Here is a 57,671-nt window from a genome sequence, read left to right as displayed (position 1 = left end):
TGATCTCCGGCGGCAGCTCTTTCTGCTGTCCATAGCTGCTGCGGTTGTTATAGCTGCCGGAACCGCTGCGGTTTCCGTTGTAGCTGTTGCTATATCCGCTTCGGCTGTTGTTATAGCCACCGCCGCCATAGCTGCGGCCATTATCATTCCATCCTGCCATCTGTGTCGCCACCCTTTCTGTTCTGATAGACATAAATATAAATTGCGGTGATGAGCTGGTGACGCTGTACGGCATCCAATGCCCAATCCATCATGTTGTGAGAGAATTGCTCGTAAAGTTTATAATCCGGTGCATTCTTTTTTGGGGAAAGCCGCGCCAGCAGGTAAGCGTACCGTGCGAGGTTGATGCGGTCGTTTTCGGCTTCCCGCAGCAGTGCCAGCAGGTTGTAGAGCATGGCGTTTCCATGCTCGGCGTTATCCTTGCCGAAGAAGCTTTGCAGGCAGCCGACCTTTTCGGTCAGGACCTTTGTGCGGAATACATCCCACGCATAGATATGTCCCTGCTCCGGCTGCACCAGCAGATTGCCCTTTGCATCCCGGACTGCTTTGCGCTCCGGCGTGAACAGTGCCACTGCATTTTTGCCGGGCAGATGCTTGGCGGATTCTTCCAGCGCGGCAGTTTCCTCGGCGGAAAGCCGGATGGGGTAATGGTCATCAAAGATGCCGATGCCTGCGCTGAGGGTCAGTGCACCGCAGGAGAATGCGGTGAAATTACGCTGGATGCGCTGTGCTGCTTCCAGAACATCGTTCCATGAGCCCACAAGGAACACATCATCACCGCCGGCATAAACAATGCTCACTTGCAGCCCTTCGAGAATGCCGTTGATGTAGCACTTGAAAAACAGTGACATCTGCCGGGAGAACGCTGAGGTGCGGGACAGGGTAACATAGTGCATCCGTTTGACCGGGTCTTTCTCGTTTTCCTGTTCAAAACCGGAGATGAAGGCGTGCCCGAGGTTGTCCACATCCATGCGGCAGACCGCAATGCGGCGCACGCCCTCGGACTGCTCTGCCAGTTCTTCCATGCTGTTGCTGGCGGCGTAATCGCCAACATACAGGTTGGTGCTGTAAGTAAGGCCGGTGAACGGTGCATTTTTGGTATATACACGCGCGACGGGCTCGCCGGAAGCCAGCCGTTTGCGGGCAGAGAGCGGATCCGTCAGGGACAGATATTCACTGCCGCCGTCCAGTGCAGGCAGCGTGCAGTCATCGGCAGCCGAGGGCTGACGGCTTACTACCAGAACGCGCGTGTTCTGGATCTTAATGGAAAGATCTACGAACAGTTTGCACCAAGGGCAGAGATCATCCTTCAGGTTGGCACTGGTGCCGCACACCTTGCATTCCCGGCCATCCGGGTAAGCGGCGATACTGTTCAGCTGTCGCAGATCCTCTGCGGTATAGCGGTGGAACTTGTGCTGCTCCAGCAGACGGTTCACCCGGCGGAACAGCTCTTTGTAGGGGCTTTTTTCAGCCGGGGTATTGGTCAGGTCGTTGCCGGAGCAGGGCGTCCATGCGTTGGCCAGAAACAGCTGGGTGCCGAACTGCTGTTGCAGCCAGCGGTTGAACTGCCAGTTCCACCGGGTCAGGGTATCGGCCACAGCGGCAGTGTTGGGCAGCAGCACATAGCAGTGCCCGCCGCCGCTGTAGATCAAGTTGGCGCGGGACACGCCGCACCCGGCCAGAAGCTCGTCCAGATAGTGCTCCATGAGCAGCTCCAGAAAGAACGACCGGCTGCGCAGGGAGCGCAGGGCGTTTTCGGTATGGACGGTATAAAGAAACTTCTGGATGCGGGAAAAATCGGCGGTATAAAGCAGAAAAACGTCCTTCTGACAAAAATCCTTCTCCTGCTCAAAAAGCGCTTTGCGCAGGTCGGTGATGTTGTTTGCCTGCACATATTCGCTGATGCACGCCGCAATGGCTGCGGTGGTCTTGGCGTGGTCAAACAGAGAAACATCCGGGCTTTCGCCGGTAAAGGTGCTGGACGGAAAACAGCTGAACTGCGTTTCCAGCAGACCCAGCAGCGAGTTGATCCACTCCGGCTGCGGCTGCAGATCCGGCAGGCACTCCTTCAACTTGCGTACAGCATCTGCATAGACGGAAGCGGAAAGCGGCTGCTGCTGCCGTGGCAGCTTCAGGCTGCCGTCCTGCGGCTGCGCAGGCATCATCCAGCCGGGGTGGGAACCATTCAGGTGGGTGAACACCGAGTCCAGCGGAAGATCCCGCCGGAAGGAACTGCTTTCGCCTTCGACCTCCCGGCGGTCTGCGGCGGCAGAAAGATCATCTGCCAGATAAACGATATAGGCCGGGGAATCGGCTGGCAGCGCCTTTGCTGCACCGCGCAGCGCGGCGGAGTGGTGGTAGCGCACACAGTCCAGCGCCGGTGCCCAGCCTGCACCGGGCAAAACGCCGTGCAAAAACTGGTAGCCCTGTTCACTGTGGCTGCCGCGCTGCCCACCGGCACGGTACACCGCTTTACCGGTGTCGTGCAGCAGCCCGCCATAGGTGGACTGCAGGGTGAGAACGTTCAAAATACCATCTCCTTTACGGGTTGTGGAAGAATTGCACAATAAACGGAAAACGCGTTTGTCAATTTTGTAAGAGATGCTTGGAATTGGCTTTATTATAACACATTTTGTCGCTATGCAAAAGCCGCAGCAGAGAAAATATCACAGCAGCTGCAATCGTTCCGTTCATAGAGGGACAGCCCACGGAAACCAAAGAGTTAAGTTTTGTAAAAGAAAAACTCCGCATCTTTTGATGCGGAGTTTTTTGCCCCCTTGCGGGGATAAGCTGCAATTCCGGCCTATTACTGCGGCAGCGTGAACCAGTTGTTATCGTCCCCTTGCGGGGATAAGCTGCAATGCGGTCGGACGGCCTGTACATCGACCCGACCTTGTTATCGTCCCCTTGCGGGGATAAGCTGCAATTTTATTATCTGGATCAGTTCCAGCGAATCCAATGTTATCGTCCCCTTGCGGGGATAAATTGCAATCATTGACATTGTAAACGGCGAAGAGATGAAAATGTTTCCGTCCCCTTGCGGGGATAAGCTGCAATATTCTGCCGACCATCCGCCGGGGCTGCACCGGGGAGTTATCGTCCCCTTGCGGGGATAAGCTGCAATCTGTGCAAGTGGGCGAAAGCCGCATTTAATCAAGGTTATCGTCCCCTTGCGGGGATAAGCTGCAATCATTATGGTTATTAAAGACTTACCGAAAATCAGAGGTTATCGTCCCCTTGCGGGGATAAGCTGCAATCGCAGAAGGAGTTGATTTTATGGCAAAGACGAAGGTTATCGTCCCCTTGCGGGGATAAGCTGCAATCCGTGAACGAAAGCGGCAAGCTGACTGCTTACAAGTTATCGTCCCCTTGCGGGGATAAGCTGCAATAGCAGAACTGCCCCAAAAAGAAACTCTTTTCCTGCGTTTTTTAAGGCGTGTTCTGCAATCACAAGATAAATATAGCACATTGACTGCAAAAATAAAAGATATTTCCGAATAAAAAGTTGGAAATTGGTGGTGCGAACCCTGTGCCAGATTGGGGAAAACTAGGCGGTAGAAAAGGAGGTTCGCACCCCGAACTGTTGACTTCAGGGCATCGGGCCATATCGCCGGAACCCGGCAAACACAAAAATGCTGCGCTTCAGGGTGCTGCCGTCCGGGTAGGTGGTCTCCTGACTCTTGCGGCGGGAGCAGGCGGCCAGCGTGGGGATGCCCGCGGCTTCCAGACGCTGGACTACCCGGTACACAAAGGTGCACTCGCCCTGACAAAGCACGGCGTCCGGGTTAAGGTGCAGGATGTGGTCGGCGTATACCGCGGCAAGGGAGTCCAGTGCGGCCTCGTCGGCGGCGGGGTCGATGGCGGGAAAGGCAAGATCGACCACCGTGCCGTAGCGCTGTGCCGCAGCCGTTTGCTCGGCGCTCCACTGGGCGTAGGGGTGGTTGGAAAAGTTGATGAACATAGCGTGTACCTCCCGGTTCTTTAAAAAAGGCTCCCGTCCGCACAAAACGGACGGGAGTGCTGGCGCGGGGCTCACCGCTTGTCGATGCGGTGGCCAACGTTGTTGCCGGCCAGAGCGCCGGTAACGCCGCCAACGATGGCGAAGGGGATGGTGCCGGCAATGGCACCGACAGGGCCGCCCACGGCGATGCCGATGGAGGCACCCTTCACGGCGCCTGCGACGGCACCGGCTGCGGCACAGCCCAGAGTAGAGATCAGCTCAAACATGTTTTTCACCTCCTTTCACCTACCAGAAGCCCATGGCAAGGGTGCAGTTAAGGCGTAAAAAAATAAATCCGCATAAATTTTTTAAACCATTGTAGCAGCGGCCTTTTTATGGTATGATGCAGATAATGGATCTTATAAAAAGGAGTGTTGCCCTGTGCTAAAGACTTATATCACCACCGTACCTTTGCAGGGAAAGCTGGACCCCATGCTGTACCAGCGGGATCATGCAGCCCCGCCCACGGCCACCTGCTTTCCCATCGTGCAGGTGATGCGGGATACCCTTGAACCCGGGGACACGGTGCAGCTGCTGGCCATCCGGCAGGAAAATGCCGATACCGCCCGCAATTATCAGCGCTTGTTGGAAGAGCTGGCGCAGCTGGGCATTGCAGAAGATCAGGTGCACCAGCTCCACCTGCCCGAGGATCAGCGCCCGGAAACGCTGATCGGCCTGTGCCGGGATCTGGTGGATGCCCTGCCGCAGGTCACCCGGGTGTATGCCTGTATCACCTACGGCTCCAAGAGCATCCCGGTGGTCACGTTGACGGCATTGACCTGCGCCGAAGCTACCCATACGGAGCTGGAAGTAGGCGGTGTGTATTATGGCGAGGTCAAGCGGGAAAACGGGCAGGTGCTCAGCGCGCGGCTTTACGATATGGCAGCGCTGTATCAGCTTGCCGGGCTGGTAGGTACCATGCGTGACAGCAAGACCGCCGAACAAGTGTTCCATCAGCTGATCTGGATGAACGAACACCGGGAGGACTGAGCAGCGATGAATGACGTGAAAACATGGGCGGACATTGATGCTTCGCCACTGCTGCAGCTGCCTCCGGAACAGCGCAAAAAGCTGCACGATGCCAATGATGAACGGTTCCGCACATTCTGGGCGGAATGCTTTCTGACCGCACAGGCTCCCGGAAGGGGAGAGGAAGCATGGAACAGCGTGGATTTCTGCAAGGCGTTTCTGGATGCGTTTGATTTTTGGGAAGCAAAGCCGGGGCAGACCTTCAGTATGTATCTGCGCACCGCTGTCCGTCATGCACAGGCACACGACCAGCAGCAGGAAGAAATGGCAGTGACGGGCTTCGGACGCGAGACGAACCGCAAGATCAAAAAAGCGCTGGAGTACATGGAAAAGAACGGAATTACAGAGAGTGTGCTCTGCCGTGACCCGGAAAAAGAACAGGTGATCGCCGATATTGTCGGGGTCGGCGTAAAGACCCTGCGGAAAGCACTGCGCAATAAGCAGTCGGTGCTCAGTCTGGACGACACTGGAGGAGAGGATTCGGCGCTGGGTGACCGGGTGGTTTCCCAAGAAAAAAGCGTGGAAGAAAAGGTGGAGCAGAGCAGTGAAATGCTGGCATGGCTGCACCGCGGCATAGGGCTGATGAACCTGCAGCAGAAGGAAAAATACGGCAAGACAGCTGGCCCGTTGTGGAGCAGCGTGCTGATGGGCTTTCTGCGCAACAATGACGCGCTGCCTCCGGCAGAGGATGCGCCCGCGCGGCTGGCAAACTGCGATGACCTGCGCCCGCTGGAACAGGATAACTGTCTGTGGGATATCCTGCTGCTGCACCGGTATGTGGAGTTTACAGTTCAGCCGCCCTATGCACCCAAAGCGCTGGAATGCGCCGCGCTCCACGCCCTGCTGGACTCGGAGCGCAACCCGGCGCAGGATAAGACCGTGGCAGAATTTCTTGGTGTGAGCCGGGCGGCGGTGTCGCAGCGGCGCAAAACATGGCAGCAAAAACTGGTGCAGATGAAAACGGAACAGGAGGATGGATAAGATGGGACGCGATGTTTTACTTTTATATATGAGCCCGAAAAACCCGAACTACAAGACCCAGACCAACGAGGGCGCGGTGCGGTACCTGATAAAGGAAAAGGAGACCCCGGACTGCATTCTGGCACTGTGCAGCGAGACGGTGCGCAAAAAAGCTGTGGTGGAAATGCCGGACGGCAGCACCTGCACCACGCTGGAATATTTCCGCGATGCGTTGCGCAGGGTGGGCATCCCGGAAGAACGGCTGGTGGTGATCGAAGTGCCGGACAGCATGGATGACGAGAAAAAGCAGTTTCAGGCCATCTCGCAGCTGCTGGAAAAGATCAACGAAGGGGACACCCTTTCCATCGACCTTTCCGGTGGCATGCGGGACACTGCCATGCTGCTGGTGACCGCTGCCCGCTGTATGCGGGACCTGCGCAAAGTGGAGACCCGCCGGGTGATCTATGCGGAGCTGCGCGGGGAAGAGCCTGTCGCGCATGACCGCACCCAGCTGTATGATCTGTTCGACTTTGTTACCGCCATGGACGAGTTCTTCTCCACCGGTACCGCGCAAAAACTGAAGCGCTATCTGTGGAGCGAGGGCGAAAAAGACCCGGTGCTGCACACGCTGCTGACCCGTATCAACCAGTTCTCGGAAGATCTGGCGCTGTGCCGGGTGCAGAAATTGAACGACGATTTGAACCAGATCGATCAGGCGCTGAAAAAGACGCCCAAGAAGAGCCAGAACCTGACCGACCTGTTCTTCCGGCTGCTGAAAGACCGTTTCAGTACCGAGTTTGCAGAGCTGCTTTCCTCCGGCGAAAAGGCGCTGCCTGCACTGGTGAGCTGGTGCGCCGGCCACGGGATGTACCAGCAGGCGCTGACCCTGCTGTGCGAGCAGATGCCGGAATATGTCTGCCAGCATATTTTTGTGCAGCCCACCCCCAAAGGCTGGGAGTATCTGGCAGCGCAGATGCAGAACAAGGGCAAGCCGTGGGTGTACCCGCTGTTCCACTTCCATTTCTGCCGCCTGACTTTGATGCAGAAGGAATATCCCTATACAACAGACCTGCGCCTGACCCTAAGCCGGGACGATGCAGAAGGAAATATGCTGTTCGGCGTAGCAAATGATGCAGAAATGCACGACTATCTGGATATGGTGCTTGCCTCTGGGCAGCTGGTCATCGACCCTGCCATCCGCCCGCAGCTGGAGCAGGCTGCCCTGCTCTATCAGCGCGTGATGCAGTACCGCAACCAGATCAATCACGCCAGCGCCAGCGACCTAGGCTTACAGAGCGAGCGCGTTCTGCCGCTGGATACAGAGCACATTAAAGAGACCCTGCAAAAGATCGCCGCCTACCTGCATGAGATCCGCCCCTTGAAGCGGAACGTCCCGCAAGGCGTCAAGGCGCTGCCTGTCACAAAGACGATTCCGGCAGGCGCAGTTCCCAACCTGTAAAATAGAATATAAGAAAAAGCAAAGCACCTCCGCTGCTGGCAAACGCCAGTGGCAGAGGTGCTTTTTTGTCCCCTTGCGGGGATAAATTGCAATTTGCATGGTTCTGAAATGGAGATTTCACTCCCGCGGTTTCCGTCCCCTTGCGGGGATAAATTGCAATGAAAGAGATTAAGACTGTCGCAGCTGTTCTGGAAGTTTCCGTCCCCTTGCGGGGATAAATTGCAATCGCACTGATTGTTGACGCACAGCCTGACGATACGTTTCCGTCCCCTTGCGGGGTGTAGTTTTACTATACCACACATTGAGTCAAAAGAAAAGAACTATACACCGGAGAAGCGCGGATGGAGCAGAAAAGATAAGGCATAAAGATCACCTCGATTCGGCAGAAGGGGCGTCAAAGCCCTGAATGGGCAGGCCGAGAAAGTATTCCTCGATGCGGTCCCAGAGCTGCTCGCTGGAAAAGCCGCTGGTAAACAGCCAGCTCATCAGCCGCACAGCATCGGTGTGGCGCTGGGCAATGCGCTCCGGCAGGTGGTTGCGGTAGAACCCGCGGTCAGCCAGCTCCAGGGTCTGGGTCTGGTTGACGTAGAGGTACAGGCGGCTGTTGGAGCCTCCCAGAAGGGCAAAGTGGAGCAGGTCCAGCTCTTCCAGAACGCCCAGAGCCGGGGTCAGACGCTCGCTGCCCTGCACAGAATCGTTCACCGGCAGATAGCGGCAGGTCTCGCCGCTGTGCAGAACAGCAAAGCTCTGCTCCAGCCAGTGGAAAAACTCGCTGATGAACGGGTCCACGACGCTGTACTCTGCGCCTTCCTGCGTGGTGCCACGGCGCAGCACACGGGTGCGCTGCAGGCGGGACGAATGCTGCTGCCAGGACTGCACAGCCGCCAGCACTACGCGCACTGCACTGGTGGCACGGGTGCTGCTCAGGCCTGTGGCCTGCGCCAGCCGGGCGGCGGCATCCCGATCGTAGAGATACTGGCCACTGCGGGCAGCCTCGAAGAAGATCTCCTTCAGGGCGCGCAGCAGAACGGAAAAACGGGCATCCGCATTGGCATGCCACTCCAGCGTCAGCTGCATGGCGGGGGTCAGGTGCAGCTGGGCATTCAGCGGCAGCTTGTCGCTGTGGGTGTACAGCAGGTACTTGAACTGCGGAAAGGAAAAATCGTTCTGCCAGCGGCTGCTCCACAGGCGGGCAAGATCTACGTCGTAGACTCCGGCGGCCTCATCCTGCAGGGCGGCAGCACCGGTACAGATGCGGTTGACTGCGGCGGCATCGGCGCTGTTGAGCAGGAAATACCCGTGGGTGAACAGAGGAGAGGGCCGCATGATGAAGGGTGCATAGCCGCGTGCTTCGCTGTCCTTCTGGATCAGCAACATGGCGGTCTTGACCTTGGCCAGCGGGTCCTGCTGGTGCTCACCGTTAGGGCTGGCAAAGATGTAGGCGAAGCTCTCGGCATCCACCAGAAGCTCGTTGCGGTGCTTGGTGGCAGCGGCCGGCTGGCTGGCGCGGTGCTGGCGGTATATTCCATGGTAAAACCCCGCTTTCACTTCCAACTGTAAGTGTTTTCGCTTAGTAGAAGCCCATGGATGCAGTAGAGTTAAGTCTTTCGAGGAAAAAATTATGGTTATCTTTTTGGAAACGTCAGTCAAATAAAAAATCAATGAGTTCTCTTATAAAGGTATAGAATTAAGAAACAAGGACAGAAAACCTTGCCAAAGAAACAAACTATACAGAGCTTTTTGCGTATGATACAATAAAATTATAAATCTTAATGAGGAATATCGTTTTAGGAGGCCATCATGGAGCCAATGAAAGCAACCAGTGTCAACAGCCGTGCGGAGGAGCTGTTTGTGCAGCTCTTCTGTGAGGCTTTTGGGCCTGAGAAAACCGAAAATTTGCAGGTCCAGTACCCCTGCGTGGACATCTATGGACGGCATCGCTATATCGACTTTGCGCTGGAATCTCCTGAATCCAAAATTGCAATCGAGATTGACGGTGAGACCTACCACAACCCTAGCAAGGTGTCCGAAAACAAATACGCTGATGACCTCCTGAAACAGAACAGCCTGATCTATGACAACTGGAAAGTATACCGTTGGATCTACAGCCAGCTGGAAAAGCAACCGGAAAAGGTCAAAGACGAGCTGATTACGCTTCTGGGCACCAGCCCCATGTTCAAGGCGTTTGAAGCGGACCTGCCGGTTCAGATGGGGCAGACCATCGAGCTTCGGGATTACCAGCAGGAGGCTACCGAGAACCTGCAGAAAATGCGAGAGGACGGCAAGACCATTGCGTTGTTGTACCATGCAACCGGCGTAGGAAAAACCATCACGGCAGCAACGGATGCCAAGGCAATGGGCGGACGTACGCTGTTTCTGGTCAACGCCCTGAAGTTGGCATCTCAGGCAAAAGAGACCTTTGCTAAGGTCTGGCCGGAAGCGACTTTGGGAGAGTACACCGGAAGCCAGAAGGATATGACCCAAACGGTCATTTTTGCAATGGTACAGAGCATCTCCAAGGATCTGGAAAAGTTCTCGCCTACAGATTTTGACTACCTGATCGTGGACGAATGTCACCATGCGGCAGCCAACACCTACCAGAAGATTTTCACCTACTTCCACCCGAAGTTTATTTTGGGTTTGACCGCTACCCCGGAACGCAGCGATGGCGAAGATATGCTGGAACTGTTCCAGAACGTTGCCCACAAAATGAATCTCAAAACTGCTGTAGAGCGTGGTATTCTGGTGCCGATTCGCTGCATCCGGGTCAAGACCAACATCGACCTGACCGATGTGCGGATCAACGGCATCAAATACAATTCGCAGGATCTGGAAAGCAAGCTGTTTATCCCGGAACGGAATCAGTTGATCGTTGATACATATTTAAAGTACGTCAACGGCAAAAAGACCGTGATCTTTTGTGCCAGCGTAGACCATGCAGCCGAAATTGCAAAATATCAGCCCATGGCGTATGTGTTGGCACCGGAGAACAAGCGCAAGCTGGATCAGGATATGCTGTTTCAGGGTGAAAAGCCGGAGGCATGGCTGGATGTGCCAATCGATGTGTCGGACTATGAGATCATTGACCTTTTCAACTGGCAGAACAGCGTCAAGGATATGATCTCGCAGATCGAGTTCGTCCGGATGGTGGATGTGCAGTCCGAGACGGTGGAGCGCTACATCAAGGACGGAAAAGTCAAACCGGACCTTTCGATTCCCTTTGGTGATAAGCGGATGTTCCACTATTTCCGGGAGGAAAGCATCCGCAACATTGCGAAACAGTATGGCTGGGATCTCATTACGCCGCAGAATATGGCGGACAAGTTCATGAAGTTTATTGAAACGATGGACATGAGCTACTTCTACAAGCCAGTGCTGCTCAAAGCAATCTATGAGTATATGGACACCAGCGGCAGAGTCGCTCTGCCGGACGTGGTGGGCTACTTCATCGACTTCTACGAGGACCGCAAGGCGCACGGGATGATCGCAGAGAAATCCACCAGCATTTATCAGAAGGGTGGCTATACCCGGAAGGATGTGGAGAAGAACATCCTCTCCAATCCCTTCAAGCGCTTTGAGGATATGCGATTCCTGATGCGCTGCAAGGACGTGGAGACCATCGAGGTGAACCCGATCATCTTCCGCAAGCTCACACGGGAAGATTGGCTGCATATTGTGGATGTCTGCGATAAGAGCCTTGAAAAATATTATTTGCGGCTCAAAAAATGATGTGAGCGCCGATAATTGACTGCGGGTGACGTGCATGATGAAAATAGTGAGAAATATGATCCGGTGTAAAAAGTGCAGGGACGTTATTGAAAGCTGCTCTGTGCATGATTTCAAATTTTGTTCTTGCGGATCGTGTGCAGTCGATGGCGGGCATGAGTATCTCCGTAGATGCGGAAATCCAGAAGACTGGGAAGAATTATCTGAAACGCAAAGTGTAGATGATTGAAAATTAAGCTGAACACGGCCTTTGAAGCAGAAGTTCAGCGGCAAGCAAAAAGCTCTTGGCCTCTATATTAAAGGCCAAGAGCTTTTTGCAAAGATGATGCTGTAAAGAAGTAAAACAGTGAAAGCGATAAGAACAGGTGGTCAATTACTTTGCATTTTTTGCATGCGTTGCGCTAACCAGTGATTGAGAAGGCGTTAATGGAGCAAGCCATACTTTGCCAGTTCCCTTATAAACATTTACCAGACCCTCACCGGATGCGGCAGAACCAAGCAAGGTTTTTCCGGAACGTTCAACCGTAAAGCTGAGACTGCCGGACCAGCAAATCGCAAAGCTGCCATCAATTTTTAAAACGTCGTCTTGAAGGTCGATTTCTACGATTTCCGAACGGGGAACATTGCTTTCCAGTACACATACACCATTGCCAGCAAGCCGTAGATTGAAGAGCCCTTCATTTCCGAGTGCTGCAGAAGAAAGCGAGGAGCGTGCTTGAATCTCGTGCTTGACAGTGGATTCACAGGCCAGGAACATGCCGTCTTCCATTACAAGACCGTCTGTCCAGTCAGCGACATTTTCGGTTAGAAGATATTTATAGGTGGGTTCGGTCACGAGCACACCCGTTCCGACGTACTCCGGCTTGATTGCGCTTTCTTTTGTGACGGAACTTTTTACCATTTTGCCTAAGAAGTCGCCAACACCCTTCAATCCGGTGGTTGCTTGCACGTTGCCAACAATGTACTGCATTGCGCCCGCTTGGAGAACAAGCCCCACTTTTCCGTTGAGATTGGCAATGGCCTGTTTCCGTTTGACATTCATCTGGCTCATATAGTATTCTTCCATTGCATTGCAAGGCGCTACGGAGAAATCGACATTGTGCTCAACAATGGAGAAGATACCCTTCTGTTCGGTGACGATGTGACTTGTCTGATTTGCCAGATTGTTGATTTTAAACATAAGCAAATACCCATTTCAAAGCAGATTTCGCATTTTTGTATGCAAGATTTGGTGTCCGTAAAAATGCTTAGATAAGTAGTCACAGTACAACTGAATAACTCCTTAAAATTCAGTGTATCATACGTCAACTGAAAATACTATCATCAAACCACACAAAACATTTGAGACTTTTTTGGCGAGGGGAGAGTATAGGAGTTGAAAGTTTGGCCAATGAGAATATAAAAAACAGGTTACTGATGCAAGTCGAAAAAATGCCGTTTGTAGCAGATCTGTAGCAAATTGAGCCTGTTTAACGAATTGACGTCATAAAAATCAAAAAGTCGTCATGCATCACACGCAGGGGGTCTGGGGTTCGAGTCCCTAATTCTCCACTCAAAAATCCGTTGTCATATGACAACGGATTTTTTTGTTTATCTGCATCTTGCCTCCCGGCAGAAAAGACGGTACAATAAAATAAAGCACAGCAGGGGGCGGGCGAGATGGAGAAACTGGAAGCGAAGCTGAAAGCAGTGGACTGGGCCGTGCGGGATGTACTGGTGGGTACTATGCGCAGCCCGCAGCAGCTGGAGATTTGCCGGAAGCACTGCTTTTATTACATCCCGGCAGAGCGCCTGCAAGACAGTGATTTTCCTATCCGCTATGTGGCCCTTTACCAGTCGCAGTATGTGTTCGGCGCACAGGCAGGTGTCCGGTACTACGGCGAAGTCACGAAATGCAGCGCCGTCCGCCGGAGCGCTATCACAGAGGTCAGCCCCCGGAGAGGGACGGAAGGAAATTTTTATTACCGCTTCGACATCCGGGAATGGAAGCAGCTGAATCGGCCCATCGAGGCCAAAGAAACGGGCTTTGTAAGGGATTTTACCAACCTGTTCCTGCTGGAGCACAGTGTCCAGACGCCGGAACTCTGGCTCCGCACGGAAGAGGAATACCGCCTTTGTTCGGCCCTGAAGCGGGCTGTCTGGGGCGACACCATCAACGAACCGGACAACGGTCTTGCATTTGAATTCCGGGGCTTCACCGTGAGCTTTGCGGAGGGAAAAATTTTCGTTTCAGACGAAGACCGCGCTTTTGCGCGGTATGAACTCTCGCATTTTTTGCAGGATCCCGGCGCTGTGGTCCGGGGCATCCGAAGAGAATGCCTCCGGAGGGATTCCATGAGGGAACTCTCGAAGATTTGAATCGTTCCTATTATTTACTTCTGCACGCCTGCGGCACACTGCTCGATGAACTGCTTGGCGACGCGGGGGCTGCGGCCTCCGGCACGGATGGCGAAGGCTTCGGCCTTGGTCAGCAGCTCGTCGTGGGGCATCTCGATGCCGTGCTGTTTGGCCAGCTCGGTGAGGATGACCTCGAAGCGGGCTTTCTCAGGCCGCTGGAAGGTGACGGTGAGGCCGAACCGGGCCGAAAGGCTCATCAGCTCCTGACGGGTGTCGGCCTCGTGGATGTCGTCGCCGGTGCGGTCGGAGAGGGTCTCCTTGATGAGGTGGCGGCGGTTGGAGGTAGCGTAAACGGCGATGTTCCGGGCTCTGCCGCCCACGCTGCCCTCGAGGATGGCTTTCAGGGCCGCAAAGTTGTCGTCGTTGGCCGTGAAGCTCAAATCGTCGATGAAGAGGATGAACTTCAGTGGGTTCGCAGCCAGCTTGTCCATCAAATCGGGGATCTGATAGAGCTGGTTCTTCTTGACTTCCACGAGGCGCAGGCCGTCGGCGGCGAACTCGTTGGCGATGGCCTTGACGGTGCTGGACTTGCCCGTACCGGCGTCGCCGTAGAGCAGGACATTGTTGGCAGGCATCCCGGCCAGCAGGGCGCGGGTGTTGGCGATGACCTTCTCCCGCTCCTGCTCGTAGCCCGGCAGCTCGTCGAGGCGCTGGGGGTCGGGGTAGCGCACCGGCACCAGCTGGCCGTTCTCGACCGTGAAGACGTGGTGCTTGGCGAACATTCCGTAGCCCTTTTTGCCCACCTCGCTCATCCGCTGGGCGTAGGCGGCGTGGAGGTCGATGGCCTTCGTCTCCCACCGGGGCAGGAAAGGCAGCTTGTCGGCGGCACCGGCGGCGTCCAGAAGCTCGTCCAGCGTCAGGCTGCACAGCTGCTGCAAGAAGTCCAGCTCATTGTCCAGTGCAGTCTGCAAGACGGGCGGCACTTCGCTGACAGCTGCCTGCCGGACACAGACCGTCTCGGCTTCGAGGACGGCAGCGGAAAGGTATTCGCCGAAATTGGTGGTGTGCTCGAAGAGGGCTGCTTCGAAAGAAGCAGCCGCGTCGCACACAGCTCCCGTGCTCTGGGGGGCAGCGGCCATCCGGTCGGTGAGGTCAACAAATTTTGCAATGACGTCATCGTCCAGCAGGGCGCGGAAGATGACCAGCCCGTGGAGCCGGGCGTTCCATTCTGTGAGGTTCATAATCTTGTTCCTTTATACTCTTTTTTGGAAAACCCCTCCGTCACGCCTGACGGCGTGCCACCTCCCCTATCGAGGGGAGGCCTTGGCATGGCGGAAAACTTCATCTCTTCGCCAGAGGCTCCCCTACAAGGGGAGCTGGCTGCGAAGCAGACTGAGAGGTTGTACGAAGACGGGCCTGCCCATGAACCGCAGGCGTGACGGAGAGGTTAAAAATTAAGCGCGTACTCCCAAAGTATACAGCGATGTAAGGCCCTGCGCAAGATGGTGTTTAATTATCTTCATGTTTGCCATGATTCACGTTACAAATCGTCGATTGACAACGGCCCGATTTATAGTATAATTGACCCAACAAATGCACAGATGGGAAAAAGTAACGCAGGATACCCGCTTTTCAGAGAGCTGCCGGACGATGCAAGGCAGCAGGCGGCCCGGCGCGGAATCCTCCCGGAGCAGCCTGCTGAAGGACGATATATGGGACGTCTGCTAAGCAGAGCCGGTGGCGGCCGTTAGAGCGCAGGGCTTTGTTGGAAGCCCGTGAGAGGGCGCGGAAAGCGTCAACGAGAGTGGTACCGCAGAGAGTTTTGGATTGATTCCAGGTCTTTGTCTCTTGGATAAGGAGACAGAGACCTTTTGTTTATCAGGTATCAGGTACTGCTTCTGAGAGTGTTTGGGAAAAAGTGTATAAAGTGGAAAATGGAAACGGAAACAGGAGAAACTCACCATGCAGTTGAACGGTTCTCAAATCTTTGTGGAGGTGCTCTGTGAGCAGGGGGTGGACACCCTCTTCGGCTACCCCGGCGGCGCAGTGCTGAACCTCTACGACGAGCTGTACAAAAACGCCGACCGCATCACCCATGTGCTGACCGCCCACGAGCAGGGCGCATCCCACGCGGCGGACGGCTACGCCCGTGCAACGGGCCGCACCGGCGTGGTGCTGGCCACCAGCGGCCCGGGCGCAACGAACCTCGTCACCGGCATCGCCACCGCCTATATGGACTCTGTGCCGATGGTGGCCTTCACCGGCAATGTGGCCACGGAGGGCCTGGGCAAGGACGGCTTCCAGGAAGCCTACATCGAGGGCATCACGATGCCCATCACCAAGCACAACTTCACGGTGCGCCGGGTCGAAGACCTGGCCGACACCATGCGTGCGGCTTTCCGCATCGCCCAGAGCGGCCGCAAAGGCCCGGTGCTGGTGGACATCCCGAAGGATGTCACCGCTGCGGTGTGTGAGTTCACCCCGAAAAAGCCGGAGCCCATCCGCACCGTGACCACCTTCAACGAAGAGCAGGTCAAGTGGGCGGCAGAGATCATCAACGGCGCACAGCGCCCGCTGGTCTACTTCGGCGGCGGCGTCCGCTCGGCGGCCAGCTGCCAGCCCCTGCGTGACCTTCTGAAAAAGGCTGAGATCCCGGCCACCTATACCCTGATGGCCGCAGGCGTCGTGCCTTACGGCGACCCGATGAACATCGGCATGGTGGGTATGCACGGCTGCTACACCTCGAACCGGGCGGTGGCCGACTGCGATGTCCTTATTGCGGTGGGTGCCCGCTTCTCCGACCGCGTGGCCCTGAACCCCAAGACTTTCGCCAAGAATGCGACCATCATCCAGATCGACATCGACGCCAGCGAGCTGGGCAAGAACGTGGATGTTGACCTTGCCATCGTGGGTGACGCCGCCTATGTGTTGAACGCCATGCTCCCGATGATCGAGGACAAGAAGCATCCCGACTGGATAAAGATGATCCACGAGTGGCAGGCACAGGATTACCACCCGGTATCCGACGCCTCCCGCCTGATGCCCCATCAGGTCATCGGCGAGGTCTGCAACCAGTGCGGCCCCGAGGCGGTCTACGTCACCGATGTGGGCCAGCACCAGATGTGGGCGGCACAGTACATCCGCCACGCCAAGAGCCGCGGCTTCATCACCAGCGGCGGCCTCGGCACCATGGGCTTCGGCTACGGCGCAGCCATCGGCGCACAGATGGCGCTGGGCCGCGACCAGCGGGTGGTCATGTTCACCGGCGACGGCTCCTTCCACATGAACCTTAACGAAGCCTGCACTGCTGTCAGCTACGAGCTGCCCATCATCACAGTCATCTTCAACAATCAGGTGCTTGGCATGGTGCGCCAGTGGCAGACCGCTTTCTATGGCAAGCGCTTCTCCCAGACCGACCCCCACCGCAAGACCAACTTCGTCAAGCTGGCCGAGGGCTTCGGCCTCAAGGGCTACCACTGCGAGAACCTGGCCCAGTTCCAGGAGGCATTCGCCGACGCTCTGAAGCAGAAAGGCCCCACCTGGATCGAATGCATGATCGACAAGGACGAAAAGGTCCTGCCCATGATCCCCGGCGGCGGCGACATCAACGACATCATCATGAAATAAGGAGGACACAGCGACATGGAATCCAATCAGCGCAGGGTCATCAGCCTGCTGGTGGACAACCAGAGCGGCGTTCTGGCCCGGGTGTCCAACCTGTTCTGCCGCAGAGGCTTCAATATCGACAGCCTGACCGTTTCAGCCACCAACGACCCCACAGTCAGCCGCATCACCGTTTCTGTCTCGGGTACCGAAAAGGAGCTCCAGCAGCTCATCCTCCAGACCGAGCGTCTGGAAGTCACCCGTCAGGTCTTCGTACTCAACGAGTCCACCGCTCTCGAGCGGGAGCTGCTCCTGCTCAAGGTGATGGCAAATGTTACCAACCGCGCAGAGCTGAGGGAGATCGCCGGTATCTACAAGGCAAAGATCATCGACCTGTCGCCCGACAGCATGGTCTTTGAGCTGACGGGCCGTCCCGAAAAAATCGACGCCTTCTTGAAGCTCATGTCGGACTATCAGATCCTGGAGCAGTGCCGCACCGGCGTCACTGCCCTCGAGCGCGGCGGGATGCATCAGCATATGCAGAAGCCCGCGCAGGAGGTAAGAGAGGCACAGTTCCCGCTGCCCGGCACACGGTGCCGCTAATTTACTTTTCCGCTCCCCAGTGAGCGAAAAATATACGATGCTTATCATTCATCTTATACTGAAATAAGTAAAAAAACAAAAGGAGAACAACTACCATGGCGATCAAGAAATACTACGATTCCGACTGCAACCTCGGCGTGCTGGACGGCAAGACCGTCGCTGTCATCGGCTTCGGCAGCCAGGGCCACGCACATTCCGAGAACCTCGCTGAGAGCGGCGTCAATGTCGTCGTCGGCCTGCGCAAGGGTTCTGCTCACTGGGAAAAGGCTTCTGAGTTCGCTGCAACTCATCCCAACTTCAAGGTCATGGAGGTCGAGGAGGCTGCCAAGGCCGGCGACGTCGTCATGATGCTGGTCCCCGATGAGCTGTGCGCTGACATCTACAACAAGCAGGTCGCTCCCTACATGACCGAGGGCAAGGCTCTGGCTTTCGCACACGGCTTCAACATCCACTTCAAGACCATCACCGCCCCCAAGAATGTTGACGTTATCATGATCGCTCCCAAGGGTCCCGGCCACATCGTCCGCCGTCTGTACACCGAGGGTGAGGGCTGCCCCTCTCTGATCTGTGTCGAGCAGGACTTCACCGGCAAGGCTAAGGACATCGCTCTGGCATACGCTTCCGGCATCGGTGCCGGCCGTGCCGGCATCCTCGAGACCACCTTCAAGGAGGAGACCGAGACCGACCTGTTCGGCGAGCAGGCTGTCCTGTGCGGCGGCGTCTGCGAGCTCATCCACGCTGGTTTCGACACTCTGGTCGAGGCTGGCTACGAGCCCGAGATGGCCTACTTCGAGACTTGCCACGAGATGAAGCTCATCGTTGACCTCATCAACGAGGGCGGCTTCTCCAAGATGCGTTACTCCATCTCCAACACCGCTGAGTACGGCGACTACCGCACCGGCAAGCGTCTCATCACCGCTGAGACCCGCAAGGAGATGAAGAAGGTCCTGACCGAGATCCAGGACGGCACCTTCGCTTCCGAGTTCCTGACCGAGATGAGCCCCAACGGTGGCCGCAAGGTCCACTTCCTCGCTCAGCGCCGCATGGAGGCCGAGCACCCCATTGAGAAGGTGGGCGCAGAGCTGCGCAGCATGATGAGCTGGCTGAAGAAGTAAGAGTCTGATTTTACCAAGGTGCCAGCACCGGTGTTTGAGCCGGGCTGGCACTCTTTTGTCAAAAGAGAGGATAGACTATGAGAAGTGACAATGTGACCAAAGGCTCGGAGCGCGCGCCCAACCGAAGCCTGTTTTACGCCCTGGGCTACACCCCGGAAGAGCTGGACCGCCCCCTCATCGGTGTGGTGAGTGCCTACAGTGAGATTGTCCCCGGCCACATGAATCTGGATAAGATCGCCGACGCCGTCAAGGCAGGCGTCCAGATGGCAGGCGGCACCCCCATCCTCATCCCGGCCATCGGCGTCTGCGACGGCATCGCCATGGGCCATGTGGGCATGAAGTACAGCCTTGCTTCCCGCGAGCTCATCTGCGACAGCGTGGAGACCATGCTGATGGCTCATCAGCTGGACGGTCTGGTGCTGGTGCCTAACTGCGATAAGATCGTTCCCGGCATGGTCATGGCCGCTGTCCGCATGGATGTGCCTGCCGTGGTCTGCTCCGGCGGCCCCATGCTGGCCGGCACCTACGGCGGCGAGGAAGTCAGCCTTTCCAAGATGTTTGAGGCCGTGGGCGCTTATAAGGCCGGTATGATCACCGACGAGCAGCTGGAAGACTGCACCTGCAACTGCTGCCCCAGCTGCGGCAGCTGCTCCGGTATGTACACCGCCAACAGCATGAACTGCCTGTGCGAGGCCATCGGCATCGCACTGCCCGGCAACGGCACCATCCCCGCCGTCTACTCCAAGCGCCTGCTGCTGGCAAAGCACGCCGGTATGGCCGTCATGGATATGGTGAAGAAGGGGATCACCGCCCGCCAGATCATCAACGAGCGCTCCATCCGCAATGCGCTGACCTGCGATATGGCGCTGGGCTGCTCCACCAATACCGTTCTGCACCTGCTGGCCATCGCCTACGAGGCCGGTGTGCCGATTGACCTGAAGCTTTTCAATGAGATAAGCGCCAAGACCCCGAATCTCTGCCATCTGGCCCCCGCAGGCCCCACCCACATGCCCGACCTCTACGCCGCCGGCGGCATCCCCGCCGTGCAGGCAGAGCTGGCCAAGAAGGGCCTGCTGGACCTCGATGTCCCCACCGTCACCGGCAAGACCCTCGGCGAGAACATCAAGGGCGCTCACATCCTGAACGACAAGGCCATCCGTCCTATCGATGATCCCTATTCTCAGACCGGTGGTCTGCAGATTTTGTGGGGCAACATCGCCCCCGATGGCTGCGTCGTCAAGCGCAGCGCCGTGGCCCCCGAGATGCAGGAGCACTCCGGCCCGGCCCGCGTCTTCAACAGCGAGGAAACGGCCATCGCCGCCATCTATGCGGGCAAGATCGTCCCGGGCGACGTGGTGGTCATCCGCTACGAAGGCCCCAAGGGAGGCCCCGGTATGCGTGAGATGCTCAACCCCACCTCCGCTCTGGCCGGCATGAAGCTGGACAAGACCGTGGCCCTCATCACCGATGGCCGCTTCTCCGGCGCTTCCCGCGGCGCTGCCATTGGCCACGTCAGTCCGGAGGCTGCTTCCGGCGGCCCCATTGGCCTTGTTGAGGAAGGCGATACCATCCACATCGACATCCCCAACGCCAGCATCACGCTGGAAGTGCCCGACGAGGTGCTGGCCCAGCGCAAGGCAAAGTATGTCGCTCCCGAGCCCAACATCAAGACCGGCTGGCTGAGCCGCTACGCCCGTATGGTCACCAGCGCAAACCTCGGCGCAGTGCTGAAGTAAAATAATATAAAGAAACAGGAGCTGCATCCTTTCGGGACGCAGCTCCTGTTCTTTTTGGTGAGTCCAAATGGAATCTTTGCATTTCCGCTTTCAGTATATGCGAAATTCAAAAAAGTCAAGCTTACCGCAGGAAAATTACATTTTACGCCCCAAGCTGAAACTCAAATGTATATCCATCCTCGCCGTAGTGCTCATTGCCTACCCAGAGAACAGACCGATCGGTCAAATCGTAGACCACGCTGTGGATGGTGTTGGTGTTGGAGTCGTCGTTGTTCCAGGTGCGGCGGCCCACCGAAGCCAGCAGGTCCATGGCAGCGTTCTTGTCAGCCACGACGCCGTTGGTCTGGCGCAGGGCAGCCGCAAGGTGCTCGTAGCGGTCAAGGCCCTTCATCTCGACGGTAGTGCCGTCGTAGTAGCCGGGCACCTTGATAAAGTTGGTCACCACCTGCCAGTCGGAGGAATCGGAGAGGGCGTCGGTGTCGTTCCAGAGGACGTTCAGCTGACGCTGAGAGCCGTCGGCGTCGTGGTCGGCATCAGCACCTACCCACTCGAGGACGGCGCTGCGGCCGGTGGAGTCGGCCACCATGTAGTGGAAGCAGCTGCTTGCCGAGTCGTGAAGGTCGTACTGTTCAGCCAGCGCCACGGCGTCCTCCACCGAGTCGGCGTAGTCGAGGATGAGCCGGAGCAGGGTGGTGGAGGTGAGGTCGGGCTTGTCGGTCTGGGTGTCGGTGGGGGTGCCTTTGCCCTCGCCCTGATAGGACATGAAGATGCCGCAGGCCACACCGGCGTCATTGACGCCGTCCAGCGGCACATAGGGGGCCGCGAGGGTCAGGATTTTCTGGCCGAGGCTCTCTACGTCCTTGTCCTTGTCGAGGCCGAGGAAGCTCAGGTCGATGGTGGAGTAGGAGGCGTGACGACCCTTACCGGGGTTCGTGTAGACGATGGCGGTGTTGGTGGCCGAGAAGTCATAGTTGCGGCCAAAGACCCGGTCGCCGCTCTGGGTGTCTGCGGTAAAGGCCGAGCAGGCGATGGTGCTGGTCTTGATGTTCATGGGGATGATGCCCTTGGTGATGCTCTGGGTGATGAAGGAGATGAGCTCAGGGTCAGTGGATGCGCCGCCCTGGGCCAGGAAATCGTCGAAATAGTAGCCGCCCGAGACGTTGAGCTGGTAAACTGCACCGTCGCGGTGGGCTTCGTCGCGGTCGGAGAGCTTTTTGAGGGACGAGAGGGTGGCCAGCTCGTTGTGCCAGAGGGCGAACACGGCAACGGCCAGCGCGATGACCAGCGCCGCCAGCACGCAGGCAAGGCGCTTGAGGACTTTGGAGAGAGAATGATGCTTCATGGGACCTCCTGAAAAAGTCAAAAGAATATAGATAAAATACCTGAATATTCTATCACGACTTCTGTCGTGTTACAAGACTTTTGGAGATTTGGCCGGAAAACAAAAACAGGCGCTGAACGACAGCGCCTGTTCTGAGAGAGACTTAACCAAACAGTTTTTTCGTATTGTGCATATACACCGACAGCACCAGCCCCACGCAGATATACAGCATGAGCACCGAGCTGCCGCCCGCCGAGTAGAAGGGCAGGGTGACGCCGATGACCGGCAGGAGGCGGAGGTTCATGCCGACATTGACGAATATCTGGGCCATGAACGCGCCGCCGATGCCGGCGCAGATGAAGGAGCCCAGCATATCCTCGCTGCACGCTCCGGTGGCGAAGGTCTTGATGATGATGGCCAGCAGCACGCCCAGCACCACGCAGCAGCCCACGAAGCCCGCCGCGTTGCCGATCCAGCTGAAGATGAAGTCATTGTGGGCGTTGGGGACGCTGTAGTAGCGGCCACCGAAGAAGCCGTTGCCGAAGATGCCGCCCGAGCCGATGGCGATCTCGCCCCGCTGCTGCTGGTAGATGATGTTCTTCCAGACCGTCTCGCTGGGCGCCCAGCCCGTCTCGTTGTTGGGGTCGATGACCGCAAGGATGCGGTACCACTGGTAGCCCTTGCCGATCTTGTCGCTGAAGAAGGCGAAGGCCGCCGCTGCCGCCGCTGCGAGGGCAGCGAAGGCCCCGATGATATACTTCCAGCTCAGCCCGGCGGCAAAGAGCATACAGCAGCCGATGATGCCGTAGATGATGGCCGTACCGTCATCACCCTGGATGTGGATGATGCCGATCGGCACGAAGAGATGGAGCAGCAGCTTGCCCAGCTCTTTCGGCTCGTTGAGGCGGCTGCGGACATTGTTCAGATGCATGGCGAAGGTGAGGATGAAGCTTATCTTTGCCAGCTCGGTAGGCTGGAAGGTGAAGCCGCCCAGTTTGTACCAGGAATAGTTGTCGGTGTCGCCCGCGTTGTAGCCGATGGTCAGCGGGCCGATGGTCACATTGCGGATGACCAGCGTGGGCAGCACGAGGCCCCATGTGAGCACCACATGGACGGGCCAGACATTGACGAGGCTGCGGTAGTCGATGTTGGACAGAAGGATGGCCACCAGGATGCCGATGGCCGCTGCGCCCGCCTGCACCACGGCCCGGCGGTAGTCGCCGATGCCGGTGAGCTGGCCGGTGAGCTCATCCACGGCAAAGCCGCTGCCCTGCTTCGCCGCCCACGACGACAGCGCCAGTACCGCCATCGCGCTGCTGAACAGGCAGAGCAGCAGGTACATCTTGTCTGTCCGTTTCCAATATCGCTGAATGCTTTCCAAAAAAGCACCACCTTTCTGTATCCTTGGGAAGCCGTTTTCTAAGCATTGCACTCCGCTTACGAAAACAGCTTCCTCGAAACCCCGCCTCACAGCCGGGCATGATCCCCCAATATACCTTATTATACAGCAGGGGAGAGAGGCGCGCAAGATGGCCGGTTGTGACAGCTTTGCAAAATCGGCGAAGAACGCTTGACAAAGGCCGATATGCCCTCTAAAATGAAACGTACCGGGGCGGTAAATGGCCGGTCCCCGGCGTTCTTGGAGGAACAGTTTTTACATGAAGGAACAACGCCATCGAATTTTGTGCGCGGTCTGCGCACTGGTACTGGTGCTGACGGCTGTGCTGGCTCCCGCCGCATGGGCGGCAGACGGAGCGGGCGAGGTGCAGGATACGGCAAAGTCCACCCTCACCACGGACGATGCCGCCGAGATGCAGCAGGCGGACGCCGCTGTGACGGCCCTGACCGGCAGCGACGAATACGAGCAGATGTCCCGGAAAGAACGGCTCACCGCGGCCCTTGCGGAACTGGATGAGCTGGCCCGGAAGGGGCTGGTGCGCCGGGACTCCATCTGCACCGACGAGGAGAACGGGATCGTCAGCTTTACCTACCGCTGCGGCGTGCTGGGCGGCATCCTGCTCACTCTGCCCGACGAGCTGGACGAGATGACCTTTGACGCCGGAGACAACGGCCTGCGCGCCCCGAGGGACATTGCTCCATGCACTCCCCGCACCGCCGAGATGCCCCTGACCGACGATGTCCGGCAGGCTGCGGAGGCCCGGCAGTACCGGGAGAACGCTCTGCCTGAGACGATCGGCCGTGCCGCCATTTATTATGCCTTCGATAATACGGTGAACAGCTCCCGCTTTCCGTATTATTCCTATATGCAGGGCTTCTGGGAAGGCATGGGCCTGCGTACGACGATGAACACCCGGGTGACCCTGTCGGACCTGCGCCGGATGAACAAATACGATTTGTGCATCCTGAGCGCCCACGGTGCCTACTATACCTACAGCTATGGGACGTTCCGGAAGCACACCCGGACCGAGCCCATCATCCTGCTGACAGAAGCGTCCACGCTGTATAAAGACATCATCTACGGCTTTGACCTGCTGGCTCACCGCATCATCAAGCTCAACGGCCTTTACTGCGTCACAGCGGATTTCTTCCGCAATGCGTACCGCTCGGGCCAGCTCAGCAATACCATCATCTACTCCGAGACCTGTGAGTTCCTGGGCGTCACGAACAGCGTGGATGAGTCGATGGCCGAAGCGCTGCTGGCGGGCGGCGCACGGACTGTGCTGGGCTATGTGAACAATGTCTACACGGTCTACTCCCGCAGTATGCTCTGGGATACCGTCAACCATCTTGCGATGGGACAGACCATCGGCAGGGCGCTGGCCCACGCGAAGGATACCTACGGCGAGAACGACATCATCTGGTATACGGAGCAGGGCGGACGCCGCCCCCACGCTGCAGCAGCGTGTCTGGTGCTCTACGGCGACGAGAACGCCCGGCTGAATGTGCCGGAAAACTTCTCGCTCGAGGAACGCGCGGAGGTCGCGGAAGATATGCTGGCCGATGTGCTTGAAAGCGCGGCCTGAGCGTTGCACTTTTGACAGAAATAGTTTATACTAAGGGACGGCAGAACAGGACGGCAGGACTCTGCCGTCCCTTTTTTATAGAAACGCATATGAGGTGGGATACCCATGTCTGAATTTATCACCCACTCCCGCGAGGAGACGGTGGCGCTGGGGGCGCAGGTGGCGCAGCATCTTGCGCCCGGGGCGCTCATCGCCTTTACCGGCGGGCTTGGCGCGGGCAAGACGGCCTTCTGCGAAGGCATTGCCAGGGGCCTTGGCTGCACCGACCCGGTCAGCAGTCCGACGTTTGCCATCGTGAACTATTACCGTGGGCCGCGGCCTTTCGCGCACTTTGATCTGTACCGCATCTCCACGGAGAACGATTTGTGCGCGGCAGGGTTCTACGACTATCTGGATGAGGGCGCTGTGGTGGCGGCAGAGTGGAGCGAGAACTTCGCCGACCTGCTGGCGCTGGAAGACCCCATCCGCATCAACATCGAGAGGGTGGACGACACCACCCGCCGCATCACCATCGAGGGGGTGGAAGTATGAACATCTTAGCCGTGGATACGGCGGGCAAGACCGTGGGCGTGGCCCTTCTGCAGGACGACCGCCTGCTCTACGAGTGCTATCTCGACGCGGGCATGACCCACAGCGAGACCCTAATGCCCCTCATCGACAACTGTCTCAAACTCTGCGGCATGGGCTGCAGGGACATCGACCTCTACGGCGTCAACGCCGGCCCCGGCAGCTTTACCGGCCTGCGCATCGGGCTGGCGGCGGTGAAGGGTCTGGCCTTCCCCCGGGAGACGCTCTGCGCCCCGGTGTCCACGCTGGAAGCGCTGGCGGCGGCCCACACCGGCTGCGGCACCGTGCTCTGCGCGCTGGATGCCCGCCGTGCGCAGGTGTACAGCGCGGCTTTCGACCTTGAGACCCACGAGCGTCTGATGGACGACGATGCCCGTGCTGTGGCCGACCTGGCCGAGTTTGTAGAAAATTGCAAAAAGCCTCTGTTTTTTGTTGGTGATGGCGCGGCTCTGTGCTATAATAAATATGACAATGTCCCGGGCGTGCTCTGTGTACCGCCAGCTCTCCGCAATGGCCGTGCCGCTGCGGTGGCCTATGTGGCAAAGCAGATGGCCCAGCGGGGCGAAGCCGTTCTGCCCGAGGCTCTGCTGCCGGATTATCACCGGCTGAGCCAGGCCGAGCGGGAGCGGGCTGAGCGTCTGGCCGCAGAAGCTGCCCGTACCGAAATACCGGAAGATACTGCAAAGGGAAAGGATCAACACCAATGACGAAACCCATCGCACTTGCCGCCGACCACGGCGGATTTGAACTGAAAGAGGCCGTTAAGGCTCATCTGGACGAGCTGGGGTTGGAGTACATCGACTTCGGCACCCACAGCACCGCCAGCGTGGACTACCCTGACATGGCTCTGCCTGCCTGCGACGCCGTGGTGAGCGGCCAGTGCAGCAAGGCGCTGCTGTTCTGCGGCACCGGTGTGGGCATCAGCATGGCTGCAAACAAGGTCAAGGGCATCCGTGCCTGCTGCTGCTCTGACAGCTTCAGCTGCGAGTATACCCGCCGCCACAACGACGCCAACGCTCTGTGCATGGGCGGCCGCGTCGTCGGCCCCGGCCTCGCCTGCCAGCTGGTGGACATCTTCCTCAACACCGAGTTCGAGGGCGGCCGCCACGAGAAGCGCATCGCAAAGCTGATGGAGATCGAGAATCGGTAAACCTTAGTATTCCAATATCTATTCACAATATAAGGAGAGTGTATTATGACCCCTATGATCGTTGAGCATCCGCTGCTGCAGCACAAACTGAGCATTCTGCGCAACAAGCAGACCGGCACCAAGGAGTTCCGTGACCTCGTGGGCGAGATCGCCACTCTGCTGTGCTATGAGGCTACCCGTGACCTGCCTCTGGAAGAGGTGGAGATCGAGACTCCCATCACCATGGCAAAGACCAGGGTGCTGGCAGGCCGCAAGCTGGCGCTGGTGCCGATCCTCCGCGCCGGCATGGGTATGCTGGATGGTATGCTGACCCTGCTGCCCGCCGCTAAGGTCGGCTTCATCGGCCTGTACCGCGACGAGGAGACCCTGCAGCCCGTGGAGTATTTCTGCAAGCTGCCGAAGGACATCGCTGAGCGCGACGTTCTGGTGCTTGACCCGATGCTGGCTACCGGCGGCAGCGCCATTGACGCCATCACCCAGATCAAGAAGCACGGCGCAAAGCACATCAAGTTCATCGGCCTCATCGCTGCTCCGGAAGGCATCAAGGCCCTGCACGAGGCACATCCCGATGTGGACATCTACCTCGGCGCACAGGATGACCATCTGAACGAGAACGGCTACATCGTCCCCGGCCTGGGTGACGCAGGCGACCGTATCTACGGCACCAAGTAAATCTCTGTATAACGGAAAAGTGCTCTGCCGGCCGGCAGAGCACTTTTTGCGTGGTACAGTAATATTTACAGCATTGTAAATTTTCTGCGAGGCGCTTGACTTTTTTAGAAAACTGCGTATACTTATAAACGAGAAAATCAAATGCTGTTCATTTGGAATCGCAAATAATAAGACCCCTTCTCGGAGGTGCTAGCTCCGGGAAGGGGTCTTATTATTTAGTGCTTACAGTCCTTGTTGAACCATCTGCCAAGCCACTTGTAGATGTAGTTTGCAACCACACCTGCTGCGACAGACAGCATAAATGAGAAAATACTGTTCATTCGGAATCACCTCCCTTCCAAACGGAATGGAGTGGTAAGGACGGCGATTCGATTATATCATATTTTTCGACAGAAGAACAGAACTTCTTTCAGCACGATCACTTACTCTTTCGTGCTAAAATCTCATCCAGAATGGCGTCCGCCACATCATCCTTGCTCATCAGGGGCAGCTCGCGGGCGCCGTCCGGCGTGATGAAGGTGACAACATTGGTATCCACACCAAACCCGGCACCGGCTACCTTCAGATTGTTGGCCACCACCATGTCGAGGTTCTTTTTCTCGAGCTTGGCCGAGGAGTTGGCCAGCATGTCCCGCGTCTCCATCGAGAAGCCGCAGAGGAACTGGCCCTTCTTCTTGGGGCCGATGGTGCCGAGGATGTCGGGCGTCCGCTCCACGGCGATGGAGAGGTCGCCGTCCTTCTTCTTTATCTTGTCGTCGGCCACAGCGGCGGGGCGGTAATCGGCCACGGCAGCGGCCATGACCAGAACGTCCATCTCGTCGAAGCGGCTGGTCACGGCCTCGTACATCTGCTGGGCTGTCGTGATGGGGACATCCTCGGTGAACCGCACCGGCTGCAGGGCCGTCGGGCCGTGGATGAGGGTGACTTCGGCACCGCGCATCGCGGCGGCACGGGCCACGGCATAGCCCATCTTGCCGGTGGAGTGGTTGGTCAGGTAGCGCACAGGGTCCAGCGGCTCCTGAGTGGGGCCGGCCGTGACGGCAATGCGCAGACCGGCGAGGTCCTTCGGCTTTGCGATGGCGCGGAAGATGTAGTCCAGCAGGACATCCTCTTTCGGCAGGCGTCCGCTGCCCACGTCCTTGCAGGCCAGTACGCCGCTCTCGGAGGGGATGACCGTGAAGCCGTACTTTTCCAGTGTGGCGATGTTGTCCTGGGTGATGGGGTTCTCCAGCATCCCGGTGTTCATGGCAGGGGAGACGAGCTTGGGACACTTGGCCGCGAGAACGACGGTGGTAAGCATATCGTCGGCGATGCCGTGAGCCATCTTGGCAATGACGTTGGCGGTGGCCGGGGCCACGAGGATGACGTCGGCCTTCTTTGCCAGCGAGATATGGGTGACTTCGAACTTGAAATCCCGGTCGAAGGTGTCCACCATGCACTTGTGGCCTGTCAGGGTCTCGAACGTGATAGGGGTGATGAACTGGGTGGCGTTTCTGGTCATGATGACCTCCACGTCGGCCCCCAGCTTGCGCAGTGCGCTGGCCACATTGGCCATTTTATAGGCGGCAATGCCGCCGCTGACGCCCAGAAGGACGCATTTTCCCTTCAGATCCATCCAAAATACCTCCTATAAATAGGGATAATATAACTACAGTATAATGCAAAACGGCCCAGAGCACAACAAAATCTTTGATGGGGGTTGTATCTTGGCTCAAAATGCGGTAAAATACAGCTTGACTTATACAAAAAAGCTCTCTGTCAAGCCTGCGGCTCACGGGCAGGCCCGTCTCCATACAACCTCTCAGGCGCTTCGCGCCAGCTCCCCTGGTAGGGGAGCCTCTGGCGAAGAGATGGGGCTTTACGATATGCCAAGGCCTCCCCTCGGTAGGAGAGGCGGCATCGCACAGCGATGACGGAGAGATTCGACCCTGCGAGGAACTGAATTATGATTTTAGCCATTGACATAGGCAACACCACCGTCGCCCTCGGGGGCATCCGGGACGGACGTGTATGCTTTGTGGCCCACATGGACACGGTGCGCACCCGCACAGCGGCGGAGTACCGTGCCGAGATGGAAAAGGTGTTCTCTCATCGGAGACACCCGGAAAAGCCCATCCGCTTCGAGGGCGCTGTCCTTACCAGCGTCGTCCCCCAGATCACGGGGGCGCTGGCCGAGTGCGCCCGCCACTACACCGGCAAAAAGCCGGTCATCGTCTCGCCCGACATCCGCACCGGCCTCACGATGGGGGTGCCTGACCCCCACGCCGTCGGCAAAGACCGCCTTGTGGATGCGGCCTACGCGGCGGCGAATTTCCCCCTGCCGGTGGTCACGGTAGACCTCGGCACCGCCACCACGTTCAACGTGGTAGATGAGAATAAGGTCTTCCGGGGCGGCGTCATCTGCCCCGGACTTTCCACCGGTCTGCGGGCGCTGGGGGAGCGGTGCGCCCAGCTGCCGCAGGTACATCTTTCTTCGCCCAAAAGCGCGATCGGCGTCGATACCGAGAAGTGTATGCTCTCCGGCTCTGTGCTGGGGACGGCTGTCCTGCTGGACGGCATCACTCAGCGCATCGAGGAAGAACTGGGCCGTCCGGCCACGCTGGTGGTCACAGGCGGTTTGGCAAAGTATGTCATCCCGCTCTGCCGTCACCCGCTCACCTATGACCCCGAGCTGTTGCTGAAGGGGCTGGCTCTCCTTTACCAGCTCAATGCGCCGCAGCATGAGCGTCACCACGAGCCGCGCAGCGACGGTGAGCGCCGCCGTCCCCGCCCGGCAGGCAGACGCCCTTACAACAACGGCAGCAGCTCCCGCCGCCGTAATAACCGCCGTCCCCGCCGGGACGATGAGGCCAAAGCGGGCTGAGCCCTGAAAGGAGAGACCTTATGATGAAATTAGGCATTCTCGGCGCAGGCATGATCGTCCGGGAGTTCCTGCCCTGGCTCACCGGGCCGGAAAGCCCCTTCAAGGTCGAGGCTCTTTGCAGCACAGAGCGGAGCGCCGGTGCAGCACAGGCCCTCTGCGACCAGTATGGTGTGCCGCGCCACACCACCAGCTACGACGAACTGCTGAGCTGGGTGGACGTTGTGTATATCGCCGTACCGAATATCCTGCACGTAAAATATACCCGTGCCGCTCTGGAAGCGGGCCGCCACGTCATCGTCGAAAAGCCGATGGCCCCCACGGCGGCGCTGGCCGAAGAGCTGGCCGAGCTGGCCCGGAGCAAAAAGCTCTTCCTCTTCGAGGCTGTCACCACGCAGTATCAGGACAACTACGCCAAGATCCGTGAGGTGCTGCCCAAGGTAGGCGCCGTCACGATGGTGCAGTGTAATTTCAGCCAGTATTCCAGCCGGTATCATGATTTCTGCGCCGGCAAGGTCTGGCCGTCCTTTGACCCGGCCTGCGCCGGCGGCGCGCTGATGGACCTAGGCGTCTACAATGTCAGCTATGTGGTGGGCCTCTTCGGTTCGCCCAACAAGGTCCACTATGCGGCCAATGTCACCCGGGGCATCGACACCAGCGGCGTGCTGACGATGGAGTATCGCAGCTTCAAGGCCGTGAGCATCAATGCCAAGGACAGCAGTTCCCCGGCCCGGTACATCATTCAGGGTACCAAGGGGTATCTGCTCCAGAAATCCACCGCCAACTTCTGCGGCGGCGTCACCTTCCACCCCTATAAGGGCAAGGAAGAGCACTTCAACCTCAGCGCAGGCCGTCCCCGGCAGGCGGCGGAGTTCCACGCCTTTGCCCGTGCCATCGAGAGCGAGGATATGGAGCTTTGCAGCCGGATGCTGGACACCTCGGTGGCCGTCAGCCGTGTGCTGGAAACGGCCCGCCGCGATGCGGGCATCCGCTTCACTACTGATTTATAATGCTATCCCCGGGAGTTCCCTGACAAAACATCCCGTATATTTCAGACTGTATTCTACAAAAGACCCCGCGTATTTCACGGGCAGGTTTGCGCCGTATCCGACAATTTAGGGCGGAACGGCAGCAAGGAGGAAAACTGAATTATGAAAAAGAATGACATTCGCACCCTCACCCGGCTGGCACTGCTGGTCGCCATTGAGCTGGTCATGAAGGCCGTCGGCCTGGGCAGTGTCCCTGTAGGCCCGCTTTACATGAGCTTTTTGACCCTGCCGATCGCCGTGGGTGCCATCACCATGGGTCCCGCCGCAGGCGCTATCCTCGGCGGCGTGTTCGGCGCCGTGAGCTTCTATGACGCTGTCACCGGCGCTTCCGCCATGACTGGTGCGCTGTTCCAGGTCAGCCCCGTCAACACCTTCATCCTCTGTGTGGGTATGCGTGTGCTGATGGGCCTGTGTACCGGCCTTATCTTCAACGCTGTCAAGAATTTCGATAAGCCCGGCACCTGGAGCTACATCGTCAGCGCCATGTGCGCCCCGGCCCTCAACACCCTGTTCTTCATGGGCTACATCGTGCTGGCCTTCTACGGCTGCGATTACGTCCAGAACCTCGTGTCCGTCAAGGGCGCAGCCAACCCCCTGATGTTCGTCGTCCTGCTGGTCGGCGTGCAGGGCGTGGCCGAGTTCCTTGTCTCCGGCATCCTGGGCGGCATCGTCGCCCGCGCTGTCCACAAGTTTTTGAAGTAACAGGCGGTGTCGGTCAGGGACATCCGCTGATAAACCTCTCCGTCACGGCTGACGCCGTGCCACAGCCCCTATCAAGGGGCTGCAAGGGAAGATCATATAATAGGCCCCTCCCCCGGCAAAAATGCTGAGGGAGGGGCTTTTGTGTTGATTTTAGCCTACTGGTGCGGTATACTTATCATACTTTATTCAAAAGAAGGAGGCGGCGGAAAATGCCCATCGGCCCCAGCAGACCCCTGAATTTAGCAAAACCGGAGTCCATCGACATCCGGCAGGCCGCGCGGTATTTCGGCGCGCGGGGCGAGGCTGACAGCGCTACCCTCACCCTTCTGAAAAAGTGCGCTGCGCCCCTTCTCGCCGCCGCCACGCCCCGGGCCGTCTGGCTCGAGGCCGACGTGGAGAGCCTCACGCAGGCCGGTATTTTGAAGGGGGAGGACATCTTCCGGCATCTGGAAGGGTGCAGTGAGGCCGTGCTTCTGGCCGTGACAGTCGGCCCCGGTGTGGACGGACAGATACGCCGGGCCGGTGTGGGCGACATCGCCGCCGGTGTGGCGTCGGACGCCATCGGCTCTGTGCTGGCCGAACAGGCTGCGGACGCCGCCGAGGCCGAGCTGCGGCAGTGGGCCGCAGAGCAGGACAAGTACCTCACGGGCCGTTTCTCGCCGGGCTACGGCGATTGGCCCATCGGGGTGCAGCCGCTGGTGGCGGCGGCACTGGACACTGCCCGCCGGGCCGGGCTCTGCGTGACCGAAAATGACCTGATGACGCCCCGCAAGAGCGTGACCGCTCTGCTGGGCCTGAGCGACCATCCGGTGAAAGGACGCCTTGCCGGGTGCGGACACTGCGTGCTGAACACGCGGTGCGAATATAGAAAGAGGGGCAAGACCTGTGCAAGCGAATGAACTGTTTATCCAGCCGAATACCATCCTCCTCGACGGCGGCATGGGTACTATGCTGCAGGCGGCGGGCCTGAAACTGGGCGCACGGCCTGAGGAACTAAACATCACCGACCCACAGCTCATCGAGAGCATCCACAGCCGGTACGCCGCCGCAGGCAGCCGCATCATCAATGCCAACACCTTCGGCGCGTCGGCCCATAAGCTGGCGGGCAGCGAATACACGCTGGAAGAGATCATTGCGGCGGGCATCGCCAACTGCAAGCGGGCCTGCGCCCCCTACGGCGCACTGGCCGCGCTGGACGTCGGCCCGCTGGGCGAACTGCTGGAGCCCAACGGCACGCTGGCCTTTGAAGACGCCGTGGCCGAGTATGGCCGCATCGTCCGGGCGGGTGTCGCCGCCGGGGCCAATCTCGTCTTCTTTGAGACCTTCACCGACCTGTATGAGCTGAAAGCTGCCCTGCTGGCCGCGAAAGAGAACTGTGACCTGCCCATCCTCGCCAGCATGAGCTTTGAGGCAGGCGGGCGCACCTTCACCGGCTGCACCGTCGAGAGCTTCGCCGTCACGGCCCGGGGCCTCGGGGCCAACGCCGTGGGCATCAACTGCTCCCTCGGCCCGAAAGAAATTTTCCCCATGGCGAAGCGGCTGGCCGAGGCTCTGCCCGGCGATTTCCCGGTCTTTGTCAAGCCGAATGCGGGCCTGCCCCGCGCCGACGGCAGCGGCTACGACATCACGCCCCAGCTCTTTGCCATGGAGATGAAGCCCTACCGCGATTTGAAGCTCTTTGCGGCGGGCGGCTGCTGCGGCACCACCCCCGATTTCATCAAGCTGCTGAACGGCGTCTTCGCCGACTGCAAGCCGGGCCGCCCCGCCCACGCCATGCCCTCGGTGCTCTGCTCGCCGATGGACTTCGTCACCGTGGACGGCATCACCGTGGTGGGCGAGCGCATCAACCCCACCGGCAAAAAGCGGTTCCAGCAGGCCCTGCGCGAGGGCGATATGAACTACATCCTCGAGCAGGCCGTCAGCCAGTCCGAGGCCGGAGCGCAGGTGCTGGACGTCAACGTGGGCGCGCCCGGCGTGGACGAGCCCGCCGTCATGGAGCAGGTGGTGAAGGCTTTACAAAGTGTCGTCAGCCTGCCCTTGCAGCTGGATTCCTCCCACGCAGACGCCCTCGAGCGGGGTCTGCGGGTCTACAACGGCAAGCCCATCGTCAACTCGGTGAACGGCGAGACCGAAGTGCTGGAGCGTGTCCTGCCCCTCTGCAAAAAGTACGGCGCGGCCGTCGTCGGCCTTGCCATCGACGAGCGGGGCATCCAGCCCAGCGCCGACGCCCGGTTTGAGATCGCAAAGCGGGTGGTGGATGCGGCGCTGGCCCACGGCATCCCCCGGGAAGATATTTATATCGACTGCCTGACCCTCACCGCCAGCGCCCAGCAGCAGGACGTTCTGGCCACCGTGGAGGCGCTGGCCCGCTGCAAGACGGAGCTGGGCGTCCGCACCATCCTCGGCGTGTCCAACATCAGCTTCGGCCTGCCCTGCCGCCCCTACCTGAACACCACCTTCCTCACCATGGCCATGTACGCGGGCCTCGACCTCGCCATCATGAATCCTTCCAGCGAAGAGATGATGGCGGCGGTCTACTCCTACAACGTCCTCACCAACCGCGATAAGCAGAGCATGGCCTACATCGCCCGCTATGCCGATAAAGTCCCTGCCAGCGCCGCGTTGAAGCAGGCCCAGACGGCCCAGGCGTCTCAGACGTCAAACACCCCGGCGGAGGCGGATGCAGCTCACAGCGGCCCTTTTGCTGCGCTGATGCAGGCGGTGGAAAAGGGCCTCAAGGGTGAAGCCGCCGCCCGCACCCACACCCTGCTGGACGAAAACGAGCCCCTGACGCTGGTAGACGAGGCCCTCATCCCGGCGCTGGATGTCGTGGGTGAAAAGTACGAGAAAGGCAAGCTCTTCCTGCCCCAGCTGTTACAGGCCGCCAGCGCCGCACAGGCCGCCTTTGAAGAGATAAAGACTGCCATCGCCAAGCGGGGCGGGGCCGGGGCCAGCAAGGGCCGCATCGTCCTCGCGACCGTCAAGGGCGATGTCCACGACATCGGCAAGAACATCGTCCGCGTCATCCTCGAGAACTACGGCTTCGAGGTCATCGACCTTGGCCGCGATGTGCCGGTGGAGATGGTGGTGGACACTGTCCGGGAGAAGGATGTCCACCTCGTGGGGCTCTCGGCCCTGATGACCACCACCCTCAAGAGCATGGAGGAGACTATCGCGGCCCTCCATGCGGCAAAGCTCGACTGCAAGGTGATGGTGGGCGGCGCTGTCCTGACGCCCGAGTACGCCGAGAAGATCGGCGCGGACTGGTACGCCAAGGATGCCAAGCAGAGTGCCGATATTGCCAAGAAATTCTTCGGCGAGTCATAAAAACAGAGCAAGAGCCGGTGCATCTGCACGGCTCTTTTGGCGTTTACTTATGATCCACCAGCGCCATGATGCGCTCCGGCAGGGCGGAGAGGCAGGCCGGGGCGTCGGGCTCGGCCACGGAGAGGGTCGTCTTGCTCACCTTCCACCACAGACGGGTGGTGCCGTCCGGCAGCTGGAAGATGAGGTTCCAGTCGAAGGGATTTTCGCTGGCCGAGAGCAGCTCCACCGGCAGGGCATTCTCTGCGCCCGGGGCGCAGGGGGCGAAGTCGTGGGCGCGGATGCCCACGGCGGTGCAGCCCTTCGGCACCTCAGCGGCGAGGTGCAGCAGACTCTCAGAGCCTGCGAGGCGGACGCTGTGGGCGTCCACCCGGGTGCAGGGCAGGATGTTCTTGCAGCCGGTCAGCCGGGCCGCAGCGGTGCTGCCCGGGTCGGCAAAGACCTCTTTCGTGGTGCCGGTGCGGAGCACCTGCCCGCCGTCCATGACGATCATGTCCCGGCACAGGCGGTAAGCTTCGTCCCGGTTGTGGGTGACAAGCAGGGCTGTGCCGGCGAAACCCGCCAGCAGGCTGCCCACTTCGCCCTCCACCTCCTCGCGGAGGTAGCTGTCCAGTGCGCTGAACGGCTCATCCAGCATCAAAATCTTCGGCTTGCCCACCAGAATACGGGCCAGCGCGGTGCGCTGCTGCTGTCCGCCGGAAAGCTCTGCCGGGCGGCGGCTGGCCAGTTCTTCCAGCCGCAAGGCCCGCAGCATCCCGGCGCAGCGGGCCTTGCGGGCGGCTTTGTCCCTTTCGGCTTTCAGGCCGCAGAGGATGTTCTGCTCCACGGTCATATTCGGGAAGAGGGCGTAGTTCTGGAAGAGCAGGCCCACGCCCCGCTGCTGGGGCGGCAGGTCGATGTGCTGCTCGCTGTCGAACAGCACCCGCCCGTCCAGCACGATGCGGCCCTTGTCGGGCTTCACGATGCCCGCGATGCAGCGCAGTGTCATGCTTTTGCCGCAGCCCGACGCGCCCAGAATGGCCGTGGCAGTGTTCCCGGCGGTGAAGTCGGAGCGGAGGGTGAAGCCGTTCAGCTTTTTCTCGATATGTACTTCCAGGCTCATGCGCGGCCACCTGCTTTCTGCTTTTTCTCCAAGAGGTTCACAGCCAGCAGCACCACAGCAGAGATGACGATGTCCACCAGCACCCACCGCATGGCACCGGCCTCATCGTTGGTGCGCCAGAGCTGGTAGACGGTGGTGGCGATGGTGGCCGTCTTGCCCGGGGTGTAGCCCGCTATCATGCTGGTAGCACCGTACTCGCCCAAGGCCCGGGCAAAGACCAGCACCGTACCGGCCAGAATGCCCTGACGGCAGCAGGGCATCCGCACCCGCCAGAATATCCACGCATTGGACTGTCCCAGTGTCTGGGCCGACCACGCCAGCGTCTCGTCAAAGCTCTCGAAGGCGCCCCGGGCCGTTCGGTACATCAGCGGGAAGGCCACTACGATGGACGCAAAGATGGCGCTGTACCAGTTCATGACCAGCTTGACGCCGAAATGCCCCATGAAGAAGATGCCCAGCGGTCGCTTTGCGCCGAAGAGCAGCAGCAGAAAATAGCCCACCACCGTGGGCGGCAGCACCATGGGCAGGGTGAGCACTACGTCCAGCACGCCCTTGACGGTGCGGGGCAGCTTTGCGATATAATAAGCGGCAAAAATGCCGAGGAAGAACACTGCTGCGCAGCTGATGAGCGCGATGCGCAGGCTGTTCCATAAGGGATACCAATCCATGATTTTAACCTTTTACATCGCCGTGAAGCCCACGCCCTCGAACACGGTGGCGGCACGGTCAGTCTGCAGATAGGCCAGGAACTCCTTGGCGGCCTCGGCGTTGGGGGCAGCCTTCAGCACAGCGGCGGGGTAGATGACCTGACCGCACATCTCGGCGGTGGCCTCGTCCACGGGGGTCAGACCGGCGCTGTAAGCGTCGGTGCAGTAGACGACACCGGCGTCCACACTGCCCTCGCTGATCTGGGTGGTGACTTCCTTGACGTTGGAGCCGTAGGTGATGACACCGGCAGCAGCCAGAGCCTCTTCGTCGAGGTCATAGTAGGCCAGGATCTTCTGGGTGTACTGGCCCACAGGCACATCGCTGTTGCCCATGCAGAACAGAATGTCCTGAGCCTTCAGGTGCTCGGCCAGAGCATCAAAGCTGTCGATGCCCTTGTCGCTGCCCTCGGGCACACAGAGGACGACCTTGTTTTCCAGCAGGTCCACGCGGGTGGAGGGGTCCACGAAGTCCAGACCGTCGGTGTTTACGTCGGCAGAAGCGGTGATGTCCAGCTGGTTCATCTGCTTCTGACCGGCAGAGATGAAGAGGTCGCAGTCAGCGCCCTCCTGGATCTGGGTCTTGAGAGTACCGGAGGAATCAAAGTTGAAGCGGAAGGTGACGCCCGGGTTCTCGGCAGAGTAGTCTTGGGCGATGGCGTTCAGGGTCTCGGTCAGGGATGCAGCGGCGAAGACGATGAGCTCGACGCTCTCGCCGACAGCCTCGGAAGAAGCGGCCTCAGAGGAAGCAGCTGCGGAAGAGGCAGTGCTGGAAGCAGAGCCGCCGCAGGCGGTCAGAACAGCGGCAGCACCGGCGGCACCGGCCACAGCCAGAAAGTTACGGCGGGAAATGAAATTGGTTTTCATGAATTTTCTCCTTCTATCAATGTTATTTGCGGGCGCACTCGCCGTCCAGACCGGCGGCGATGCGGACGCCGTGCTCGAGGCTGGGCAGGATGTACTCGAGGTTCTCCTTCACGGCTTTCGGGCTGCCCGGCAGGTTGACGATGAGCGTCTTGCCGCGCAATACACTGGCGGCGCGGCTCAGCATCCCGCGGGGGGTGATGGAAAGGCTGTGGTACCGCATGGCCTCGGCGATGCCGGGGGCGTTGCGGTCGGCCACGGCATAGGTGGCCTCGGGGGTAATATCCCGGGGCGAGAAGCCGGTGCCGCCGGTGGTCAGGATAAGATTCACCTGACGGCCATCGGCCAGACGGATGAGCTGTGCTTTCAGCGCCTTGGCCTCGTCGGGCAGGAGCATCGTCTCTTCCACCACATAGCCTGCGGCGGTGAGCATCTCCACGATGAGGGGGCCGCTCTTATCCTCCCGCTCGCCCCGGCTGCCCTTGTCCGAAAGGGTGATGACCGCAGCGCGCAGCGGCGGATTTTCCGGCGGGGGCAGAAGGGTCACTTCGTCGCCCACGTGTATCTCGCCGCCCTTCAGCACCCGGGCAAACACGCCCTCCCGGGGCATGATGCACTCGCCGGTCTGCTGCTTGATGACGCAGTCGTTGTGGCACTCCTTGCCGATCTGGGTCATCTCCAGCACCACGTCGCCGATAGCGAAGCGGCTGGTGACGGGCAGGTTGCGGAAGTCGAAGCCCTCGATGACGAGGTTTTCGCCAAAGGCACCATAGTCCACCCAGATCTTCTTGCGGAACGCCTCGATTTTTTCGGCGCTGAGCAGGCTCACCTGCCGGTGCCAGTTTCCGCCGTGGGCGTCGCTCACGATGCCCCATTCCGGGGTCAGGACAGCACTTGGCACCTCGGTCTTGACGGTGCCGCGCTTGGGGCTGGTGCAAATCGCCAGAATTTTTCCCATAGTAATTTATCCTCCGATACGGTACATCCCGCGGGTGGCGGGCATGGAATTGTCTCCGAAATGATGTTCCCGAGGTTTCGACCAGATCGTCTCCCGGATGGCCTGTAAAAGCTCCTCGTCGGCTGCGCCGCCGCGCAGCAGGGTGCGCAGGTCGCAGCCCGTCTCGCTGGCAAGGCAGGGGCGCAGAAAGCCCTGACTGGTCAGCCGCACCCGGTTGCAGGAAGAACAGAACTTGCCATGGACTGCCGCAATGAAGCCCACATCACCCTTCCAGCCCGGGACGGTGTAGTAGACGGCAGGCCCATCGCCGAACCCGGCGCTCTGGGCGGCGGGCAGGGGCGAAAACTCCGGCCAGCGGCGGGCAAACCGCTCCCGCAGCTCCGGCCCCGAGATGCAGGGCATGGCCGCGCCGTAGCCGATGGGCATCATCTCGATGAACCGCACCTGTAACGGGCGGCTCTCGGCGAGGGCGGCCAGGTCTTCCAATTCACCCTCGTTCACGCCCACCTGCGGCACACAGTTCAGTTTGACAGGGATGCCGCTGTCCAGTGCGGCGCGGATGCCCTCCATGACGTGCTCGAACTCGTCCCGGGCCGTGATGCTTTGGAACACTTCGGGGCGCAGAGTGTCGAGGCTGATGTTCACGCTGTCAAGGCCGGCCGCCAGCAGGGCGGGCAACTGCTGCGCCAGCAGGATGCCGTTTGTGGTCATGGTGACTTTGCGGATGCCGGGGATGGATTTCAGGCCCGCCACCAGCTGGTCTACGCCCTTGCGCACCAGCGGCTCTCCGCCGGTGACGCGGACGGTATCGACGCCGCACCGGGCAAACAGGGCCGCCAGACGCAGGAACTCTTCGTAGGTGAGCACGGCTTCCCGTTCCAGCTTTTCCACGCCGTCGGGCATACAGTAGCGGCAGCGCAGGTTGCACAGATCGGTGACGGACAGGCGCAGATAGTGGATATTGCGCTGGGCAGAATCAAACATAGCCGCCCTCCGCCCGGATGTAGTGGCCGCTCTTGCCGCCAGTCTTCTCGACGAGATGGATCTCGCCCAGCTCCATGCCCTTATCGACGGCCTTACACATATCGTAGATGGTGAGCAGGGCGGTGGAAACGCCCGTCAGGGCCTCCATCTCCACGCCGGTGACGCCCGCCGTCTTGACGGTGCAGAGCGCCTCCACAGCCTGCCGCTCGGGCAGAAGCCTGAAGTCCACGCTCACTTTCGTCAGCGGCAGCGGATGGCACAGCGGGATGAGCTCGCTGGTGCGCTTGGTGGCCATGATGCCGGCAATGCGGGCCACGCCCAGTACATCACCTTTCTTCACGGTGCCGCTCTCCACGGCGGCGAATGCCTCGGCGTTCATGGTGATGATGCCGTGGGCGGTGGCCTCCCGGAAGGTGACGGTCTTCTCGCTCACATCCACCATCACGGCGTTGCCGGAGGCATCAAAGTGGGTCAATTTGTTGTCAGTCATAGAATGAAACCTCTCAGCAATGCCCAAATCCGCAGTTGGGCCAGTGGCACTCGGCGCAGCCAAGGCACAGGCCGCCCTCGCCCAGACGGGCAATATCCTCGGCGGTGATGGCATCGTCGGCCAGCAGACGGGGCAGCAGCAGGTCAAAGATGGTGCGCTTGGCGTACATGACGCAGCCGGGCAGGCCACAGACTGGCACACCGTCCAGATAGCTCACGAGGAACATGGCACCCGGCAGCACCGGTGCGCCGTAGGTGACGATGTCCGCGCCGGTGTTCCTGATGGCCAGCGGGGTGCGGTCGTCGGGGTCCACGCTCATGCCGCCGGTGGTGAAGATGAGCTCACAGCCCGCCTCTTTCGCTTCCAGAATGGCGGCGGTGATGCCCGACGGGTCGTCGTCGCAGACCTTGTGGAAGGTCATCTCACAGCCGTACTCGGCCAGCTTGCCCACGAGGATAGGGGTGAACTTATCCTCGATGCGGCCCTTGAACACCTCGCTGCCGGTGGTGATGACGGCAAACTTCTTGGCCTGCATGGGCAGCACGTTCAGGATAGGCTCACTGCCTGCGGCAGCCTGCATGGCGTCCATCTTCTCCTGTTCGATGACCAGCGGGATGATGCGGGTACCGGCCAGTTTCTGGCCCTTTTTCACGGGCAGGTCGCCGTGGATGGTGGCAATCATCATCTGGGGCGTGCGGTTCACGGCCAGCAGGGCTTCGCGGTTGATTTTCAGCAGGCCGTCGCAGTCGGCGATGAGCTCGATTTTTCCCTCTTTCGGCTCAGTGCCGTGGATGTTCTTGCCCGCAGCGGCCTTGTACAGCAGCGCGGCGGCTTCGTCCTCGTGGAGGATGCCGGGCTTTTTCTCCCAGACATAGAGGTTTTCTTTGCCGATGGAGAGCAGCACGGGGATGTCCTCGGGCTGGATGATATGGCCCTTGCGGAAACGTGCGCCCTTGAACTCGCCGGGAATGATTTGGGTAATGTCGTGGCAGAGCACCTGGCCTGCCGCGTCTTCGGTACGAATCAGTTTCATATCTGTCTTCTCCTTACAGGCCCGGCATCTGGGCAACGAGCCAGTCGGCCAGAGCCTGCGCATCTTCCAATCCAAAATCTGCCCCCGGAATGTCTCCCACCACAGCCAGCGGCTGGAAAGACACCGGTGTGTCCGAAATTTCTTTGCGGACAACTTCGATTTTCGGCCAGCCGCTGTCCTTGAAGCCTTCCAGCAGCACCAGATCATAGCCGTGGCGCTCGAAGAGCGCCAGCAAGTCCTGCTCCGTCAGGCGGAACATCTCGGTCAGCAGATAGCGCTGGCCGGAGTAGACCGCCACCCCCTCGGCCCCCGCTTCCCGCAGGCGGTAGCTGTCGGTGCCGGGGACATCGGGAGTGAAATCATGGCCGTCGTGCTTGATAATGCCCACTTTCAGCCCCCGGCTGCGCAGGGCAGGCAGAAGCTTTTCCAGCAGCGTCGTCTTGCCGCTGTTGTGCAGGCCGCTGACGGCCAGCACCGCCGGGCGCTTGAGTTCGATCTCCTGGGCCAGAGCCTCTTTCTGTTCACTGTACAAAACTGAGCACCTCCACTTCTTCGCCCGGAGTCACCGGGCCGCTGCCCGCAGGCAGTTCAACGAGACAGTTGCAGCCGATCATGGCAGAAAGGCTGCCGGACGAGTGGGCTTCGGCGTTGCCCTCGCCGGGGATGGTCACGCTGCCGCCCATGGCCTTTGCCCGCAGATAGCGGTTCCCCTTGCTGGACTTCGAGAAGCCCGTGGTCAGGGTACGGGTGGTGCGGGGAAGAAGGCAGCTTTCCTCACAGCGCCCCGCCGCCCGCAAAAGAGCCGGGACGGCATATTGTTCCAGCGTAGCGGCGGCGGCAAAGGGGTTGCCGGAGAGACAGAACACCAGCTTGCCGCCCACTTTCCCGGCCAGCATGGGGCTTCCGGGCTTCTGGGCCACGCCCGCAAAGAGGATGTCCGCATTCAGATGTTCCAGCACAGCGGGCAGATAGTCTTTCTGCCCCACCGAGACGCCGCCGCTGGTGATGACGGCATCGCACTCCGCCAGCAGTTCCCGCATCTCATGGGCGATCTCCTCCGGGTCGTCGGAGCAGTGCCGACGTTTTACCGCAAAGCCCAGCTGCCGCAGGCGGGCGGCGTTCTGGACGCCGTTGGCGTCGTAAATTTTGCCGGGCGTCCAGGCCTCGCCCGGAGCTAAAAGCTCGCTTCCTGTGGCCAGAACGCCCACGGTCAGCGTCTTGTAAACGGGGACTTCAGCGTATCCCTGCCCGGCCAGCACGCCGAGATGGGCGGGGGAGAGTACCGTACCGGCTTCGGCGATGACAGCACCGGCGGCGATGTCTCCGCCCCGGAATACCACGTTCTGCTGGGGCTTCATGGCGGCATAGAGCTGTACCGTCTCTTCGCCGCTGTCGGTCAGCTCCTGCATCAGCACACAATCTGCGCCCTCGGGCAGGGGTGCGCCGGTCATGATGCGGGCCGCACAGCCCACAGGCAGGGGCGAAGCGGGGGCATCTCCGGCGTAGAGCTTCATGGTCACGGGCAGGGTGACGGGTGTTTCGCGGCTGGCACCGGCGGCGTCGGCGCTGTGCAGGGCGTAGCCGTCGAAGGGGCTGCGGTCAAAGGGCGGCTGGTCCATCCGGGCCGAAAGCGTCCCGGCGGCAATGCGGCCGTCCGCTTCGTCCAGCGGGACAATCTCCGTCTCCGGCCTCGGCAGAGCCGCAGCGGCATCCAGCACGCGGCGCAGCGCCTCAGAGGGCGCGCAGAAAGGCTGTTTCATAAAAAATCCTCCAAATGCCCGGCCATACCCGGCCTGCTATGGCTCAGGCGGGGCGCAGCGGGGATTCATATAAAAAGGCAGGTTAAAAAAGAAGCGGAGACGTCTTGATGGAAAATCAAAACGCCTCCGCAGAATATCCGCACATTCCGGCAAAGGGCAGCTTGCAGACTGCCATGCCGATGGCTGCTCTCCGCTCCCTGCCGCCCTTGCAGTGGCGGCAGAGCATGGAAAGCCCCTGTGTGGATGGGAGGAGTTCTTTTTTTCAAATTGCAGCGTTTCTTCTGCGGGAAGGCGGCGGGGTTTTCCCCTCCACCCTTGAATGCCGGCTTATATAGCCCTTAGCATTGCGGCGCGATGTCATGCCCGACGGTTTAGACACCTTTGCTCAAAGAAGCTCATATACCCTATTTGATTGTGTGGGATGCTTTAGTCGGTCCACTCGTCCACGTCGCTGATGGCTTTTGCGTAGCGGCGGGTGAGGTGCTGGGTGGAGAAGAGGAACCGCTCGTTCTGGTTGTTGATCAGCTCCTCGATGTCGGCGTACTCCGGCTTGCCCTGCATGGACTGCCACGTCTGCTCGATGGCTTCCTGTGTCAGATCGTAGGGCGAGCGGCGGAAGTACTGCAGCGGGGTGGCGCTGGGGTAGACGCGGGCGTTGAATCGCACCATCTCGGCCACCATGGCGCAGAGGTCCTTGTCCTCGATGAGCTGCGCGATCATGGCGTAGTTGTCGCTCATGTTGGCGCTGGAGTAGTAGTAGGCATCCTTTGCGCCGGCGCGGGACACAATGTCTGCGCACTGGGGGTCTTCCGGCATCTGGGCCAGGAGTTCATCGGCGTTTTCCACCTCACTCACCAGCAGGGCGTGGGATGTGACCAGCGCCGCCGCCGAGCGGGAGCGGATGTAACCCGCCAGCTCCTGTGCCGGGGTAAGCTTGGGCAGCTCCGGCGCGGTGACGGTGGGCTGGTCGGCGTAGGGGTCGCCCTCTGCCTCCGGTGCAGCGGCCAGAAAATCCAGCAGCTGGGGCTTTTCGGCGGCGTGCGGTGCAGCCGTCTCTTCGAGAGCGGGCTGTGCCTCGGCCTGCTTTGCGGCCAGAGCATCCGTCTCCTTCTGCACAGCGGCAATGACGTCCTCGCCGAGCTTTGCGGCGCTGCCGTCGAACATACTGCCCGTTTCCTTCAGGCGGCGGGCAGTCTCGCTGGCCGCGTCGATGTCAAAGACCTCGGCCTTCGGCTTCTTTTTCGCGGCCATCTCTGCCTTCTGCAGGTCGAGGATGACCTGCTCAGGGTCGGAGGCGGCGTCCACCGTGGTGGTATAACCGGGTTTGCGTCTGCCAAACAGCATGATAGTTCCTCTCGTTTCTGTGAAGTTGTTTTTGTAAGCAGAGTGCATCGAACGGCGAGGATTTTTGCCCGCAGACAAGGCGATTTTCCGCAGCAATCCTGACGGATTGCAAGGAAAAGCAACGCCGTATGCGGGCAAAAAGACCGTTCGGGCGGTGTGCAATGCTTATGAAAACGGCTTCTTAATTACTGGGCTGCGGCCTCGCTGGCAGCAGTCTCTCCGGCGGGAGTCTGGTCGTAGATGCCGCGTGCTTCCAGATCGTCGGCCATGTCGCCGAGGTCGAACTTCTCCAGCGTCTCGCGGGTAGGCACACCGGTGGTCTTGTCCCAGCCGAAGATGTCATAGAACAGGTCTTTTGCCTTCTCCATGTCGGCGCGGTCCAGCTTGGTGGTGCCTTCCTCGAATGCCTTGAAGTCGGGTTCCTTGTCGAAGACCCAGTCGCAGATGGCGTCGTGCTCCTGACGGAGGTTTGCGCTGCCGCAGTTCTTCTGGAAGCTGATGGCGGTCATGGCGCGCAGCATCTGGGTGATGCGCTCGCCTGCCTCCTGCAGACCGGCCTGGGTGTAGGTCTCGCCGGTGACGGCGGTCATGAAATCTGCCTGCAGGTCCAGATCGCCGTGGTAGGCCCGCTCCTTGGAGGGAGACTGGGTCATGGGCCACATCCAGTTGCAGAGGGTGGCAGAGTCGTGGAAGTTCTTATCGTTGACGCAGTAAGCGGCCAGCTTTGCCTTGTTTTCGTTGATGGGCGTGTAGGCCTTGGCCTTGTCGTAGCAGCCCTCGCCGAAGAAGTCCTCCATGACCTTTTTGGTCACGTCGTAAGGAGCGCCGGAACCGGTCTCGCAGACGATCTCGTGGATCATGCAGTCTCTATTATACACCAGATTGTACAGCATGCCAACCTGCCATGCCTCTGCGGGGCCGTGATGGTTGGGGAAGCCGTTGTACATCAGGTTGGAGTTGGTGGCACCGTCGGTGCGGTCCAGCCAGCTCTTGGGCAGGCCGAACTTTTCCATCATGGCCAGCGTACCCTTTGCGATGACGGACAGGTCGCCCTCGCCGTAAGCCATGCGGCGGATGAGCTCCACCTCCCAGCGGGGGTCACCGGCCTTTTCCCATGCCCAGGGCAGAGAGTCGTACTCTTCCTCGCTGATGTACTTGGTGGCCTCCTCACGGGGCATCCGCAGGATCCAAAGCAGGTCACGGTTCAGGTTGCCGTAGTTGTCCCACAGGCCCATGTCATCGACGGCGTGAGACCATGCCAGGTTGATGACCATGGTGCCGTCGCCCTCGTACTTGAAGTCGTGGACGCCGTCCGGGTAGACGCGGGTGCCGTACAGCACGGGCATACAGGTGTTGGAGTTGTGGGTGGGCAGGTCGTAATCGGCCAGCGGGTCCACATCATACTCGGTGTAGCAGCGGATGGGGCAGGAGGAGCAGCCGCCGTTCTTCACGGTGTACTCCGCAGCCGGTGCGCCGAAGTCGAAGTAACCCTTGAAGCAGCGCAGCGCGATCTTATTGATGTCGTTGTAGGGCTGCTCGCCGGTATCCACGGGGCCGCCGGGAGCCTTTTTCCACATACGGCCCGGTGCGCCGGACCAGCGGTTCTTGCCGGAGGTGGCGCTGTACTCTGCCCAGCTCTGGGGCTGTGCGGGGACGTTGTGGTTGTTGTTGCCGCCGATGAGGTTGCCCATCATGTAGTTGGACAGCTCCAGCACCTTCTTGGGGTCGGCCACCTTGACGCTGCCGGTGCCGCGGATGGCCAGGCCCTTCAGCTTCTTGTTGCCCATGGCAGCGCCCAGACCGGCGCCGCCGGAGTTGCCAAAGCTGGTGTTCAGGGTGGAGTAGTCCACCAGATTCTCACCGGCAGGGCCGATGGAAGCGGTCTCGAACTCACGGCCATTCTGCTCCACCATCCACTTGTTGGACGCGAACGTACCCTTGCCCCAGATGTCAGAAGCGTCCTCGAGGGAGACCTCGTCGTCCTCGATGCGCAGGTAGACGGGCTTTGCGGAGATGCCGGTGATGACGATGCCGTCCCAGCCCGCATACTTCAGCATGGGGCCGATGTGGCCGCCCATGTGGGCGTCGATGATGGAGCTGCCCTTGGACCAGGTGGAGCGGAAGGTGACGTTCATGCGGCCGGAGCAGGGCACGCCGGCACCGGTCAGGGGGCCGACGCCGAAGATGACCTGTGCCTTCTCGTCGTAGGGGTCGAGGTCCATGGGAGCTTCCTCATACATGATGCGGTAGGCCATGCCCATACCGCCGATATATTTATGGTATTTTGCGTCATCCTGCGTGGTGATCTCGCCAGTGGTCAGGTCAACGCGCAGGATCTTGCCTGCCCAGCCATAACTTTCAGCCATTGTTGTTCCTCCTCCTTACAGGTCCATGTAGGCAGCCTGTGCTGCGCTGGTGACGGCATCCCAGTCCACGATGGACAGAGCGCCGGACGGGCAGCCTGCCACGCAGGCACCGCAGGCGATGCACTTGGACGACTTGCCGGTCTCGGGGTTGACGGTGGGCATATGCCAGGGGCAGGCCTCGTGGCAGGCGCCGCAGCCGATGCACTTGTCGGTGTCCACCACACGGATGCCCTGCTCGTTGGTCGTAATGGCCTTCTGGGGGCAGGCGTTGCCGCAGGCGGGGTCCTCGCACTGGCGGCAGGTATCCGGGAAGTAGACAAAGCAGTTGTCGTTGCCGGACAGCAGGCCGTTGCCGGCACCGTCCAGATTCAGACGGCGCTGGATCTTTACGCGGCTGATGTAAGAGGAGCACACACCATCGTTGGTCAGCGTGCAGTTGATCTCGCAGCGCTGGCAGCCGGTACACAGGTCGGCGTTGACCACCAGCAGGCCCTGGGGCAGCGCCCAGGTAGCCACTGCGCCGCTGTCCACCTGCTTCTGCGAGCAGCCGAAGAGGGACAGCATGGATGCGGAGAGGGTGAGCCCTGCAAGGCTCTTGCCCGAGATCTTCATAAATTGACGGCGGGTCATGTCAGCCGTCAGAAAATCAGTTTTTGCCATAGGTTCCATTCCTCCGTTGAGGTCACTCTGCGCGGAGCACCTCAGTTACATAGAAATACGAGTTGTTGACGATGTTGGTGACGGCGGTCGAGGTGATGGTCGCGCCGGAAAGGGCGTCCACCTCAGTCAGGTCTGCGCTGACAGCGCCGGCACTGGTCTGCCCGGTGGTCAGTTCGGCCTGTGCCAGCTGATAAGCGGCCTGCTTTTCTGCGGACCAGTCCGCATAGGGCAGAGCCTGCTCCTCACCGTCCTGCGCACTCTTGCTCAGACCGGCGGCGTAGAGCTTGCGGCGTGCCACAGCCTCGGCGCTGGTATCCATCGGAGGGATCAGCTCGTCGGCCAGCGGCTCGCCGTTCAGTGCCGAGAGGGTCAGACCTGCTGCGTACATCCTGCGGGTGGCCTCGGCCTCGGGAGAGGTGTCGGACACATTCCACTGCGCGGGGTCAAAATCCTCCGCAGCAGCGGGCTGCTCCTCCGCCGCACCGGCAGCGGCATAGGCGGCACCGGTAAGGGGGTCGGTCACAGTATAGCTTTTGCCTGCCAGCGTAAATGGAGCTGCGCCCTGATACTGGGACGTGAACTCCGGGTTGACACACTGACCGCCGAGGCTGTCCGTCTCTGCCTGCGAGAGGATCTCGACAGCGGAAACATTGCCCTCGGCGTCAAGGGTCACGGCAGCCTGCACATCGCTCTGGAAGCCCTTCTGAGAGCCTTCCACGCGATAGCTGCCGTTGTCGAGCTGGTACACTGCGCTGATGCCGTAGGCGGCTGCATCTGCCTCCGACACTTGCAGCAGGGTACCTGCAACCGTGGTGCGCGCGTGCTGCATTGCGATAAGACCTACCGCCATTGCGACTGTTGCAGCGCCCATGGCCGCATAGCCCGGCAGCCGCTTGCGCCACAGCGAAACGGGCGCAAACGGGTTGGTTGCCTGCTTCATGTTATCACCTGCCTGTTTTTTGGTCGTCTGGGAAAACTCCCAAACACGAAAATGACCGCTCTGCCTGCTGCAACAAGCGGAGCGGTCTCTTCGTTTCGTTAATATATTATCACTCGGGCCGGAAGTAAGTCAACGCGAACCGTAAGCGTTCTTTGTTTTGTAACTTTTATTTTGTACGTTCCTTCAAAGTTAAGGGGTGTTTCCGGCCGCACACGAATTGCAGGCCGTATTCTGCGGCCAGCTCCAGCGACTGGACGGTGGGCATGGTCTTGCTGACCAGTGCCGGAACGCCAGCCCGGATGGCTTTGCGCACCATATCCATCGGTACGCGGCCGCTGGTGTAGAGCACGCATTCGCTGAGGGGAACACCGGCCAGAAGCACGCTGCCCACGGCCTTGTCCAGCGCATTGTGGCGTCCGATGTCCTCGCAGGCACAGAGGATGCGGCCCTCGTGCAGCACAAAGCAGCTGTGGACTGCATGGGTGGCCTGATAAAGCGGAAGGCCCGCGCTCATGGCGGCGGCGAGGGCATCCACCCACTCCGGCTGTACGTCCAGATGCGGCACCGTGCGCAGCGGCTGCACTTCCACCGGACTGCCCAGCGCGACATTGTCGGTGCAGCAGCTGGAAACTTCCTGTGCCGCCGCGCGGCGGGCCGTCAGCGGGTGGTTCAGGTAGATGTTGACTTTCAAGCCTTCCGCGCAGACGGAAATTTGTTCCACTTCCTCTGCGGAGGCGATCCATCCTTCGGTCAGCAGCCGCCCCAGCGCCAGCTGCGGCAGCAGCTGGGGGGTGCATACCACCCGGAAGGCCGGCTGTTCATTTACATAGATAACTGCGGCGTGTTCTGTTGGAATGGCCGCTTCCGTGCCGCCCGGCATCCGTACGGTTTCAAAGGCGGCTGCTGCGCCGAAGAGGTCGTTTATCTGCATGGGGGTCCTTTCTCTGTAAAAGCTGCTGTTCAAGTCCTCTTATCCGCTGGTAGAAAGTTTTCAAAAGGACTACGGGTAAAAGAAAAACGACAGCCTTTTTGAAAGCTGTCGTTCAAGAGTGCAGGAATGCAATCCAAATCCGAACCATTTCCCTCGGATGCAACTTCTACCGTTTCTCCAAAGGTCACGGTCTGTGTGCCTTCTTTATAATTGAAGGTTATCAAAACCTTATCATCATACAGGTAAATCGAATTGATGAAGGTATCCACCAACGCCTGTCGCTGGTCTTTCAGGCTCATATCCAGCTTACGGAACCGCAGCAACCAAAAGCGAATGAACTCCTCCGTGACCTTGGGCTTCGCCAGCTTTTCTTCCGCAATGCGGGCTTCAAGCTCACGCTTGGTTTCTTCCAGCTGCTCTAGCCGCTCCTTGGTGGAACTGGTCAGGATACCGGCCTGAATCGCATTCAGCATATTCTGGATACCCGATTCCGCATCCCGGAGCTGCTTCTCGTAAAGGGGAAGGTTGGTATTCTCCTTGTTTTGCAGATCCATCACCTTGGCAATGATGGATTCCATGGCGGCATCATCCTTGACAAGCTGCATGGTCTGGTTGACCACCAGATCTTCCAGCCACTGTTTGCGGACGGTCTTTTTCTTGCAGCCCTTGTGCTTTTTGGCAGTAGCACATTTATAATAGCGGTGGACTTCGCCCGTCCGGCTCGTGCCGCTCTCTCCAAACATCAACGCCCCACAGTAGCCGCAGAACAACTTGGTGGTGAGCAGATAGTCGTCCTCTGCCTTTCTACGGGCAGGGGCTTTCTTGTTTTTCAACATCTTCTCCTGTACATCGTTGAAAAGCTCTACGGACACGATAGGTGGAATCGCATCGGGAATCAGGACGTCCCGGTACTTCAACTCGCCGATATATCGGCGGTTGCTCAGCATGTGCTGGATGACATTGAAAGTCATTGGCCCACCGCGCTTATTCTTGATGCCCTTTTCATTGAGCCAATCCCGAATCTCCCGCATCGTCTGTCCGTCATTGTACCGCTGGAAAGCTTCAGCTACAAAGGGAGCTGTGAGTGGGTCGATTTCAAAGCGGCGGTCTGCGTTGATGGTGTAGCCGAAAGGGATAGCACCGCCGGAGAACTTTCCTTTCAGGGCATTTTCTGTCATGCCACGAATGACCTTTTCGGACAGGTCAGCCGAGTAGTACTCCGCATAGCCCTCAAGGACGGATTCCAGAATGATACCTTCCGGCCCATCCGAAATGACCTCGGTAGCCGACATGAGCTTGACACCGTTCTTCTTCAACTGGGTCTTATACCGGGCACTGTCATAACGGTTTCGGGCAAAGCGGTCAAGTTTCCAGACCAGTACAATATCAAACAGCTTCTTGTCGCTGTCCTTAATCATCTGCTGGAACTCCGGGCGGTTGTCTGTCTTGGCAGAGATGGCGCGGTCGATATAGTGCTTGACCACGGTGATGCCGTTTTTCTCGGCATAAGCCGTACATTCCCGAATCTGGCCTTCAATGGATTCTTCGCGCTGATTATCGCTGGAATAGCGGGCGTAGATCACGGCGGTCATGGCGGGCACCTCCATTTATACATCATTGAACGGTGGAACGTTCCTTCAAAGCAATGTTTCGTATAATGGATATACCACAGTTTTTAACCGAATGCAAGACTTTTTTCAAATAAAAGCCGCCCTCATTCTCAGATCGTCCAGTTCTGGCTTGCCGACTGCAGATCCACCATGTGGGTATACAATCCCTTCCGGGCGTACAGCTCTGCCGGGCTGCCCTGCTCGGCCACGATGCCGCCCGACAGCACTACCACCTGATCCGCACCGGCTACGGTGCGCATCCGGTGGGCGATGATGAGGACGGTTTTATTTTTTATCAGCCGGGATAGAGCCTCCTGAATGGCAGTTTCGTTTTCCACGTCCAGGCTGGCGGTGGCCTCGTCCAGCAGGATGATGGGCGCATCCTTCAGGAAGGCGCGGGCGATGGAAATGCGCTGACGCTCGCCACCGGAAAGGGCGCAGCCGTTCTCGCCGATGTTGGTGTTCCACTTGTCCGGCAGCTTTTCGGCAAATTCCTCGCAGTTTGCCAGCTTTGCTGCTGCCAGAACCTCCTCGTCGGTGGCACCTTTGCGCCCCAGACGAATGTTTTCCAGTATCGTGTTGTCAAACAAGGTCACATCCTGAAACACGATGGAATACAGGCTCATGAGCTTTTCCGGGTCGATTCGGGAAACCTCCATGCCGCCTACGGTGATGTGTCCTTTCTGGTAATCCCAGAACCGTGCCGCCAGCCGGGAAACGGTAGTTTTACCGCCGCCGGAGGGGCCTACCAGTGCCGTGACCTCCCCCTGCTTTGCAGTAAAGGAAACGTCCCGCAGCACCGTCTCGCCGGAGTTATAGGCAAAGCCCACATGGTCGAACACGATATCGCAGCCCTGATTGGTCAGCTGCTCGCTGCCGGTCTGCAGGGGAGCGTCCAAGATCTCATTCATCCGTCCCACATTGGTGCGCATGGCGATGACCGCCGCCAGATTCTGCAACGCGCCCTGCATGGGGTCGTACATCCGGGAGGCCGCCATCAGGAACAGAAACAGAGTCAGCACGTCGATACTGCCCTGCACCAGCAGCACCGAGCCGGTGAGCGCCACCGAGGCAATGCCCAGCTTGAGCACCATACCCGCAGAGGACACGAACAGCGCTGTTTCCAGTTCTGCCACAATGGACTGCTTTTCCACTGCCCGAATTTTGTCGGAAAGGCCGGCCAAATACCGCTGCTCCGCATTGTTGGCTTTCAGGTCCCGGAGAGTCTCGATGTACTCCTGAATGCCGTCCGCACAGGCCATTTTCGCCGCCATGGTCTTGGCCTGTACCCTGTCCTGCACCCGGTAGCTGCCCACCACAATGGCAACAGATACCGGGATGACCCACAATGCCGCCAGCGCCATCCGTCCGTCAAAGGTAAACAGGCTCAGGGCAATGAGCACCGTGGAGATGAGGGAACCGAACAGACCGGGGATGAAGTGAGAGCAGTCTTTTTCCAGCACCTCGCAGTCCGCCATAATGGTGCTGGTCAGGTCGGCAAGATCCCGCTTGCCAAAAAAGGACAGGGGCAGCTTGCGCAGCCGCTCCGCAAGGGTCAGGCGGCGGGTGCCGCTCTCTTTATAGGTAGTAAAATAGGTGCCGTTATACTGGAACCATGTGGTCAGCAAGATCAGTGCAAAGCAGGTCACGCACCCTAACAGGTAAAAGGCAGCTCTCCCGCTCGTGGAGCCTGCCAGCAGATCTTTTACCAAGAGATACAGCAGCCCGGTGGGCAGCATGAACGCCATGTTCTGGAACGCACAGGCCATAACGCCCTTTACCAGCCCCTTTGCGCCCTCCGGGGAGCTGGCCGTGGCGTGTTGAATTTTTTCGATCATTTCTTACCCCTCCTTTGCGACCTTCCACTGCACCGATGCCTGATAACCCTGCCACATCCGGGCAAACAGGCCGTTCTGCGCACATAACGCGTCCTTTGTGCCAGATTCGGTGATACGCCCGTCCTGCACCACATAGATGCAATCAGCGTTGGCTACGGTGGACAGGCGGTGTGCGATCATCAGCACCGTTTTGCCTTTGGCAAGCTGGGCAAAAGCGGCCTGCACCTTTGCTTCATTGTCCGGGTCGGCAAAGGCGGTAGCCTCGTCCAGGATCAGGATGGGCGCATTTTTCAGCATGGCGCGGGCAATGGCGATGCGCTGCTGCTCGCCGCCGGACAGATACACACCATTGGTGCCGATGACCGTATGGATGCCCGCCGGGAACTTTTCCACGATATCCATGCACTGTGCAGCTTTCAGCGCCGCCAGCACCTCGGCTTCGGTGGCCTGCGGTCTGCCCAGACGGACGTTATCCAGAATGCTGCCCTTGAGTAGGCGGCTGTTCTGGAACACAAAGGAAATGGTGTCCATCAGCTCTTCCTTGGGGATAGCCCGCACATCGGCTCCGCCCACCCGGACGCTGCCGCTCTGCACATCAAAGAACCGGCAGACAAGGTTTGCCAGCGTGGATTTTCCGCCGCCGGAGGGGCCCACAAAAGCCACCGTCTGCCCCGGCTGAATCTCCAGAGAAACGCCCTTGATGACCTCGGTTTTGCCGTCGTAGCTGAAATGCACATCCCGCAGCGCAACAGAAGCATCCTGTGGATGCTGCGGAACAGCCTGCACCTGCATGGGCGCTGCCTCCAGCACCGAGTCGATGCGTGCCAGCGCATCCGCTACCACCATCTTGCTCTCGCTCATGTACATCATGCGGGTCAAGGTCAGGGAAATCACCGGGGTGATGATGATATAGAACAGCAGATTCAGCAGAAATTCCGGGGTGACGCCGTGAGCCGTAAACAGCAGCCCGCCCGCGATCAGAAAGGCGAACACGCCGTTGACTGCGGCAGTGTAGAACATCATGGGCAGGCGCAGGTCTTTGGTGTAGGAAATGACCCACTTTTCGTATTCGTCAATGGTGGCCTTGAACTTTTTGAAGGAAAACACCGACTGCCCGAAGGTCTTGACCACCGGGATGCCCCGGACGTACTCCACCGCCTCGTTGGACATGGATTCCAATGCGTTGCCGTACTGCCGCATTTTTTCGGCCATCCGCTTACCGGTCATGGTCGCCATGATGAGAAACGCCAGCACCACCGGCGCAAGGCTCAGCAGCCCCAGCCGCCAGTCGAACGCCAGCAACAGCACCAGCAGCCCCACCGGGGTGGCGATGGCGTTGTACTGGTCGGGCAGCTGGTGGGCAAGATAGGTCTCGGCGGCTCCCGTGCTCTCGTGGATGATCTTGCGCAGCTTGCCGCTGCCGAAGTTCTCGGCAAAGCCCAACGGCAGCACCGCCAGATGCTCCGACACCGCCAGCCGCAGATTGGTCGCCACCCGGAACGCTGACAGATGGGAGCACAGCAGTGCTGCAATGTAGATGAGGTAAGACAGCACCGCAAACAGCACTGCCATCCAGCCGTAATGGGGGATGTTCACCGCCTGCGCATAGTCCGGCGCAGCGTTCAGCACATCCCGCAGAATTTTCCAGATGTACGCAAAGGGCACCAATGCCACCAGTGCGCTGACGGCAGACAGCACCCATGAGGCATAGGTGAAATAGCGGTAGTTCCCGGCGTAACCCATCAGCCGGGAAAGATCGGACTGTTTTTTCACGGAAAGACCTCCTTCAAAAAAATTCATCAACTCAAAATTGCTATCTGCCCGCAAGGCACGCAGAACGCTTTCTCTCATAAGCCGCAGCTGCAACGCACCAGACCATGATGGCACTGTTCGTGCTGCTCTGGCTCATCACAGACATCCATGTGGCCACCGGCACCTGCATTGCCTGCGCAATATCCGGAACTGCGGCCAGCAGAAGGTTCCATGTGACCGGATGAAACGCAAGCATCCACCTCGGATAGCACGTTTTTCCGGCAAGCAGCATCACGAAATGGATGGCAAAAAACAACAGCATCGGAAGATACAGCGGGAGAAGCGCAGGGAGCATCCCATCCTGATAGGCCGTGACTGCCGCAAGCGCGGCCTCCGCTCCGATCCGCGGCCCCAGATAGGTGGCAAACCATGCCATGGTGGCCACCCATGTATGGATGGTCAACGCAATGGCAACGGTAAATATCCCGCACAGGAACTGCACGCTTTTGGTTTTTCTGTATTTTTCGTCGATGTCCGCATTCAGTGTCTTTACCACAAAGTAATAGAGAAAGCCCCCGATCGCTCCCAGCCCAACAGTAAGCACAGGCCTCCACAGCCCATAGGAGCCGGACAGATAACAGGCTCTGTTGAAAAGGCCGGTGTCGGTTTGCTGAAGCGAAATACAGCTCAGCAGCCAGTCTCCGGCAGCCATAAATCCGCATCCGATCGCACCAAGAATGCACCAACGGATGAACATTTTACTTTCTTTTCTGTTCATTTTTTGTCCCCATTGCGGTTCATCAAGTCACTGCACCCCATAGAAAATCCCTTTTTTGAAGGAGAGATAGATCGGCAGTCCTGCGACGAAGTTAAGAACACCGCCAACAGTGAGCCATACAAGCTCCGACGAAGCACCTGCATACAGCACAAGCTGAAGTATTCCAATCACTGCCCCCGCCAGTCCGGAATAGACTGTCACGCCAAAACTCAGATTTTTCTGAATCTTTGTGGCAATTTCCTTTTCATGGATCTTGTTCAGATAAATCAGATATACAACCCCGAACAGAATGCCCGCCAGCGCAAGGAACGCCGCATAGTCCAGCACATGACGAAAGCCGTTTCCGCAAAAATAAATGATGCCCGCGATCAGATGCGTCAGCCAGCCAATATCGCTTATCAGCCCCAATATCAAAAACGGAATATCCGGCATCATCGCGGTGTAGCGGATTCCTTGTTTTCCCTCATGCTGAAGCTGTTTGATATGATATTCTGTTGCTTCTCTTTTTTCATGCAGGATTTCTTTTATCGTACTCATTGAATCTCTTCATCTTTCCATTCATTCCCAAATATAACATCCGTTTTTTCTCGCTATATTTATCCGTAACGCGGGTACCTGATCAAATCATACAGCTTGCCAAATGCACCAAGATCGTGCGTTCCGGCAAGCTCCATACCCAGATGCACATATTTGTCGCACTTGCTTTTGGCATCCGTTTCCAGGATCACCGGCACGCCCAGCCGGTCGCCCTCGGCAAAGGCAATGTCCAGCACCTTGCGCATATAGCCCTGCCCCTGATATTGCTCCCGCACACAGACAAGCCCAACGAAAATATAGGGTTTCTTTTCCTTGTCCATGCGGTCTTGCAGGGAAGCTCCGCCTCGCTTGATAGCGATACCAAATTGCAGAAGACGCTTCAGGGTGGAGTTGTGCAGCATTCCGCAGGCGATGGGCCACATGGTCTTGAGTCCCATCTTCTCCTTCGGCAGCTTGTAGGCGATATAGCCCTCGCCCCGCTCGCTGGTGGTATGCAGAAAGCCGCCCCGCAGCACCCCGCGCACATAAGCGCAGATATAGTTTGCCGTGGCTTCTTTCCCGGAAAAGGCGGCGGACATTCCCGTTTCCTCTCCGTAGTCATAATAGCCGAAAGCATGGCCGATATCATGGATGGCTTTCTCGTCCAATGTTGTAACTTTCATTGTATTTCACTTTCTTGATTTTTCAGTGCATCTCCCTCTGTCTCGCCGTCCGCCAGAAAGCGCTCCATCTCCGACGCAAGCAGCGCTGGATGATTGATGATCTCGCCATGGCCGAAACCGGGGAAGCAGCGGACCATCAGACCCGGATATGCCGTCCGCAGCCGCTGAATGGCCTTTTTCATGTGCCCTTCTTTTTCTCCGTACCAGCAGGCGACCTTTGCATCGGGCTGTACCAAGAAGTCCGTTCGATAGAGATAAAGCCCAGCCTCCCAGGTGGCTCGGACGGATTCTAAGCTGATATGATCCGGGATACGGCGGAGCATAGTCTGCATTCCCTGCTCCGTCTGCCCCATAAAGCGCAGCGCCCATGCAGGCATGTACTTTTCGTGTGCCGTTCGATATTGCTTTTGCGGCATGACCTTCAAAATCAGTCGATTCAGCACTCCGAAATCCAGATACTCCGGCCCGCTGAGGATCATCCGATCGATTTGAACGGTTGGGGAAGCCTTCAGAAAAACAGCCGGTCCACAGCCCAGCGACTCTGCAAAAAGCAGATTCAACTGTCCGTCAAGCTCTTTTTCAATATAAGCGGCCAACTTGTCCGCCTGATCCCGGGCAGTCGTGTAGGTCGTTTCACCTGTTCCGTCAAAGCCGTCAAAGCTGACGGCATACACGCAGAATTTCCTTTCCAGCAGCGGGATCAGATCCTCAAACTGACGCCAGCACATAAGATTTCCGTGCAGCAGCATCATGGTCTTTCCCTCTATATTGCCGAATCGTTTGATCTCCATACCAATATGCCTCCCCGCTATTATCGGACCTTCATGCAAAAATCGCAGCGGTCATTTCCGCGCCCCAGCGTCATGCTTCTCTCCCAGATCAGCTTCGGATGCAGCCCGGTATAGCTGATGTCGTCGCTGTCGCAAAAGCAGCGGCACAGCTCCGGGCAGCCGTATTCTGTGCAGGTGTCGTGATAGGGACACTCCATCATATCCACACGCCAGACGCCGTTGCCTGTCTGCAGTTCTTTTGGGGCAAAGCCCGCCGCCGGGCCGAAAACGCTCCGGGTGGATTTGACGAAAACGCCGGGAACAAGGCGGTAAAGCCCCGGTATGTGCAGCAGGGCGGCAAGCTGTTTGTGGCTCGTTCTCGCCAGCCGCT

51 protein-coding genes and 1 CRISPR repeat array (2 of these 52 cut by a window edge) are annotated in these 57,671 nt (G+C 59.0%); of the genes, 19 read left to right on the top strand and 32 right to left on the bottom strand.

What is annotated here, in order from left to right; translation table 11 throughout:
- The 4 genes from csm2 to J3349_RS08195 form a co-directional block, all read right to left on the bottom strand.
- Positions 1–160 carry the 5' end (the start) of a type III-A CRISPR-associated protein Csm2 gene (csm2, locus tag J3349_RS08210; protein WP_207677068.1) on the bottom strand. 374 nt of this gene lie to the left of the window's left edge, so only the first 160 of its 534 coding nucleotides appear in the window; the start codon lies at positions 158–160; the stop codon falls past the left edge of the window.
- On the bottom strand, positions 144–2,528 hold the full coding sequence (gene cas10 / locus J3349_RS08205) for a type III-A CRISPR-associated protein Cas10/Csm1 (RefSeq protein ID WP_207677067.1): 2,385 nt from the start codon (positions 2,526–2,528) through the stop codon (positions 144–146). Before cas10 ends, csm2 begins: the two co-directional genes overlap by 17 nt.
- Before the next feature lie 237 nt (positions 2,529–2,765).
- Positions 2,766–3,389: a CRISPR direct-repeat array (repeat unit 32 nt; unit sequence GTTATCGTCCCCTTGCGGGGATAAGCTGCAAT).
- Between the two features lie 200 nt (positions 3,390–3,589).
- Positions 3,590–3,961: a hypothetical protein gene (locus tag J3349_RS08200; protein ID WP_207677066.1), complete on the bottom strand. Its 372-nt coding sequence runs from the start codon at positions 3,959–3,961 to the stop codon at positions 3,590–3,592.
- A 71-nt stretch (positions 3,962–4,032) separates the two neighbouring features.
- Entirely contained in the window at positions 4,033–4,227 is a 195-nt protein-coding gene (locus J3349_RS08195; protein WP_207677065.1) for a hypothetical protein, read from the bottom strand.
- A 154-nt stretch (positions 4,228–4,381) separates the two neighbouring features.
- Between J3349_RS08195 and J3349_RS08190 the strand changes: the two genes are divergently transcribed.
- Genes J3349_RS08190 through J3349_RS08180 form a run of 3 tightly spaced genes read left to right on the top strand, consistent with a single transcriptional unit; the run spans position 4,382 to position 7,448 of the window.
- Positions 4,382–4,990 carry a TM1812 family CRISPR-associated protein gene (locus J3349_RS08190; protein ID WP_207677064.1) on the top strand — a complete coding sequence of 203 codons (609 nt, stop codon included), beginning with the start codon at positions 4,382–4,384 and terminating at the stop codon, positions 4,988–4,990.
- A gap of 6 nt (positions 4,991–4,996) precedes the next feature.
- On the top strand, positions 4,997–6,010 hold the full coding sequence (locus J3349_RS08185) for a hypothetical protein (RefSeq protein ID WP_207677063.1): 1,014 nt from the start codon (positions 4,997–4,999) through the stop codon (positions 6,008–6,010).
- 28 nt (positions 6,011–6,038) lie between these two features.
- On the top strand, positions 6,039–7,448 hold the full coding sequence (locus J3349_RS08180; RefSeq protein WP_207677062.1) for a TM1812 family CRISPR-associated protein: 1,410 nt from the start codon (positions 6,039–6,041) through the stop codon (positions 7,446–7,448).
- Positions 7,449–7,817: 369 nt separating this feature from the next.
- On the opposite strand, the gene J3349_RS08175 is transcribed toward J3349_RS08180, so the two are convergent.
- A complete protein-coding gene (locus J3349_RS08175) occupies positions 7,818–9,002 on the bottom strand; it encodes a hypothetical protein (protein WP_207677061.1) in 1,185 nt (394 codons plus the stop codon).
- A gap of 246 nt (positions 9,003–9,248) precedes the next feature.
- Between J3349_RS08175 and J3349_RS08170 the strand changes: the two genes are divergently transcribed.
- Entirely contained in the window at positions 9,249–11,177 is a 1,929-nt protein-coding gene (locus tag J3349_RS08170; protein ID WP_207677060.1) for a DEAD/DEAH box helicase family protein, read from the top strand.
- A gap of 370 nt (positions 11,178–11,547) precedes the next feature.
- Here the strand turns inward: J3349_RS08170 and J3349_RS08165 are convergent, their stop codons facing one another.
- Positions 11,548–12,354, bottom strand: coding sequence for an AIM24 family protein (locus tag J3349_RS08165; protein WP_207677059.1), 807 nt, complete (start codon positions 12,352–12,354; stop codon positions 11,548–11,550).
- Between the two features lie 479 nt (positions 12,355–12,833).
- Here J3349_RS08165 and J3349_RS08160 point away from each other — a divergent pair, with 479 nt between their 5' ends.
- Positions 12,834–13,532 (top strand): hypothetical protein, encoded by a 699-nt coding sequence (locus J3349_RS08160; RefSeq protein ID WP_207677058.1) that lies wholly within the window; start codon positions 12,834–12,836, stop codon positions 13,530–13,532.
- A 14-nt stretch (positions 13,533–13,546) separates the two neighbouring features.
- On the opposite strand, the gene J3349_RS08155 is transcribed toward J3349_RS08160, so the two are convergent.
- Positions 13,547–14,752 (bottom strand): ATP-binding protein, encoded by a 1,206-nt coding sequence (locus J3349_RS08155; RefSeq protein ID WP_158395130.1) that lies wholly within the window; start codon positions 14,750–14,752, stop codon positions 13,547–13,549.
- 721 nt (positions 14,753–15,473) lie between these two features.
- Between J3349_RS08155 and ilvB the strand changes: the two genes are divergently transcribed.
- The 4 genes from ilvB (at position 15,474) to ilvD (ending at position 20,568) form a co-directional block, all read left to right on the top strand.
- Positions 15,474–17,138 carry a biosynthetic-type acetolactate synthase large subunit gene (gene ilvB, locus J3349_RS08150; protein ID WP_207677057.1) on the top strand — a complete coding sequence of 555 codons (1,665 nt, stop codon included), beginning with the start codon at positions 15,474–15,476 and terminating at the stop codon, positions 17,136–17,138.
- A 15-nt stretch (positions 17,139–17,153) separates the two neighbouring features.
- Entirely contained in the window at positions 17,154–17,717 is a 564-nt protein-coding gene (ilvN, locus tag J3349_RS08145; RefSeq protein WP_158395128.1) for an acetolactate synthase small subunit, read from the top strand.
- 95 nt (positions 17,718–17,812) lie between these two features.
- Entirely contained in the window at positions 17,813–18,832 is a 1,020-nt protein-coding gene (gene ilvC, locus J3349_RS08140; RefSeq protein ID WP_149794455.1) for a ketol-acid reductoisomerase, read from the top strand.
- A gap of 77 nt (positions 18,833–18,909) precedes the next feature.
- Positions 18,910–20,568 (top strand): dihydroxy-acid dehydratase, encoded by a 1,659-nt coding sequence (ilvD, locus tag J3349_RS08135; RefSeq protein ID WP_015565507.1) that lies wholly within the window; start codon positions 18,910–18,912, stop codon positions 20,566–20,568.
- A 142-nt stretch (positions 20,569–20,710) separates the two neighbouring features.
- On the opposite strand, the gene J3349_RS08130 is transcribed toward ilvD, so the two are convergent.
- Positions 20,711–21,910, bottom strand: a complete 1,200-nt coding sequence (locus tag J3349_RS08130) for a C45 family peptidase (RefSeq protein WP_207677056.1) — start codon at positions 21,908–21,910, stop codon at positions 20,711–20,713.
- A 142-nt stretch (positions 21,911–22,052) separates the two neighbouring features.
- On the bottom strand, positions 22,053–23,270 hold the full coding sequence (locus J3349_RS08125) for an FtsW/RodA/SpoVE family cell cycle protein (RefSeq protein WP_227618846.1): 1,218 nt from the start codon (positions 23,268–23,270) through the stop codon (positions 22,053–22,055).
- A 277-nt stretch (positions 23,271–23,547) separates the two neighbouring features.
- Between J3349_RS08125 and J3349_RS08120 the strand changes: the two genes are divergently transcribed.
- The 5 genes from J3349_RS08120 to upp all read left to right on the top strand — a co-directional run bounded on the left by J3349_RS08120 (position 23,548) and on the right by upp (position 27,262).
- A complete protein-coding gene (locus tag J3349_RS08120) occupies positions 23,548–24,873 on the top strand; it encodes a C25 family cysteine peptidase (protein ID WP_207677055.1) in 1,326 nt (441 codons plus the stop codon).
- 105 nt (positions 24,874–24,978) lie between these two features.
- Positions 24,979–25,404 carry a tRNA (adenosine(37)-N6)-threonylcarbamoyltransferase complex ATPase subunit type 1 TsaE gene (tsaE, locus tag J3349_RS08115; RefSeq protein ID WP_207677054.1) on the top strand — a complete coding sequence of 142 codons (426 nt, stop codon included), beginning with the start codon at positions 24,979–24,981 and terminating at the stop codon, positions 25,402–25,404.
- On the top strand, positions 25,401–26,147 hold the full coding sequence (tsaB, locus tag J3349_RS08110) for a tRNA (adenosine(37)-N6)-threonylcarbamoyltransferase complex dimerization subunit type 1 TsaB (RefSeq protein ID WP_207677053.1): 747 nt from the start codon (positions 25,401–25,403) through the stop codon (positions 26,145–26,147). The genes tsaE and tsaB overlap by 4 nt, the downstream gene beginning before the upstream one ends.
- A complete protein-coding gene (rpiB, locus tag J3349_RS08105; RefSeq protein ID WP_158395124.1) occupies positions 26,144–26,590 on the top strand; it encodes a ribose 5-phosphate isomerase B in 447 nt (148 codons plus the stop codon). The genes tsaB and rpiB overlap by 4 nt, the downstream gene beginning before the upstream one ends.
- Positions 26,591–26,635: 45 nt before the next feature.
- A complete protein-coding gene (gene upp / locus J3349_RS08100) occupies positions 26,636–27,262 on the top strand; it encodes a uracil phosphoribosyltransferase (RefSeq protein ID WP_207677052.1) in 627 nt (208 codons plus the stop codon).
- A gap of 418 nt (positions 27,263–27,680) precedes the next feature.
- Here the strand turns inward: upp and coaBC are convergent, their stop codons facing one another.
- Entirely contained in the window at positions 27,681–28,877 is a 1,197-nt protein-coding gene (gene coaBC, locus J3349_RS08095; RefSeq protein ID WP_207677051.1) for a bifunctional phosphopantothenoylcysteine decarboxylase/phosphopantothenate--cysteine ligase CoaBC, read from the bottom strand.
- Between the two features lie 330 nt (positions 28,878–29,207).
- Here coaBC and J3349_RS08090 point away from each other — a divergent pair, with 330 nt between their 5' ends.
- From J3349_RS08090 to J3349_RS08070, 5 genes are all read left to right on the top strand, one after another.
- Entirely contained in the window at positions 29,208–30,125 is a 918-nt protein-coding gene (locus J3349_RS08090; protein ID WP_207677050.1) for a type III pantothenate kinase, read from the top strand.
- 20 nt (positions 30,126–30,145) lie between these two features.
- On the top strand, positions 30,146–31,132 hold the full coding sequence (locus J3349_RS08085) for a Gfo/Idh/MocA family oxidoreductase (RefSeq protein WP_242699576.1): 987 nt from the start codon (positions 30,146–30,148) through the stop codon (positions 31,130–31,132).
- A 141-nt stretch (positions 31,133–31,273) separates the two neighbouring features.
- Complete coding sequence (locus J3349_RS08080) at positions 31,274–31,873, top strand: ECF transporter S component (protein ID WP_158395121.1); 600 nt, start codon at positions 31,274–31,276, stop codon at positions 31,871–31,873.
- 209 nt (positions 31,874–32,082) lie between these two features.
- A complete protein-coding gene (locus J3349_RS08075; RefSeq protein ID WP_207677049.1) occupies positions 32,083–32,772 on the top strand; it encodes a methionine synthase in 690 nt (229 codons plus the stop codon).
- Positions 32,759–35,200, top strand: a complete 2,442-nt coding sequence (locus J3349_RS08070; protein WP_347564989.1) for a homocysteine S-methyltransferase family protein — start codon at positions 32,759–32,761, stop codon at positions 35,198–35,200. The genes J3349_RS08075 and J3349_RS08070 overlap by 14 nt, the downstream gene beginning before the upstream one ends.
- Before the next feature lie 43 nt (positions 35,201–35,243).
- Here the strand turns inward: J3349_RS08070 and J3349_RS08065 are convergent, their stop codons facing one another.
- The 22 genes from J3349_RS08065 to J3349_RS07960 all read right to left on the bottom strand — a co-directional run.
- The gene (locus J3349_RS08065) at positions 35,244–36,299 is read right to left on the bottom strand and encodes an ATP-binding cassette domain-containing protein (RefSeq protein ID WP_207677048.1); all 1,056 of its coding nucleotides are present in this window, start codon (positions 36,297–36,299) and stop codon (positions 35,244–35,246) included.
- Positions 36,296–36,967 carry a molybdate ABC transporter permease subunit gene (modB, locus tag J3349_RS08060; protein ID WP_207677047.1) on the bottom strand — a complete coding sequence of 224 codons (672 nt, stop codon included), beginning with the start codon at positions 36,965–36,967 and terminating at the stop codon, positions 36,296–36,298. The genes J3349_RS08065 and modB overlap by 4 nt, the downstream gene beginning before the upstream one ends.
- A 12-nt stretch (positions 36,968–36,979) precedes the next feature.
- Positions 36,980–37,870 (bottom strand): molybdate ABC transporter substrate-binding protein, encoded by an 891-nt coding sequence (gene modA / locus J3349_RS08055; RefSeq protein ID WP_207677046.1) that lies wholly within the window; start codon positions 37,868–37,870, stop codon positions 36,980–36,982.
- Between the two features lie 22 nt (positions 37,871–37,892).
- On the bottom strand, positions 37,893–38,825 hold the full coding sequence (locus J3349_RS08050; RefSeq protein ID WP_207677045.1) for an MOSC domain-containing protein: 933 nt from the start codon (positions 38,823–38,825) through the stop codon (positions 37,893–37,895).
- A 6-nt stretch (positions 38,826–38,831) separates the two neighbouring features.
- On the bottom strand, positions 38,832–39,809 hold the full coding sequence (gene moaA / locus J3349_RS08045; RefSeq protein WP_207677044.1) for a GTP 3',8-cyclase MoaA: 978 nt from the start codon (positions 39,807–39,809) through the stop codon (positions 38,832–38,834).
- On the bottom strand, positions 39,802–40,299 hold the full coding sequence (gene moaC, locus J3349_RS08040) for a cyclic pyranopterin monophosphate synthase MoaC (RefSeq protein ID WP_015565526.1): 498 nt from the start codon (positions 40,297–40,299) through the stop codon (positions 39,802–39,804). Before moaC ends, moaA begins: the two co-directional genes overlap by 8 nt.
- A 13-nt stretch (positions 40,300–40,312) precedes the next feature.
- Positions 40,313–41,332 carry a molybdopterin-binding protein gene (locus J3349_RS08035; protein ID WP_207677043.1) on the bottom strand — a complete coding sequence of 340 codons (1,020 nt, stop codon included), beginning with the start codon at positions 41,330–41,332 and terminating at the stop codon, positions 40,313–40,315.
- Positions 41,333–41,345: 13 nt separating this feature from the next.
- Entirely contained in the window at positions 41,346–41,864 is a 519-nt protein-coding gene (gene mobB, locus J3349_RS08030; protein ID WP_149794438.1) for a molybdopterin-guanine dinucleotide biosynthesis protein B, read from the bottom strand.
- Positions 41,854–43,092 carry a gephyrin-like molybdotransferase Glp gene (gene glp / locus J3349_RS08025; protein WP_207677042.1) on the bottom strand — a complete coding sequence of 413 codons (1,239 nt, stop codon included), beginning with the start codon at positions 43,090–43,092 and terminating at the stop codon, positions 41,854–41,856. Before glp ends, mobB begins: the two co-directional genes overlap by 11 nt.
- A gap of 426 nt (positions 43,093–43,518) precedes the next feature.
- Complete coding sequence (locus J3349_RS08020; protein WP_207677041.1) at positions 43,519–44,436, bottom strand: hypothetical protein; 918 nt, start codon at positions 44,434–44,436, stop codon at positions 43,519–43,521.
- A gap of 185 nt (positions 44,437–44,621) precedes the next feature.
- Positions 44,622–46,802 carry an aldehyde ferredoxin oxidoreductase N-terminal domain-containing protein gene (locus tag J3349_RS08015; protein WP_207677040.1) on the bottom strand — a complete coding sequence of 727 codons (2,181 nt, stop codon included), beginning with the start codon at positions 46,800–46,802 and terminating at the stop codon, positions 44,622–44,624.
- Between the two features lie 15 nt (positions 46,803–46,817).
- A complete protein-coding gene (locus J3349_RS08010; RefSeq protein WP_015565531.1) occupies positions 46,818–47,462 on the bottom strand; it encodes a ferredoxin-like protein in 645 nt (214 codons plus the stop codon).
- A 22-nt stretch (positions 47,463–47,484) separates the two neighbouring features.
- Positions 47,485–48,402, bottom strand: a complete 918-nt coding sequence (locus tag J3349_RS08005) for an FMN-binding protein (protein WP_207677039.1) — start codon at positions 48,400–48,402, stop codon at positions 47,485–47,487.
- A 166-nt stretch (positions 48,403–48,568) separates the two neighbouring features.
- Positions 48,569–49,333 (bottom strand): formate dehydrogenase accessory sulfurtransferase FdhD, encoded by a 765-nt coding sequence (locus J3349_RS08000; RefSeq protein WP_207677038.1) that lies wholly within the window; start codon positions 49,331–49,333, stop codon positions 48,569–48,571.
- A gap of 29 nt (positions 49,334–49,362) precedes the next feature.
- Positions 49,363–50,925, bottom strand: a complete 1,563-nt coding sequence (locus J3349_RS07995) for a recombinase family protein (RefSeq protein ID WP_242699575.1) — start codon at positions 50,923–50,925, stop codon at positions 49,363–49,365.
- Between the two features lie 128 nt (positions 50,926–51,053).
- The gene (locus J3349_RS07990) at positions 51,054–52,781 is read right to left on the bottom strand and encodes an ABC transporter ATP-binding protein (protein ID WP_207677037.1); all 1,728 of its coding nucleotides are present in this window, start codon (positions 52,779–52,781) and stop codon (positions 51,054–51,056) included.
- 3 nt (positions 52,782–52,784) lie between these two features.
- Positions 52,785–54,554 carry an ABC transporter ATP-binding protein gene (locus tag J3349_RS07985; protein ID WP_207677036.1) on the bottom strand — a complete coding sequence of 590 codons (1,770 nt, stop codon included), beginning with the start codon at positions 54,552–54,554 and terminating at the stop codon, positions 52,785–52,787.
- A gap of 40 nt (positions 54,555–54,594) precedes the next feature.
- Positions 54,595–55,311: a DUF6796 family protein gene (locus tag J3349_RS07980; protein ID WP_207677035.1), complete on the bottom strand. Its 717-nt coding sequence runs from the start codon at positions 55,309–55,311 to the stop codon at positions 54,595–54,597.
- A 27-nt stretch (positions 55,312–55,338) separates the two neighbouring features.
- Positions 55,339–55,848, bottom strand: coding sequence for a hypothetical protein (locus tag J3349_RS07975; RefSeq protein ID WP_207677034.1), 510 nt, complete (start codon positions 55,846–55,848; stop codon positions 55,339–55,341).
- 59 nt (positions 55,849–55,907) lie between these two features.
- Positions 55,908–56,510 carry an N-acetyltransferase gene (locus J3349_RS07970; protein ID WP_207677033.1) on the bottom strand — a complete coding sequence of 201 codons (603 nt, stop codon included), beginning with the start codon at positions 56,508–56,510 and terminating at the stop codon, positions 55,908–55,910.
- Positions 56,507–57,301 (bottom strand): alpha/beta hydrolase, encoded by a 795-nt coding sequence (locus J3349_RS07965; protein WP_207677032.1) that lies wholly within the window; start codon positions 57,299–57,301, stop codon positions 56,507–56,509. The genes J3349_RS07970 and J3349_RS07965 overlap by 4 nt, the downstream gene beginning before the upstream one ends.
- A gap of 20 nt (positions 57,302–57,321) precedes the next feature.
- Positions 57,322–57,671, bottom strand: partial view of an L-2-amino-thiazoline-4-carboxylic acid hydrolase gene (locus J3349_RS07960; RefSeq protein WP_207677031.1) — the 3' portion only. It continues 253 nt past the right edge of the window; 350 of the gene's 603 nt are visible here — the last part of the coding sequence; its start codon lies off the right edge, out of view; it ends in the stop codon at positions 57,322–57,324.

Origin of the sequence: Faecalibacterium sp. Marseille-P9590, from assembly GCF_017377665.1 — a bacterium.
In the GTDB taxonomy this organism is placed as follows: Bacteria; Bacillota; Clostridia; order Oscillospirales; family Ruminococcaceae; genus Faecalibacterium.
This window is presented reverse-complemented; position numbering and strand designations above follow the sequence as displayed.

Excerpts from the sequence above, each read along its gene's own strand:
- J3349_RS08180 (WP_207677062.1), top strand. The coding sequence starts at position 6,039 with ATGAGCCCGAAAAACCCGAACTACAAGACCCAGACCAACGAGGGCGCG.
- upp (WP_207677052.1), top strand. The coding sequence starts at position 26,636 with ATGACCCCTATGATCGTTGAGCATCCGCTGCTGCAGCACAAACTGAGC.
- J3349_RS08195 (WP_207677065.1), bottom strand. The coding sequence starts at position 4,227 with ATGTTTGAGCTGATCTCTACTCTGGGCTGTGCCGCAGCCGGTGCCGTC.
- J3349_RS07965 (WP_207677032.1), bottom strand. The coding sequence starts at position 57,301 with ATGGAGATCAAACGATTCGGCAATATAGAGGGAAAGACCATGATGCTG.
- moaA (WP_207677044.1), bottom strand. The coding sequence starts at position 39,809 with ATGTTTGATTCTGCCCAGCGCAATATCCACTATCTGCGCCTGTCCGTC.
- ilvB (WP_207677057.1), top strand. The coding sequence starts at position 15,474 with ATGCAGTTGAACGGTTCTCAAATCTTTGTGGAGGTGCTCTGTGAGCAG.
- tsaE (WP_207677054.1), top strand. The coding sequence starts at position 24,979 with ATGTCTGAATTTATCACCCACTCCCGCGAGGAGACGGTGGCGCTGGGG.
- J3349_RS08155 (WP_158395130.1), bottom strand. The coding sequence starts at position 14,752 with ATGAACCTCACAGAATGGAACGCCCGGCTCCACGGGCTGGTCATCTTC.
- J3349_RS08065 (WP_207677048.1), bottom strand. The coding sequence starts at position 36,299 with ATGAGCCTGGAAGTACATATCGAGAAAAAGCTGAACGGCTTCACCCTC.
- coaBC (WP_207677051.1), bottom strand. The coding sequence starts at position 28,877 with ATGGATCTGAAGGGAAAATGCGTCCTTCTGGGCGTCAGCGGCGGCATT.
- modA (WP_207677046.1), bottom strand. The coding sequence starts at position 37,870 with ATGAAAACCAATTTCATTTCCCGCCGTAACTTTCTGGCTGTGGCCGGT.
- J3349_RS08200 (WP_207677066.1), bottom strand. The coding sequence starts at position 3,961 with ATGTTCATCAACTTTTCCAACCACCCCTACGCCCAGTGGAGCGCCGAG.
- J3349_RS07975 (WP_207677034.1), bottom strand. The coding sequence starts at position 55,848 with ATGAGTACGATAAAAGAAATCCTGCATGAAAAAAGAGAAGCAACAGAA.
- J3349_RS08165 (WP_207677059.1), bottom strand. The coding sequence starts at position 12,354 with ATGTTTAAAATCAACAATCTGGCAAATCAGACAAGTCACATCGTCACC.
- moaC (WP_015565526.1), bottom strand. The coding sequence starts at position 40,299 with ATGACTGACAACAAATTGACCCACTTTGATGCCTCCGGCAACGCCGTG.
- J3349_RS07970 (WP_207677033.1), bottom strand. The coding sequence starts at position 56,510 with ATGAAAGTTACAACATTGGACGAGAAAGCCATCCATGATATCGGCCAT.
- J3349_RS07980 (WP_207677035.1), bottom strand. The coding sequence starts at position 55,311 with ATGAACAGAAAAGAAAGTAAAATGTTCATCCGTTGGTGCATTCTTGGT.
- J3349_RS08035 (WP_207677043.1), bottom strand. The coding sequence starts at position 41,332 with ATGAAACTGATTCGTACCGAAGACGCGGCAGGCCAGGTGCTCTGCCAC.
- J3349_RS08010 (WP_015565531.1), bottom strand. The coding sequence starts at position 47,462 with ATGGCAAAAACTGATTTTCTGACGGCTGACATGACCCGCCGTCAATTT.
- J3349_RS08080 (WP_158395121.1), top strand. The coding sequence starts at position 31,274 with ATGAAAAAGAATGACATTCGCACCCTCACCCGGCTGGCACTGCTGGTC.
- ilvD (WP_015565507.1), top strand. The coding sequence starts at position 18,910 with ATGAGAAGTGACAATGTGACCAAAGGCTCGGAGCGCGCGCCCAACCGA.
- modB (WP_207677047.1), bottom strand. The coding sequence starts at position 36,967 with ATGGATTGGTATCCCTTATGGAACAGCCTGCGCATCGCGCTCATCAGC.
- glp (WP_207677042.1), bottom strand. The coding sequence starts at position 43,092 with ATGAAACAGCCTTTCTGCGCGCCCTCTGAGGCGCTGCGCCGCGTGCTG.
- J3349_RS08130 (WP_207677056.1), bottom strand. The coding sequence starts at position 21,910 with ATGAAGCATCATTCTCTCTCCAAAGTCCTCAAGCGCCTTGCCTGCGTG.
- J3349_RS08185 (WP_207677063.1), top strand. The coding sequence starts at position 4,997 with ATGAATGACGTGAAAACATGGGCGGACATTGATGCTTCGCCACTGCTG.
- J3349_RS08090 (WP_207677050.1), top strand. The coding sequence starts at position 29,208 with ATGATTTTAGCCATTGACATAGGCAACACCACCGTCGCCCTCGGGGGC.
- J3349_RS08170 (WP_207677060.1), top strand. The coding sequence starts at position 9,249 with ATGGAGCCAATGAAAGCAACCAGTGTCAACAGCCGTGCGGAGGAGCTG.
- J3349_RS08020 (WP_207677041.1), bottom strand. The coding sequence starts at position 44,436 with ATGCTGTTTGGCAGACGCAAACCCGGTTATACCACCACGGTGGACGCC.
- J3349_RS08000 (WP_207677038.1), bottom strand. The coding sequence starts at position 49,333 with ATGCAGATAAACGACCTCTTCGGCGCAGCAGCCGCCTTTGAAACCGTA.
- J3349_RS08050 (WP_207677045.1), bottom strand. The coding sequence starts at position 38,825 with ATGGGAAAAATTCTGGCGATTTGCACCAGCCCCAAGCGCGGCACCGTC.
- J3349_RS07995 (WP_242699575.1), bottom strand. The coding sequence starts at position 50,925 with ATGACCGCCGTGATCTACGCCCGCTATTCCAGCGATAATCAGCGCGAA.
- J3349_RS08075 (WP_207677049.1), top strand. The coding sequence starts at position 32,083 with ATGCCCATCGGCCCCAGCAGACCCCTGAATTTAGCAAAACCGGAGTCC.
- J3349_RS08085 (WP_242699576.1), top strand. The coding sequence starts at position 30,146 with ATGATGAAATTAGGCATTCTCGGCGCAGGCATGATCGTCCGGGAGTTC.
- J3349_RS08120 (WP_207677055.1), top strand. The coding sequence starts at position 23,548 with ATGAAGGAACAACGCCATCGAATTTTGTGCGCGGTCTGCGCACTGGTA.
- J3349_RS08005 (WP_207677039.1), bottom strand. The coding sequence starts at position 48,402 with ATGAAGCAGGCAACCAACCCGTTTGCGCCCGTTTCGCTGTGGCGCAAG.
- J3349_RS08015 (WP_207677040.1), bottom strand. The coding sequence starts at position 46,802 with ATGGCTGAAAGTTATGGCTGGGCAGGCAAGATCCTGCGCGTTGACCTG.
- ilvC (WP_149794455.1), top strand. The coding sequence starts at position 17,813 with ATGGCGATCAAGAAATACTACGATTCCGACTGCAACCTCGGCGTGCTG.
- J3349_RS07990 (WP_207677037.1), bottom strand. The coding sequence starts at position 52,781 with ATGATCGAAAAAATTCAACACGCCACGGCCAGCTCCCCGGAGGGCGCA.
- ilvN (WP_158395128.1), top strand. The coding sequence starts at position 17,154 with ATGGAATCCAATCAGCGCAGGGTCATCAGCCTGCTGGTGGACAACCAG.
- rpiB (WP_158395124.1), top strand. The coding sequence starts at position 26,144 with ATGACGAAACCCATCGCACTTGCCGCCGACCACGGCGGATTTGAACTG.
- tsaB (WP_207677053.1), top strand. The coding sequence starts at position 25,401 with ATGAACATCTTAGCCGTGGATACGGCGGGCAAGACCGTGGGCGTGGCC.
- J3349_RS08160 (WP_207677058.1), top strand. The coding sequence starts at position 12,834 with ATGGAGAAACTGGAAGCGAAGCTGAAAGCAGTGGACTGGGCCGTGCGG.